Genomic DNA, 54,148 nt, shown 5'->3' on the forward strand with positions numbered 1-54,148 from the left:
GGCGGCGACCTGCCACGTCTTGGATGAGCGGATCATGGACCCTCCGTAGTTCTCTGGGCTGTCCACCTCGGCAGCCTCGTGGCGGGAACCTAACACTCAGGATGTGGCCCAGGACACGATTGCGGGCCTTGAGTCTCCCGCCGTTGTCGTTTCGTGACCAACCGGTCTGTACCGGAAACACCGGCGAAACACGGAGTGCCTCCAGGCCTTGACGAGACCTTGAGGAGACGTGGGTCAGGAGGGGGTCGCAGGTCCCCCGGCGCCGTCGCCGAGCCCGGCCACGCCGTGCTCCACGACACCGTCGGCGACCTGCTTCATCGACAGCCGGAGGTCCATCGCGGTCTTCTGGATCCAGCGGAACGCATCGGGCTCGCTGAGCCCGAGCTTGTCCTGCAGCACGCTCTTGGCGCGGTCCACCGACTTGCGCGTCGCCAGCGACTCCTGGAGGTCGGAGACCTCACGCTCGAGGACGGTGATCTCGGCGTAGCGGCTCACCGCCATCTCGATGGCCGGCACCAGGTCGCCGCGCTGGAACGGCTTGACCAGGTACGCCATCGCGCCGGCGTCGCGCGCCCGCGCCACCAGGTCGCGCTGGGAGAACGCGGTGAGGATGACGACCGGTGCGATGCGCTCCCCCGCGATCGTCTCGGCCGCCGCGATGCCGTCGAGCACAGGCATCTTGACGTCGAGGATCACCAGGTCGGGCCGCAGCTCACGCGCCAGCTCGATCGCCCGCTGCCCGTCGCTGGCCTGGCCCACGACGTCGTACCCCTCCTCGCCCAGCATCTCGGCGAGATCCATGCGGATGAGTGCCTCGTCCTCGGCGATCACGACACGGCGTACGGCGTCTCCGGGGGTGCTGCTGTCCACGGGCTGGGTCACGACCTCAAGGCTAGTTCCGCTACGGTGTGGCCACCTAGCCGGGTTGGCGGAATGGCAGACGCTATGAGCTCAAACCTCATTGTCCGAAAGGGCGTGCGGGTTCGAATCCCGCACCCGGCACGCGATCGGTGTCGGTGCTCCAGCGACATTCGCGGCGCGCCGAACGTGGCTCAGCCACCGCTCGCGCGGTCGGGCCGAAGCGCTGAGTCAGCGGGTGCGGCGGTAGGCCGGGGTCACCTCGTTGATGGCGTCGCCCATGCGGTGGATGCGCATGGCGTTGGTCGAGCCCGGGATGCCGGGCGGGCTGCCGGCGATGATGACGACGAGGTCGCCCTCCTTGACCCGTCCGATGGCGAGGAGCGCCTCGTCGACCTGGCGCACCATCTCGTCGGTGTGCTCCACCTCGCCGGCCTGGAAGGTCTCGACCCCCCACGTCAGCGCGAGCTGCGAGCGGGTGCGGGCCTTCGGGGTGAAGGCGAGGACGGGGATCGGGCCGCGGTAGCGGGACAGCCGCTTGGCCGAGTCGCCGCTCGTGGTGAAGGCGACGACGTACTTGGCCTCGACACGCTCGGCGACCTCGGCGGCCGCCTTGGCGACGATGCCGCCGCGGGTGTGCGGCTGCCACTCCACCTCCGCCATGTGGCCGAGGCCGTGCACCTCGGTGGACTGGACGATGCGGGCCATCGTCTCGACGGCGACGATCGGGTACTCCCCCACGCTCGTCTCGCCCGACAACATCACCGCGTCAGCGCCGTCGAGCACCGCATTGGCCACGTCGCTCGCCTCGGCGCGGGTCGGCGCGGGCGAGGTGATCATGGACTCCAGCATCTGGGTGGCGACGATGACGGGCTTGGCGTAGCGACGGGCCTTGTCGATGATCCGCTTCTGGTGGATCGGCACGTCCTCCAGCGGGCACTCCACGCCGAGGTCGCCCCGCGCGACCATGATGCCGTCGAAGGCGTCGACGATCTCGTCGATGTTGTCGAGGGCCTGCGGCTTCTCGATCTTGGCGATCACGGGGACGGTGATGCCCTCCTCGCGCATCACGGCGCGTACGTCCTCGGCGTCGCCGCCGTGGCGCACGAAGCTCAGGGCGATGAAGTCGACGCCCAGCTTGAGCGCCCACCGCAGGTCCTCGGTGTCCTTCTCGGACAGGGCGGGGACCGACACCGCGACGCCGGGCAGGTTGATGCCCTTGTTGTTGGAGACCTTGCCCGGCACGACGACCTCGGTGACCACGTCGGTGTCGGTGACCGACGTCGCCCGGAGGCGGACCTTGCCGTCGTCGATGAGGAGCGGGTCACCCGCCTTCACGTCGCCCGGCAGTCCCTTGTAGGTCGTGCCGCAGATCTCCGCGGTGCCCGCGACGTCACGCGTGGTGATCGTGAACGTCGCACCCTTCTTGAGCTTCACCGGCCCGTCGGCGAAGGTCTCGAGCCGGATCTTCGGACCCTGGAGGTCGGCGAAGATCCCGATCGCGTGACCGCTCTCGTCGGAGGCCTGGCGGACCAGTCGGTAGACGGCCTCGTGGTCGGCATACGCACCGTGGCTCATGTTGAGCCGCGCGACGTCCATGCCGGCCTCGACCAGGGATCGGATCCCCTCGGGGGTGTTCACCGCGGGGCCCAGGGTGCAGACGATCTTTGCTCTACGCACGTCCGTCACCCTATCGGAGATTGGATCGTTAAAAAGGTCCCGTCCCACCCGTGTCGGTGCGTGAGGCAGGTTTCTCGCGACGAGAACCCGCCCCACGCACCGCTCGGAGGCGGATCAGACGACGAGCGGGCGCTCGTGCGGCTTGATCGGCGACGGCAGCGTGGTCGATCCGGTGAGGTACGCGTCGACGGACGCGGCCGCGCTGCGTCCCTCGGCGATCGCCCACACGATCAGCGACTGGCCGCGGCCCACGTCACCGGCGACGTAGACGCCGGGCACGGAGGCGGCGTACGACGCGTCGCGCCGCACGTTGCCGCGCTCGTCGAGGTCCACCCCGAGCTGGTCGATGAGGCCGGGGCCCTCGGGACGGGCGCGCTCGGGGCCGGTGAACCCCATTGCGAGCAGCACCAGCTGGGCCGGGATGTCGCGCTCGGTGCCCTCGACGGGCTGGAACGTCGCGTCGACCTCGACCAGCCGGAGCGAGGCGACCCGGCCGTCGTCGTCGCCGACGAACTCCTGCGTCGACACGGCGTACACCCGGTCGCCGCCCTCCTCGTGTGCGGAGGAGACCCGGAACGTCATGGGGTACGTCGGCCACGGCTGGCCCGCGGGCCGGTCCTCACCGGGCTGCGGCATGATCTCCAGCTGCGTGATGGAGCGGGCACCCTGCCGGATCGACGTACCGAGGCAGTCGGCCCCGGTGTCGCCGCCGCCGATGATGACGACGTCCTTGTCCGTGGCCACGATCTGGTCCGAGCCGTCGGACGTCGGGGCCTCTCCGAGGGCGACGCGGTTGGCCTGCGGGAGAAACTCCATGGCCTGGTGGATCCCGGCGAGCTCGCGCCCGGGGACCGGGAGGTCTCGGGCGGCCGTCGCACCCATCGCCAGCACCACGGCGTCGTAGCGGTCGAGCAGCTTGTCGCCGGTCAGGTCGCCACCGACGTCGACGCCCGCGCGGAAGACGGTGCCCTCGCGGCGCATCTGGTCGAGGCGCCGGTCGAGGTGCTTCTTCTCCATCTTGAACTCGGGGATGCCGTAGCGCAGCAGGCCGCCGATCCTGTCGGCGCGCTCGTAGACCGCGACGGTGTGCCCGGCCCGGGTCAGCTGCTGGGCGGCGGCGAGCCCGGCGGGGCCGGAGCCGATGACGGCCACGGTCTTGCCGGAGAGCCACTCGGGCGGCTGGGGGCGGACGTAGCCCGAGCCCCAGGCGCGGTCGATGATCGAGACCTCGACGTTCTTGATCGTCACCGGGTCCTGGTTGATGCCGAGCACGCAGGCGGTCTCGCAGGGTGCGGGGCACAGGCGGCCGGTGAACTCCGGGAAGTTGTTGGTCGCGTGGAGCCGGTCCATCGCGCCGTCCCAGTCGTCACGCCAGACCAGGTCGTTCCACTCCGGGATGATGTTGCCCAGCGGGCAGCCCTGGTGGCAGAACGGGATGCCGCAGTCCATGCAGCGACCGGCCTGGGTGTTGATGATCGGCAGCAGCGCGCGGCCGATTCCGTCGGGGTAGACCTCGTTCCAGTCCTGGACGCGCTCGGCGACGTCACGGCGGGAGGCGACCTCGCGGCCGTGCTTCAGGAAGCCCTTGGGGTCAGCCATGCTGGTTCACCTTCTTCGCGGGTCGGGGGTCGTACGTCGATTCGGCGCACGGCGCCTGGTCAGCCATCTGGTCAGCCATGGAGGACCTCCATGATCCGGGCGGCGGCCTCGTCCTCGCTGAGCCCGTCCTCGATCGCCTCCTCGCGCGCCTCGAGCACGCGCTTGAAGTCGCTCGGCATCACCTCGGTGAAGCGGGCCAGGGAGGCGTCCCAGTCGGCGAGCAGCGCGGTGGCGACGGCGGAGCCGGTCTCCTCGGCGTGCTGCTCGACCAGGGACCTGAGCTCGTCGGCGGCCTTGCCGGTGACGGGTGCCAGCTCGACCAGCTCGGGGTTGACCCGCTGCTCGTCGAGGTCGAGCACGAAGGCGTAGCCACCGGACATGCCGGCGGCGAAGTTGCGACCCGTGGCTCCGAGGACGACCACGACACCGCCGGTCATGTACTCGCACCCGTGGTCGCCGACACCCTCGACCACGGCGGTGGCGCCGGAGTTGCGGACGCAGAAGCGCTCGCCCACGCGACCGCTCAGGAAGACCTGGCCCGACGTGGCGCCGTAGCCGATGGTGTTGCCGCCGATGATCTGCTCGGCGGCCTCGAAGGTCGCACCCCGGTCGGGGCGGACGACGATCCGGCCACCGGAGAGGCCCTTGCCGACGTAGTCGTTCGCATCGCCCTCGAGCCGCAGGGTCACGCCGCGCGGCAGGAAGGCGCCGAACGACTGGCCGGCCGAGCCGGTCAGGGTGATGTCGATCGTGCCGTCGGGCAGGCCTTCGCCGCGGTAGCGCTTGGTCACCTCGTGCCCGAGCATCGTCCCGACGGTGCGGTTGACGTTGCGGATGGCGACCTGGGCGCGCACGGGCTCGCCGCTCTCCAGCGCCGGGGCGGCGATGGCGATGAGCTCGTTGTCGAGCGCCTTGGCGAGACCGTGGTCCTGGACCTTGGTGTTGCGCAGGTCCTGGTGCTCGAACTGGCCGAACTCACCGTGGGCCGAGGCCTGATGGAGGATCGGCCGGAGATCCAGCCCGGAGGCCTTCCAGTGGTCGACCGCCTGGGCCACGTCGAGCGTGCCGACCTGCCCGATCGCCTCGTCGAGGCTGCGGAAGCCGAGCTCGGCCAGCAGCTCGCGGACCTCCTGGGCGATGAACTCGAAGAAGTTGACGACGTACTCGGCCTTGCCGCTGTAGCGCTCGCGCAGCACCGGGTTCTGGGTGGCGACGCCGACCGGGCACGTGTCGAGGTGGCAGACCCGCATCATGATGCAGCCGCTGACCACGAGCGGCGCGGTGGCGAAGCCGTACTCCTCCGCCCCGAGCAGCGCGGCGATGATGACGTCGCGGCCGGTCTTGAGCTGGCCGTCGGCCTGCACCACGATCCGGTCCCGCAGGCCGTTGAGCAGCAGGGTCTGTTGGGTCTCGGCCAGACCGAGCTCCCACGGACCACCGGCGTGCTTCAGCGAGGTCAGCGGTGACGCGCCGGTGCCGCCGTCGTGCCCGGAGACCAGGACGACGTCCGCGTGCGCCTTCGACACACCTGCAGCGACGGTGCCGATGCCGACCTCGGAGACGAGCTTCACGTGGATGCGCGCCGCCGGGTTGGCGTTCTTGAGGTCGTGGATCAGCTGTGCCAGGTCCTCGATGGAGTAGATGTCGTGGTGCGGCGGCGGGCTGATCAGGCCGACGCCCGGCGTGGAGTGCCGGGTCTTGGCCACCCACGGGTAGACCTTGTGGCCGGGCAGCTGGCCGCCCTCGCCGGGCTTGGCGCCCTGCGCCATCTTGATCTGGATGTCGTCGGCGTTGGTGAGGTACTCCGAGGTGACGCCGAAGCGACCCGAGGCGACCTGCTTGATCGCCGAGCGCCGCTCGGGGTCGTAGAGCCGGTCGGGGTCCTCGCCGCCCTCACCGGTGTTGGACTTGCCGCCCAGCCGGTTCATCGCGATCGCCAGCGTCTCGTGCGCCTCCTGGCTGATCGAGCCGTAGGACATCGCACCGGTGGAGAAGCGCCTGACGATCTCCGAGACCGGCTCGACCTCGTCGATGTCGACGGGCTCGCGCACGCCGTCCTTGAAGGTGAACAGCCCGCGCAGCGTCATCAGCCGCTCCGACTGCTGGTTCACCCGGTCGGTGTACTGCTTGAAGATGTCGTAGCTGCCGGTGCGGGTGGCGTGCTGGAGCCGGAAGACCGTCTCGGGGTCGAACAGGTGCGGCTCGCCCTCACGACGCCACTGGTACTCCCCGCCGATCGTCAGCTCGCGGTGCGCGGGGGCGATGCCCTTGCGGGGGTACGCCGTCGCGTGACGGCGCGCCACCTCCTCGGCGATCGTGTCGAGCTCGATGCCGCCGAGCTTGGAGGTCGTGCCGGTGAAGTAGCGGTCGATGACGGCCTGCGAGAGGCCCACGGACTCGAAGATCTTGGCGCCGGTGTAGGACGCGACCGTCGAGACGCCCATCTTGGACATCACCTTGAGCACGCCCTTGCCGAGCGCCTTGATCAGGTTGGCGACGGCCTTGTCGGCGTCCACCTTCACGTAGTAGGCCTCGCGGGCGAGGTCCTCGACCGACTCCATCGCGAGGTAGGGGTTGACCGCGGCCGCGCCGTAGCCGACCAGGAGGGCCACGTGGTGGACCTCGCGGACGTCGCCGGCCTCGACCAGCAGGCCGACCTGCGTGCGGGTCTTCTCCCGGACGAGGTGGTGGTGGACCGCGCCGGTGAGCAGCAGCGACGGGATCGGGGCCAGCTCGGCGGTGGAGTGCCGGTCGGAGAGCACGATGATGCGGGCTCCGGCGGCGATCGCCGCCGACACCTCGGCGCACAGCTCGTCGAGGCGTGCCTCGAGCGCCGCTCCACCGCCCTCGACGTCGTACAGCCCGCGCACGACATGGACCTGGAAGCCCGGCATGTCGCCGTTGCGGTTGATGTGGCGGATCTTGGCCAGGTCATCGTTGGAGAAGACCGGGAACGGCAGCACGATCTGCCGGCACGACGCCGGGGTCGGCTCGAGGAGGTTGGCCTCGGGGCCGATCGAGCCGCTCAGCGAGGTCACCAGCTCCTCGCGGATCGCGTCGAGCGGCGGGTTCGTCACCTGCGCGAACAGCTGGGAGAAGTAGTCGAACAGCATCCGCGGCTTGTCGCTCAGCGCCGCGATCGGGGTGTCGGTGCCCATCGAGCCGAGCGCCTCGCCACCGGTGTTGGCCATCGGGCTGAGCAGGACCCGCAGCTCCTCCTCGGTGTAGCCGAAGATCTGCTGGCGGCGCGTCACCGAGGCGTGGGTGTGGACGATGTGCTCGAGGTCGTCGATGTCGTCGAGGTGGACGAGCCCGGCGTGCAGCCACTCGTCGTAGGGCTGCTCCGCGGCGAGCTGGCTCTTGATCTCCTCGTCCTCGATGATCCGGTGCTCCTCGGTGTCGACGAGGAACATCCGACCCGGCTGCAGCCGGCCCTTGCGGACGACGGTGGCGGGGTCGAGGTCGAGCACGCCGACCTCGGAGGCGAGGACGACGAGGCCGTCGTCGGTGACCCAGTAGCGCGAGGGCCGCAGGCCGTTGCGGTCGAGGACCGCGCCGATCTGGGTGCCGTCGGTGAACACCACGCACGCGGGTCCGTCCCAGGGCTCCATCAGCATGGAGTGGAACTCGTAGAACGCGCGACGCTTGGCGTCCATCTCGCGGTGGTTCTCCCAGGCCTCCGGGATCATCATCAGCACGGAGTGGGGCAACGAGCGGCCGGCGAGGTGCAGCAGCTCGAGGACCTCGTCGAACGACGCGGAGTCCGAGGCACCGGGCGTGCAGATCGGGAAGAGCCGCTCGAGGTCGCCCGGGATCAGGTCGCTCTCGAGCAGCGCCTCGCGGGCGCGCATCCAGTTGCGGTTGCCCATGACGGTGTTGATCTCACCGTTGTGGGCGATGAAGCGGAACGGGTGGGCCAGCGGCCAGCTCGGGAACGTGTTGGTGGAGAAGCGGGAGTGCACGACCGCCATCGCGGAGGCGACCCGATCGTCGGTCAGGTCGGGGAAGACCTGGTCGAGCTGGTCGGTGGTGAGCATGCCCTTGTAGGCCAGCGTGCGCGAGGAGAGCGAGGGGAAGTAGACGTCCGTCTCGGACTCGGCGCGCTTGCGCAGGCAGAACGCGCGACGCTCCAGCGCCATCCCGCTCACCCGCGCGCCGCGACCGGCGACGAAGACCTGCGCGAAGCTCGGCATCACGCTGCGCGCGGTGGCGCCCAGCGTCGTGTCGTCGACGGGCAGCTCACGCCATCCGAGGACCGTGAGGTCCTCCTCCTCGGCGAGCTCCTCGATGCGCCGGCGGGTCTTGGCCACCGCCTCGGCGTCACCGGGCAGGAACGCGGTGCCCACGGCGTACGCCCGCGCCGGAGGCAGGTCGAAGTCGACCACCTCGCGCAGGAAGGCGTCAGGGACCTGCATCAGGATCCCGGCGCCGTCTCCGGAGTTCACCTCGGCGCCCGCGGCACCGCGGTGGTCGAGGTTGCGCAGGGCGGTGAGCGCCTTGGCCACGATGTCGTGGCTGGCCTCACCGGTGAGCGTCGCCACCATGGCGACACCGCAGGCGTCCTTCTCGTGGCGAGGGTCGTAGAGACCCTGGCTCGGCGGGAATGCGTGCATGGAGGCATTCTCCCGTCGTCGTCTCCGCGCGTCACGGACCGGTTCACCGGCCGCGACGGGCGAGGGGGTGGAAGTCAACGCTGGGGACGACGTTGGCCCGAGCACCACGGAACCTATCACCGGCGCGAGCCGCCGGTGCGCGCCGTGTCAGGCCGTGGGACCGGCGCGACGGCCGTCCTCGGAGTCCTCGGCGTCCCCGGCGTCGTCGGAGCCCTCGGAGTCCTCGGAGTCCTCTGCGTCCTCGACCTCGGGCTCCCGGGTGCGGACCACCTCTTCACGACCGGGATGTCGCCGGGCCGACCACACGAACCACACCGCGGCCAGCACGAACAGCACGATCGAGGTCCAGACGTTGAGCCGCAGCCCCAGCACGTCGTCCATCTGCACGTCGTCGATGCGGAGGTTCTCGATCCAGCCGCGGCCGAGCGTGTAGAGCATGACGTAGAGCGCGGCGACGCGACCGTGGCCGAGGCGGAAGCGGCGGTCGGCCCAGATGATGACGGCGAACGCCGCCAGGTTCCAGAGACACTCGTAGAGGAACGCCGGGTGGTAGGTCGCCTGGTCGAGGTACTGCGAAGGACGGTGGGCGACGTCGATCTCCAGGCCCCACGGCAGGTCGGTCGGACGGCCGTAGAGCTCCTGGTTGAACCAGTTGCCCCATCGTCCGACGGCCTGCGCGACGAGCACGCCGGGAGCGAGCGCGTCGAGCAGCGGCAGCAGCTTGATGCCCTTCGACCGGGCCCCGAGCCACACCCCGAACGCACCGAGGGCGATCGCCCCCCACACGCCGAGGCCGCCGCGCCAGACGTAGAGCGCGGTGACGGGGTTGCGACCCTCGCCGAAGTAGAGCTCCCAGTCGGTGATCACGTGGTAGAGCCGGCCGCCGATCAGCCCGAAGGGCACGGCCCACAGGGCCAGGTCGCTGACCTCGCCGGCCGTGCCGCCACGCGCGACCCAGCGCCGCTCGCCGATCCAGATCGCAAGCACGATGCCGAGGATGATGCTCAGCGCGTAGCCGCGGATCGGCACGGGGCCGAGGTTCCACACGCCGTCGGCGGGACTCGGGATGGACATCAGGGTGACCAGCGGCGAGGCCAGCACGGTCGGGACGGTCAGCATCGGGAGCATCATCCTTCGTCGAGCAACGTCAGCACGTCACTGGCCAGCTGGGCCTGCGAGACGTCGCGGTTCCACATCATCGGCGACTCGTCGTCGGCGTCGATCGCGTACACACGGGTGCCGTGCGTGACCTCGTAGCCGCCGCTGGGGAGCTTGTCCCCCTTGTCGATCCCGACCGCGAGGCTTTCGCCCACCTCGAGGATGTCGTCGAGGTCGCCGGTCAGACCGATGATGCTCGGGTCGAACGCGCTGACGTAGTCCTCCGTCACCGCCTCGTCGTCGCGCGCGGGGTCGGTCGTCACGAACACCACGTCGAGCCGCTCCTTCTGCTCGTCGTCGAGCCGCGTCAACGTGCCGGCGAGGGTGGCCATCACCTGGCCGCAGATGTCGGGACAGTTGGTGTAGCCGAAGAAGACCAGGGTCAGGTCCTTGTCGGTGTCGTCGGCCAGGCTGAAGGCGGCGCCGTCGGTGTCCACCAGCGGGGTCGCGGCGACCTCGAACGGCGGGTCGAGGACCGTGCCGGTCAGCCCCGCGGACTGAGCTCCACCGCCGCAGGCCGCCAGCAGCGCGAGCAGGGGGACCACGGCGACCACGGCGAGTGCCCTAGCGCGCACGTCGCACGCCCTCGGCGAGGTCGGTGGTCAGGCTCCGCAGGGCGTCGAGCCCGGCGGGCAGGTCGCCCTCGTGGTCGAGCAGGCAGCGCACGAAGGCGGAGCCCACGATGACGCCGTCGGCGAAGCCGGCGACCTCGGCGGCCTGGTCGCCGTTGCTGACCCCGATGCCGACCGCGACCGGGACGTCCCCCGCGGACCGCACCCGATCGACCAGGGGGCCGGCGAGGTCGGAGGTGGCGTCGCGCGCGCCGGTGACGCCCATGACGGCGGCGGCGTAGACGAAGCCGCGGCTCTCGTGCGCGGTCATCGCGATGCGGTCGTCGGTCGAGCTGGGCGCGACGAGGAACACCTTGTCGAGGCCGTGCTCGTCGGCCGCCGCGATCCACTCGGCACCGTGGTCGGGGGTGATGTCGGGCGTGATGAGCCCGGCACCGCCGGCCGCGGCCAGGTCGGCGGCGAACCGCTCGACGCCGTAGCGCTCGACGGGGTTCCAGTAGGTCATGACCAGCGTCGGCACGTCTGTCGCGGCGACCTCCGCGACCACGCGCATCACGTCGGAGGTGCGGACACCGCCGTCGAGCGCCGCCTGGGCGGCGGCCTGGATGGTGGGGCCGTCCATCACCGGGTCGCTGTAGGGCAGGCCGATCTCGATGGCGTCGCAGCCGGCCTCGACCATCACCTTCATGGCCTCGATCGAGCCGTCCACGGACGGGTAGCCGGCTGGGAGGTAGCCGATGAGCGCAGCGCGGCCCTCGGCCCTCGCGGTCGCGAAGGCGGTGCTGGTGGAGGTCACTGCTGGGCCTCCGTGTCGAGCTCGGTCGCCGCGTCGGCCTCGACCTGCTCGAGGTCGGCGTCGGGGCCGAGGTCGGCGTCACCGAGGCCGAACCACTCGATGGCCGTGCCCATGTCCTTGTCGCCACGACCGCTGAGGTTGATGATCACCGTCGCGTCGGGGCCCTTCTCCTGGCCGAGCCGGGTGGCGACGTCGAGCGCGCCCGCGATCGCGTGGGCGGACTCGATGGCGGGGATGATCCCCTCGGTGCGGCTCAGCAGCGCCATCGCGTCCATGGCCTGGGCGTCGGTGACCGGCGTGTACGTCGCCCGCCCGGCCGCGGCCAGCCAGGAGTGCTGCGGGCCGACCCCGGGGTAGTCGAGACCGGCGGAGATCGAGTGGGACTCGACCGTCTGGCCGTCGTCGTCCTGGAGCACGTAGGTGCGGGCGCCGTGGAGCACACCCGCCTCGCCGGCGTGGATGGTCGCCGCGTGGCGGCCCGTCTCCACGCCGTCTCCCCCGGGCTCGAAGCCGTGGATCTCGACGCCCTCGTCCTCGAGGAACGCGGTGAACAGGCCGATCGCGTTGGAGCCTCCGCCCACGCACGCCGCGACGGCGTCCGGCAGGACGCCGTACTGCTCGAGGCACTGCTCGCGGGCCTCGTCGCCGATGCCGCGGCAGAAGTCGCGGACCATGCTCGGGAACGGGTGCGGACCGGCCGCCGTGCCGAAGAGGTAGGCGGTGTGGTCGACGCTGGCGACCCAGTCGCGTAGCGCCTCGTTGATCGCGTCCTTGAGCGTCGCGCTGCCGGACTCGACCGGGACGACCTTGGCGCCGAGCAGCTGCATGCGGGCGACGTTGAGCGCCTGGCGGCGGGTGTCGACCGCACCCATGTAGACGGTGCAGTCGAGGTCGAACCACGCGGCGGCGGTGGCGCTGGCGACGCCGTGCTGGCCGGCACCGGTCTCGGCGATCACGCGGGTCTTGCCCATCCGCTTGGTCAGCAGCGCCTGGCCGAGGACGTTGCGGATCTTGTGGGCGCCGGTGTGGTTGAGGTCCTCGCGCTTGAGCAGCACGCGCGCACCGACGAGCTCGGAGAGCCGCTCGGCGTGGTAGAGCCGGCTCGGCGTGCCGGCGTAGTCGCGCAGCACGCGCTCGAAGTCGGCGACGAAGGCCGCGTCGGCCATCGCCTCCTGCCAGGCCTCGGTCAGCTCGTCCAGCGCGGCGACGAGGGCCTCGGGCATGAAGCGCCCGCCCCACGTCTGGCCGAAGTAGCCGCGCTCGTCGGCGTCGTACCTGCTGGTGCCCCTGCCGGTGGTGCTCGGCTGCACGCTCACGGTGCCGTCACTCCTGTCATCGCTCGTACGGCGGCCTCGGGGTCGCCGTCCTTGACCAGTGCCTCGCCGACCAGCACCACGCCTGCTCCCTCGGAGACGAAGCGCTCGACGTCGGCGACGCCGGTGATGCCGCTCTCGGCGACGAGGACCGCGTCGCCCTGCATCTGGGGGGCGAGGCGTCCGAACACGTCGGGGTCGACCTCGAGGGTCTTGAGGTTGCGGCTGTTGACGCCGATCAGCCCCGCCCTGAGCGCCAGCGCCCGCTCGGCCTCGGCCTCGTCGTGCACCTCGACCAGGACGGTGAGGCCGAGCCCGGCTGCCTCGTCGTGGAGGCGGCGCAGGGTGTCGTCGTCGAGCGCGGCCACGATGAGCAGCGCGAGGTCGGCACCGGCGGCGCGGGCCTCCACGAGCTGGTACTGCTCGACGATGAAGTCCTTGCGGAGGATCGGGGTCTCGACGGCGGCCCGCACGGTGCGCAGGTCGGCCAGGCTGCCGCCGAAGCGGCGCTCCTCGGTCAGCACCGAGATGGCCGCGGCACCGCCGCGGGCGTAGGCCTGCGCGAGCGACGCCGGGTCGGGGATCTCGGCGAGCGCACCCTTGCTCGGGCTGCGGCGCTTGACCTCCGCGATCACGCTGGCCCCGGCAGCACGGAAGTGCGGCATCGGGTCGCGCGGGGTCGGGGCGTCGGCGAGGCGGGCGCGCAGCTCGCCGAGCGGGAGCGCGGCCTCGCGGCGGGCGAGGTCGTCGCGTGCGCCCGCGACGATGTCGTCGAGCACGGAACCGGTCGCTGGCATGGCCTCAGCCTCTCACCCGGGCCCAGCCCGCCCGGGGCCGGTGCCCAGTGGACGGACCCGGACTGTGACCGGCGTGACGCTCAGTGGTCGGAGGAGTTGAAGCCGAGCCTGGACAGCACCAGGAACAGCGGGAACGCGATCACCGCGATGATGATGCCGATCCAGAGCAGGGTCATCTGGGTCGGGACCTGCAGCAGCGCGACGCTGCCCACGACGAAGCCGAGCATCGCGATCCCCACAGCAGTCCATGCAGCGGGGGTGTTGCCGTGGCCAGCAGCCATCGTGGGTGCTCCTTCGTCGGTCGGTGCGGGGTCGAGCAGGTGCGCACGAAGTCTAGGCGGTCGGGTCCCGGCCGTCGTCGAGGGCCTTCCAGATGTCGATGTTGTCGGTGGGCCGGTCGCTCGGCGCCTGCGTCGCGTCGGCGTCACCGGCGGCTCGGCCTCCCGTGGGAGCGTCGTACCTCGTCCCCATCTCCGGCCAGGTCCGGACCAGGCGGAGTGCCAGCACCGTCGAGGCGAGCACGAGGAGCGCCGCCACGCACGCGAGCCAGTACCAGCCGGTGAGCGAGGTGTCGTCGAGCGTCATCCCCGTCCGGCGGCGAACCTGCTCGACGAGGTGGTCCGGCAGGCTGAACGGCGCCCACGCGACGGTCGCGACGTAGCCGAGAGCGGCCAGCACGGCCAGGCCGGCGATCGCCCGGCGGAACCGCCCCCGCGTGACGAGGAGGACGCCCCAGCAGGCCAGCACGACGAACGCGAGAGCCGTGCCGAGCGGCGAGGAGGCGATCTCTCCCCAGGACGTGGACGCCATGCCGGGGGCGGAGTCGGCGCCCGTGCCGTCGACCCAGGGCTTGCTCGCGGTCCACGCAGCCAGGGCGGCGGACCCGACACCGAGGAGGACGACGGGGCCGAAGGTGCGCCGCGTCGCCGGGCGGGACTCCCCCGGCTCAGCCATCGACCCGGTGCACCAGGTCGGCGTCGAAGCAGGTGTGGTCACCGGTGTGGCAGGCGGCGCCCACCTGGTCGACGACGAAGAGGAGCGTGTCGCCGTCGCAGTCGAGGCGGACCTCCTTGACCCACTGGACGTGGCCCGAGGTGTCGCCCTTGACCCAGTACTCGCGCCGTGAGCGCGACCAGTAGGTCGCCCGCCCGGTGTCGATGGTGCGGCGCAGCGCCTCGTCGTCGACCCAGGCGAGCATCAGCACCTCGCCGGAGCCCTGCTGCTGCACGACGACGGGAACGAGGCCCTCGGCGGTGTGGCGCAGCCGAGCAGCGATCGCCGGGTCGAGGGTGGTGTCAGGTGTGCTCACGGCTCCATGGTCTCAGCCTCGCGGGCGGCCCACGTCGCCGCGCACTGCTTCGTGACCGGGCCGGGCGCGGGGAGGTCGCGGTCGTCCCAGCGGGTGATGGCCTGGACGTCGCGGGTCGTGGAGACGAGGAAGGCCTCGCTCGCGTTCGCATGCACGTCGGCCAGCGGTTCGTCGACCTCCCGGGCACCGCACCACTCCAGCACCAGCTCACGCGTGATGCCGGCCAGGCATCCAGACGCCAGGCTCGGGGTGCGCAGCTCCCCGTCCACGACGTAGAACACGTTGGACCCCGTGCCCTCGCACAGGTTGCCCGCGGTGTTGGCGAAGACCGCCTCGGTCCCACCGTGCCGGTGGGCGTGTGCCAGGGCGATGACGTTCTCGGCGTACGACGTCGTCTTGAGCCCCGCGGTCGCGCCGTTCTCGTTGCGGGTCCACGGGACCGTCACGACGCTGGTCTCGGCGGGCGCGTGGTCGATCGCGCTGTAGGCGACGACCAGCGTCGCCGGTCCCCCACCACGTCCGGACCCCATGGGGTGTGGCCCGGCGGTCCAGGTGATGCGGAGCCGGCCGATCGGGTCGTCCTGCGCGCCGTCGAGCACGGCCGCGACCCCGCGGCGTACGTCGTCGAGGTCGGGGGCGGGCAGCCCCAGACCCGCTGCGCTCCGCTCCAACCGGGCGAGGTGACGGGTCAGCGCGAACGGCACGCCGTCCAGCGTCTTGACCGCCTCGAAGACGCCGTCCCCGACGGTGAACCCGTGGTCGGTGACCGCGATCGCCCCCTGGGTCGGGTCGGCCAACAGGTCACCGTCGATCCACGCGCGCATGGCGTCACTCTAGGGGTCGGGGCGATCCCGCTGGGACGCGTGTGACACACGGAGGAGGGGGGCGATTTTGGTGCCTCGTCGGGCATGTACTACTGTTCCACTCGCACTCAGGGCCGGTGAAACGGCGCAGGATGCAGGCGGACATAGCTCAGTTGGTAGAGCGCAACCTTGCCAAGGTTGAGGTCGCGAGTTCGAGTCTCGTTGTCCGCTCGGAAGGTCTCCCCCGTTCATTTCGGAACCTCCACGGTGGGTTGGCCGAGAGGCGAGGCAACGGACTGCAAATCCGTCTACACGGGTTCAAATCCCGTACCCACCTCCGCCAGAGATCGACACCGACACAACTCAAGACATGGGCGATTGGCGCAGCGGTAGCGCGCTTCCTTGACACGGAAGAGGTCACTGGTTCAAACCCAGTATCGCCCACCACAAACCGGCAGGTCAGAGGCTCAGCTCCTCGACCTGCCGGTTTTCTCGTACCCCGACATGCGGGGCTGGACTCCGGCTTGCAGCCGGACGGGCGTCGCCCTAGCGTGCCGAAGACCAGTGCCCGTCCGGGACAGGAGTCGCATGCCGTCGGTTGCCGTGTCACTGTTCTGGATCTCGGTCGTCGCCGTCGCGGCTCCCATCATCGCTGGCCTGGTGCCGCGACGGCTGGTCCCGGAGGTCGTCTTCCTGCTCGCACTGGGGATGCTGATCGGACCGTTCGGGCTCGAGCTGGCCGTCGAGGGTGCGCCCATCGAGCTGCTGAGCGACCTCGGACTGGGCATGCTGTTCCTCCTCGCCGGGTTCGAGATCGACCCGGCGGAGCTGGCCGGACGGGCCGGGCGACGGGCCGGCCTGACCTGGCTGGCGTGCCTGGGCGTCGCCTTCGCCCTCACAGCGTGGCTGGCTGGAGTGGGGGTGGTCCAGGAGGAGGTGGCCCTGGCCATCGCCCTGACGTCGACCGCCTTGGGCACCCTGTTGCCGATCCTCAAGGACTCCGGCATGACCACCGGCCGGGTGGGCGCATCGGTGCTGCGCCACGGTGCGTACGGCGAGCTCGGGCCGGTCGTGGCCATGGCCCTGCTGCTCGGCACCCGGGGCGCGGAGGAGTCGTTCCTGGTCCTGCTGGTCTTCGCGGTGGTGGCGCTCCTGCTGACGATCCCGTCGCGGCGCCTGCGTGGTGGCAGCTCGTGGTTGCTCGTGCACATCCGCCGCGGGGCGGAGTCGACCAGCCAGACGCCCGTGCGGTTGACCATCCTGCTCCTCGTCACCCTGAGCGTGGTGGCGAACGAGCTCGACCTGGACATCGTGCTCGCCGCGTTCGCGGCCGGCTTCATCCTCCGGTTGACGCTCCCCGACGGCGACGAGAGCTTCGAGGCTCGGCTCGAGGGCATCGCCTTCGGGCTGCTGGTCCCGGTGTTCTTCGTGACCTCGGGCATGGCCATCGACCCGCGCGCCATCGGGCGCGAGCCGGCGGCCTTCGCAGCGGTGCTCGTGCTGATCCTTTCCGCCCGCGCACTGCCGGTCTTCATCGCCAGCCGGTCCCTCGGCCCGCGCGCGGACCGCCTCGGCGCCCGCGACAGCGCCGCTACCGCGCTCTTCGCCGCCACCGGGCTGCCCATCATCGTCGCGGTCACGTCGGTCTCGGTGGACGCGGGTCAGATGTCGACCGAGACCGCCTCGGTGCTCGTGGGCGCCGGCGCCACCACCGTCCTCGTCCTGCCCATGCTCGCCATGGTCCTGCTGGGCAGCACGCAGGGTCGCGACCGGGCCTCGCCCGGAGTAGACACCCCGACGGACTAGCGAGCGTCGCCCGGAGCGCCCCCGGTCCGCGCGTCACGAGCCTCCGCCAGGTCGGCAAGGAGGGAGTCGACCACGACGAGGCCACCTCCGAGCACGATCGCAGCGACCGGCACCGGCAGCCTCGTCTTCCGCAGCGCCGTCATCGCCGCCAGCATCACGGTCGACCACGTCGCGACCGAGGTGGCGAAGGGCACGGTTGTGCGCTTCCAGGGCTCTTCCGCGTCAGGGACGACGGTGAAGCCCTGGAGGCCGGGCCTGCCCAGGAACCAGCCGCCCGCAAAACCGGCGAGGAGGATGGGCGAGCGCTTGGAGGCGTCAGGTGCGAGGCACGCGAGCGCCACCCCGGTCCCGCGGACCACAGCTCCCGCTCGCACCTTCATCCGCTGCACCTCTCGTCCGATCGTCTCGCGCCACCGTGACGGCAGCGCCTACCCGCTGTTCCGCGCCGGTGGCGCGGGCCACGGGTCCTGGTCCGTCGCCGCCTGCACGGCCCAGGCGATGCCTCGCCACACGGCCACGGCCGCCAGCAAGGCCGCGCCGATGGTCGCCAGGACGACCACCTCGTCCTGCGAACGCCCGGTGCCGTCACTGACGACGCCGACGACCCGTCTGACGGCGCTGTGCGGAGTGCCGATCCCTGTCATGGTCCGCCTCTCCCTGGCGCGCACGCTGCACGGGAACCACGCGCGAGGTCGACCGTGATGTCGACGGTGGTCCGCCCACCACGATGCGCGCCTTCCCGCTGCCCCGCCCTCACCCTCCGGGGGTGAGGGCGACCATCGTCACGACTTCGTGCGAGGCACCGTGACCGTCGTACGCGCGACAGCCGCCTGCACGACGTCGGTGCCGGCGTAGCGCACGACCACGGGCCTGTTCCCGGGCTTGACGTCGCGCACGACGAGGCGCACCCTCCCGTCGACGAGCGCACCCTCCATCGTCCGTCGTCCGACGGCGACGGTGATCGCGCCCGCGGGCTTGGGCGCGCCCAGGGCCTTGACGCGGATGTCGACGGCCACCCTTCCCCGCTTGGCCTCGGTGCGCACCCGCACCTTCGGCGTGGTCGTGACGGGGGACGCCACGGTCAGCGTCTCCGTGGTGGCGCGGAAGTTCCGCCGGTCGTGCGTGACCTCGACGGTCAGGCCGCGACCGACGTCCCCGCGACGGACGGTGTAGGCCCGGTGGGTGGCCTTGGCGATGCGTCGACCGTCCCGGAGCCACTGGTAGGTGGTCGACGCATTGCTGGGACGGAGCCGGCCTGGCTTCACGACGATGCGGCTCCCCACCTGCGGCGCACCCTTGACCCGGGACGGGCTGCGGAGTGCGACAGCCTTGGCGAGGACGGGCGCGGTCGCCGACGCGGTCGACCTCGACTTCTTGTAGCCCTTGGCGCTCGCGATGACGCGGGCGCTGATCTGCTTGCCGATCTGGTCACGGGTGAGGGTCAGCGTCGCACCGGTGGCACCGTCGAGGGCGTTCCCGTCGGCGTACCACTGCGTCTTCGCCTTGGTGGGTTGCGGCGCCCACGACGGCGGGGTGAGCGTGAGGGTCGTGCCGACCTCCGGAGCACCCTGGATGGTCGGCGCCTGGGTGGGCTGGAAGGTGCCCGGGGCGACGGGCGCGGTTGCGGGGGCCGCGGCGCCCGGGGTGTACCCGTCCAGCTGCGCGGTCACCTGGGCGGTCAGGGTCTTGCCCTTGACGTCGGGCGTGGGCACGTAGCCGGCCGTGGTGGCGCCCGGGATGGCGGCCCCGTCGGCGAGCCACTGGACGGTGACGCTCGTCGGCGCGGGGGTCCACCCGCCGACCGCCACCTCGAGCGGTGCGCCGACCATCGGCGTACCGGCGATGGTCGGGGGTGACGTGGGCTGGACCACGCGGTCGTTGAAGTGGATGAACCCGCTCGGCCAGCCGCCGCCGGACTTGGTGATGCGGCGCCAGTAGAAGTCGCCGCCCCAGTAGTCCTCGGAGACGATGATCTCGGTGTCGGAGATGACCTGCTCGACGTAGGCGACGTGGCCCGCCGAACCGGCCGGCGTCACGTGGGGCTTGTACCAGGCGACCGAGCCCACCGTCGGGACCTGGTCGGTGATGCCTGCCATCGCCACGCCCCAGTTGGACGCGTTGCCGCTGCCGGTCCACGGACGGACGTTGGGCATGCCGGACTGGATCAGGCGGTACGCCACGTAGTTGGTGCAGTTGTGCCCGGCGTACATCCGCCAGTACATCGTCGAGGAGACCTGCCGGTAGCCGGCGTTCCCGTACCCGGCGGCCTCGCAGCCCTGGTAGCCGGAGCACAGGTACGTCGAGGACGCGAGGCTGATCCGACCGGCCGTGGTCGGCATGACCAACAGGAGCAGCGCGAGCACTCCGGCGAACAGCTGTGCGGTGCGGACGGCTCGATGCACGACGTCCCGGAGGGCCGACGTGGGCGCGGGAGGCCGCTGTGACGAGTGAGGCTCTTGTGACTGTTGGTGCACAAGGAGCGATCGTATGAGCCAGAAGTCAAGCGCGCCACGCCGATGAGTGAAGATCAACCATGTAATTCTCTCACCGCGGTGGCAGCGGCCCCTTCGTCCGGTGACGTGCAGGCATCATCCCGCCCCAGGGGTGAGCCGATGTATCAAGCAGGCCCTGACGAGCACCTCCCGGGCAGATCGAGTTGCGTGGGGCTCTCGGTCGAGGCCCTGCCGGCCCGCGCTGTGACGTACGGCCGGCAGGGCCGCTCGGGGTCGAGCCGACGGCAGCGAGCGGACTTGTTGGCCTCTTCTGACTCTTCGAGGCCGTTGCAACGGCCTCCAGGAGTCGGACTCCCCGCTCGAGCGGGGAGTCTGCGCCAGGGGCCCGGCTAGAACTCGTAGCCGAACTCCCGGATGGTCCGCGCGAAGCGCTGCGCCACGATGTCGGCGTCGCCGGGACCGTAGAGCTCGCGGTAGTGCGGCCCGCTCCCCTGCTTGGCGTGCGGCAGGTCGAGGGCGATGCCGAGACGGGCGGAGACGTCCACGACCGCGGCCGGCAGCTCCTCGTAGCGGTAGACCCGGTCCACGACCACCTGGCCGTCGAGGCGGTAGAGCCGCTCGTTGAGGGCCAGGCGCTCCATGCGCCTGGGAGTGCGGACGAACTCGGCGAAGGACTTGGTGAAGGTCGGCTTGCGCGCGCTGTAGCGGTAGGACGAGGCCACCACGTCGAACGGGTTCCGCTCCACCGCGAAGGTGAAGTAGGCGTCCCAGGTCTCGCGGCCGATGACCTCGATGACGCGGCGCGCCCCCATGTGGGCGTACGAGCTGGGGTCGGTGTCGTCGTTCTGGGGCCCGACTCCCCCGGCGGCGGCGCGCAGCTCCTCGTCCTCGGGGCTGATCCGGGTGACGATGTCGGTCGGCCCGCAGTGGCGCGAGAGCGCGATCTCGAGGCTGGTGCCGGCGGTCTTGCGGGTCTTGACGAAGACGAAGCGGTGACGGTGCGAGGCGATCACGACGGCTGGCTCTCAGTCGTCCTCGTCGGCCAGCTCCTCGCCGTGGGTGCCGGGACGCGGCGCCCACGGGAGCTCCTTGGCCGGGCGGATGACGATGAGCCGGTCGCCGCGGGCGAGCAGCGAGACCACGGGGTCGAAGTAGCGGTAGACCTTCTCGTCACGCACGACGGCGATGACCTGGTCGGGCAGCCGCTGGGGCTGCTTGCCGACCTCGGCGACCAGCAGGTCGCGCTCGGCGACCTCGAGGCCCTCGCCATAGGTCATCAGGTCCTCCATGACCGAGCCCAGCATCGGCGACATCGACGACAGCCCGAGGAGCCGGCCGACGGCGTCGGAGGAGGTGATCACCGAGTTGGCGCCCGACTGCCTCATCAGCGGGACGTTCTCGTGCTCGCGGACCGAGGCCACGATCCAGGCGTCGGGGTTCACCTGCCGCACGGTCAGCGTGACGAGCACGTTGGAGTCGTCGCGGTCCGTCGTGATGATGACGTGGGTGGCCTTCTCCACCCCCGCCTGGCGCAGCACGCCGCGACGGGTGGCGTCACCCGCGATGCCGACGAGCTGGTCGCGGTTGGCCTCCTCCATCGCCACGGCGTCCGGATCGACCACGACGATCGACCCGCGCTCGTAGCCGTTGTTGAGCAGGGTCTCGATGGCGCTGCGGCCCTTGGTGCCGTAGCCGATCACGACGACGTGCTGGTCCATGTTCCTCTTCCTCCACCGGGCGACCCGGAACATCTCTCGTCCCTGCGAGGCAAGGACCTCGAGGGTGGTGCCGATCAGCAGGACGAGGAAGGCGATGCGGGCCGGCGTGATGATGAACGCGTTGACCAGGCGGGCCTGGTCGGTCACCGGGGCGATGTCGCCGTAGCCGGTCGTGCTGAGCGTGACGGTCGTGTAGTAGATCGCGTCGATCCAGCTGATGGTGTCGGTGGGGTCGTTGCCGTCCGTGTAGCCGTCCCGGTCGAAGTAGACGATCAGGACGGTGCCGACGAGGATCGCGAGGGCGGCCAGCAGTCGCCGGCCGAGCTCCCACCACGGCGACCGGGTCTGCTCGGGGAGGGAGACCCGTCCCACGCTGGGGTGGACGCTGTCGGCACGCACGGTCAGGAGTCTCGCACGCTGATCCGCTCGCGCAGGCGCTGCACCAGTTCCAGCCGCGCGCGGGTCGTGCTCTTCTGCGGGAACACGGTGTCGAAGGCGGCGTTGACCGCTGCTCCGATGAGTACGGCGAGCGCGAGCAGGTAGAGCCACAGCAGCACCGCGATGGGCGCGGCCAGCGGGCCGTAGATCGAGCGCGACTCGGCAGCCGTCACCGTCAGCACCCACCGCAGGGTGTAGGACCCGGCGATCCAGCAGAAGAGGGCGAAGACGGCGCCGGGCAGGTTGAAGCTCCAGTTGGTCCGCACCGGGACGGACACGTGGTAGAGCGTGGCGAGGAAGCAGATGCACAGGACGAGCACGACCGGCCAGTAGAGGCTGTTGACGAAGTCGAGCCGCTCCGGCAGGACCCGGTCGACCAGGGTCGGTCCGGCGACGACGAGCGGGATGCTCACCGCACCGGTCACCATCGCCAGGACGTAGAGCACGAAGGACAGCGCCCGGGTGGCGACGATCCCCCGGTGACCGCCGAGCCCGTGCATGATCGTGATGGTGTCGACGAAGACGTTGAGCGCGCGCGAGCCCGACCAGAGGGCGAGGACGAAGCCGATCGAGATGACGTCGTAGCGACCGCCGTCGAGCACCTCCTGGAGGGTCGGGGCGATGATCCGGTCCACGGCCCGGTCGGTCAGCGCCTGGCGCGAGATCTCGAGGACGGCGTTGCTCACGTCCTCGACCTGGGTCGCGGTGAACCGCTCGCTGACGAAGCCCACGGCGCCGGCGAGGGCGAAGATCAGCGGCGGGACCGACAGCACCGCGAAGAACGCCGCCTCGGCGGCGAGCCCGGTGACGCGGTGGCGCAGGCAGGAGCCGACGGTCGTGACGATGATGCGCCACAGGTGCTCACGCCACCGACGCAGCACCACCTCCGCGCGGCGCGGGGCAGGGGTGTCCTCGCGCGCCTCGACCATGCCGACCACGCTATCGAGGCGGCGTACCGATGGACCGGACCCGCGCGGCGGTTCGACCGACGACGTGGCCCTCGTCACGCGGCCCCGGCGCGAGCCCTACGGTGGGCCCATGGACGACAGCACCACCTTCGACGCCCGCACCGCCACCAACCAGGCGCCCGCCCTCGTGGGGCACAACGTCGTCACCTCGGACCTCGCCCTCACCGAGGCGCTGACCCGCCACGGGTCGGCGGCGTTGGTCGACGAGCTCATCCCGCTCGGTGCCGAGGCGGGCACGGCGGAGGCGCGCGAGCACGGGATGCTGGCCAACCGCCACCACCCCGAGCTGACGTCGTACGACCGCTGGGGCAACCGCGTCGACGAGGTCGAGTTCCACCCCTCGTGGCACTGGCTGATGGAGCGGGCGGTCGGCCACGGGCTGCAGGCAGCGCCGTGGGAGCAGCAGGAGGCGGGCGACCCGCACGCCCACCTGCGCCGCGCCGCCGGCTTCCTCGCGTGGTCGCAGACCGAGCCGGGGCACGGCTGCCCGATCTCGATGACGTACGCCGCCGTGCCCGCGCTGCGCGCCGACGAGGCCATCGCGCGGCAGTGGACGCCGCTGCTGGCGGCACGCTCGTACGAGCCCGGCGTCCGCGGCCGCTCCGCCAAGACCGGCGCGCTGGCCGGCATGGGGATGACCGAGAAGCAGGGCGGCTCCGACGTGCGCGCGAACCAGACCCGCGCGACGCCGACGTCGGAGGACGGGTGGTACCGCCTCGACGGGCACAAGTGGTTCACCTCCGCGCCGATGAACGACGTGTTCCTCGTGCTCGCGCAGGCCGACGGCGGCATGACCTGCTTCGTCGTCCCGCGGGTGCTCGAGGACGGCTCGCGCAACCGGATCGACGTCGTGCGGCTCAAGGACAAGCTCGGCAACCGGTCCAACGCCTCGAGCGAGCTCGAGCTCAACGGCACGCTTGCCCAGCGCCTCGGCGACGAGGGCCGCGGTGTGCGGACGATCATCGAGATGGTCGCCGCCACCCGCCTCGACTGCGTCCTCGGGTCGGCCGCCCTGATGCGACACGCGCTCGCCGAGGCGTCGTGGCACGTCGCGCACCGCTCGGCCTTCGGCGGCCTGCTCGTCGACAAGCCGCTCATGCAGAACGTGGTCGCCGACCTGGCCGTCGAGTCCGAGGCCGCCACCGCGCTGGCGATGCGGCTCGCAGCGGCCGTCGACCGCCCGGGCGACCCGCACGAGGTGGCGCTGCGCCGGATCGCCCTGCCGCTCGCGAAGTTCTGGGTGTGCAAGCGCACGCCCGCGATGGTCGCCGAGGCGCTGGAGTGCCTCGGCGGCAACGGCTACGTCGAGGACTCCGGGCTGCCGCTGATGTTCCGCGAGTCACCGCTCAACTCGATCTGGGAGGGCTCGGGCAACGTCAACGCGCTCGACGTGCTCCGCGCGCTGGGCCGCGAGCCCGAGGTGCTCCAGGCCTGGATCACCGAGGTCGGTGCCGCCCGCGGGGCGGACAGCCGCCTCGACCGGGCGGTCGACGACACCCTCGCGCTCCTCGGTGAGGGGGCCGGTCTCGAAGCCGGAGCGCGGCGGCTCGCCGGCCGGATGGCCGCGTGCCTGCAGGGCTCTCTGCTCGTGCGGTACGCACCGCCCGAGGTGGCCGACGCCTTCTGCGGCAGCCGGTTCGGGACGTCGTACGGCGGCACGTTCGGCATGCTCGACAGCGGGTCACTGCGCGAGGTCGTGGACCGGGCCACGCCGCAGCCCTGACCGCGTCGCGCACGAGGTCGTCAGGACACACCTGACCGATCGGCCACCCGCACGGCCCCGCACGACATAGCGTGGCCGGATCGAGAGGAGTCGTGATGTCAGGCAAGGGCAGCACGTTGTTCACCGTCGGCACCCTGCTGCGGCACGCACAGGACGCCGGCGCGCCCGTACGCCTGCTGGTGCAGGGCACCTGGCTGGACGGCCGGATCGTCGGCGCCGACGGCCTCGGGGTGGTGCTCGACGACGGCAACGCCCAGCAGGTGCTGGTCCGCCTCGACGCGATCGTCGCGGTCAGCTTCTCGCGGGCCGACATCGACGAGCCCGACGACCGGGCGGCTCGGTCCCACGGACGTCGGCGGCGCGACCCGATCGAGGCAGGCCCGGTCGGCGGCTGACCGGTCGGGCTGACTGGTCCACACCACCCGGCGCCCTGTCCCGCACGCTCGTCGCAGGTTCGTCGAAGTCCTCGGCCACGCTCGTCCCACCACCGGTCCGGCGAGCGACCCGCGACCTAGGTTCGCCGCACCCACATCGCGTGGGGATTCCTGGTGGGGAGGTGGGGGATGACCAAGCTCTCGAGCACGATGCTCAGCGTGGGGACGCTGCTCCGGCGGGCCGAGGACACGGGCGCCGAGGTCAGTGTCCTGGTCGCGGGCAGCTGGCTGCAGGGACGCGTGATCGGCTGCGACGGCCTCGGTGCGGTGCTCGACGACGGCGACGGGCAGGCCCTGGTCCGGCTCGACGCCGTCACGGCGGTGCGGTTCGACCGCACCCGGATCGAGCACGCCGACGGCGCCGACGCCCGTTCGCACGGTGGCAGCGAGCGCGGGCCGATCGAGGCGGGCCCGGTGACGGTGCCACGCCCCGCGCGGGGTGAGCACCCCATCCGCATGCTGCAGGGCCTCACCGCAGAGCCGTGCTGACGACCTCCCGTGCCTCCTCCTGCACCTGGGCAAGGTGCTCGGGGCCGCGGAAGGACTCCGCGTAGATCTTGTAGACGTCCTCGGTGCCACTGGGCCGCGCGGCGAACCACGCCGACTCGGTCGTCACCTTGAGCCCGCCGATCTTCGCGCCGTTGCCGGGCGCCTCGGTGAGCTTGCCGGTGATCTCCTCCCCCGCCAGCGTCGTGGCCGAGACGTCGTCGGGCGAGAGCGCGCCGAGCTTGGCCTTCTCCTCGCGGCTGGCCGGAGCGTCGATGCGGGCGTACGCCGGGTCGCCGTGCCGGGCGACGAGCTCGGCGTAGTGCTGGCTGGGCGTCTTGCCGGTGGCGCCCAGGATCTCGCTCGCGAGCAGGGCGAGCAGGAGGCCGTCCTTGTCGGTGGTCCAGGTGGAGCCGTCGCGACGCAGGAACGACGCACCGGCCGACTCCTCGCCGCCGAACCCGAAGGACCCGTCCATCAGGCCGGGCACGAACCACTTGAAGCCCACCGGCACCTCCACCAGCGGCTTGCCGATCGACTCGGCCACCCGGTCGATCATCGAGCTCGACACCAGCGTCTTGCCGATGCGCGTGTCCTCGGGCCAGCCGGGCCGGGCACCGCCGAAGAGGTGCGCGATCGCGACCGCGAGGAAGTGGTTGGGATTCATCAGGCCGGCGTCGGGCGTGACGATGCCGTGCCGGTCGGCGTCGGCGTCGTTGCCGGTCGCGACGTCGTACTCGTCCTTGCGACCCACCAGTGACGCCATGGCGTGCGGCGAGGAGCAGTCCATCCGGATCTTGCCGTCCCAGTCGAGGGTCATGAACCGCCAGGTCGGGTCGACCAGCGGGTTGACCACGGACAGGTCGAGCCGGTGCCGGTCGGCGATCTCGCCCCAGTAGGCCACGCTCGCGCCGCCCAGCGGGTCGGCGCCGATCCGCACGCCGGCGTCGCGCACCGCGTCGAGGTCGAGCACCGACGGCAGGTCGTCGACGTAGGTGCCGAGGAAGTCGTAGGACCCCACCGCGGCCCGCGCCTTCGCGAAGGAGACCCGTCGCACGCCGGCGATGTTGCCGCGGATGAGCTCGTTGGCCCGGGCGGCGATGACGCTGGTGGCGTCGGAGTCGGCGGGCCCGCCGTGGGGCGGGTTGTACTTGAAGCCGCCGTCCTGGGGCGGGTTGTGCGACGGGGTCACCACGATCCCGTCGGCGAGTCCCGCGCCCGTCGTACGTCCCTGGTTGGCGCGCAGGATCGCGTGGCTCACGGCCGGGGTCGGGGTGAAGCCGTCGCGGTCGTCGACGAGCACCGTGACGTCGTTGGCGACCAGCACCTCGAGGGCGGTCGCCCACGCCGGCTCGGACAGCGCGTGGGTGTCGCGACCGATGAAGAGCGGGCCGTCGTAGCCCTGCTCCCGGCGGTAGTCGCAGATCGCCTGCGTGGTTGCGGCGATGTGGACCTCGTTGAAGGAGGTGGTGAGCGAGGTGCCGCGGTGGCCGCTGGTGCCGAAGGCGACCTGCTGCGACACGTCGTCGGGGTCGGGCTCGAGGTCGAAGTAGGCCGTCACGAGGTGGGAGACGTCCACCAGGTCCTCGGTGCGGGCGGGCTGTCCGGCTCTCTCGTGGGTGGCCATGGGCCCATCTTGGCGGGTCGGACAACTCCCGTCGAGAAACCTGCCCGGCGCTGTCGATCCGTGTCGGGCTGATCCGTCAGAGTGGTGAGGCCGCAGTCCCGCGGCCCGCGACCTGAAGGAGCCACCGGCGATGAGCCGCTACCTGATCCTGCTGCCCGCACCCGAGGCCGACTGGGCCGACCTGCCGCCCGAGGAGCACGAGAAGGGACACCGCTCCCACCAGCAGTTCCAGCGCGACCTGGCGGACAAGGGGCACACCCTCGTCACCGTCAGCCCGCTCGAGCCCTCCGCGCAGGCCACGTCCATGCGGCCCGACGGCTCCGGTGGCGCACTGGTCACCGACGGACCGTTCAGCGAGACGGCCGAGCAGGTGGTCGGCTTCTACCTCGTCGACTCGGAGGACGGTGCGGCGCTGCGGGCCGCGTGCGAGCGGTTCGCCTCGCGCGGTGAGCACCTCGAGCTCCGCCGACTGGCGGAGTGAGGAGCACGAGATGACCGAGTACGTCGTCCTGCTGATGGGGGACGCCGAGCGCTGGTGGGACCTGCCCGAGGAGGAGCGAAGGGCCGGCTACGCGGCGCACGAGGAGTTCTCGGCCCGGCTGGTGGAGCACGGGCACCGCATCACCGGCGGCGCCGAGCTGCACCGCGCGTCCGAGGCGAGGACCATCGCGCCCCGCGCCACCGAGGTCACCGACGGCCCGTGGGCAGAGACCCACGAGCAGGTGGGTGGGTTCTACCTCGTCGAGACCGACGACCTCGACGACCTGATGGAGTGCTGCCTGTTGCTGGCAGCGACCGGCGACGCCGTCGAGGTGCGGCGCTGCGTGAGCGAGAAGGAGCGTGCGTCATGAAGTACCTCGTGCTGCTGATCGGCGACGGCGCGGAGAAGCCGTGGCCCGAGCAGACGGAGACGGAGCAGATGGCGGCGATGGCAAAGTTCGGGGCGTTCGACGCGGCCTGCCGCGAGCGCGAGGGCGTCGAGCTGCTGGCCGGCGAGGCGTTGAGCGGACCGGGCGACGCCACGGTGATGCGCACGTCGGGCGAGGGCCGGGTGGCTCTGACCGACGGTCCCTACGCCGAGGTCATCGAGGGGATGGGCGGCTTCTACCTGCTCGAGGCGCCCGACCTCGACGTCGTCGTGGAGCTGCTGAGGCTGCTGCCGCCGTACGACATCCAGATCCACCCGACTGTGGACATGTCCTGACCGTGGTGACGGCCGAGGCCGCGCTCGAGCAGGTGGTGCGACAGGAGTGGGGCCGCCTGGTGGCCCTGCTCCTGTCGCAGTTCCGTCGCCTCGACCTCGTCGAGGACGCGCTGGGCGACGCGGTCGAGGCCGCCAGCCGGACGTGGCCCGTGGACGGCACCCCTGACAACCCGGCCGGTTGGCTGATGACCGCCGCCAAGCGGCGGGTGCTCGACCGGCTCCGCACCGAGGAGGTGGCCCGGCGCAAGGAGCCGCTCCTGCTCATCGACGCCGCGCAGCACCAGGAGGTAGCCCGCACCATGGCCGACGCCGGCAGCCTGGTCGAGGACGACGTGCTGCGGCTGGTGCTGATGTGCGCCCACCCAGCCCTCGCGCCGGAGTCGGCCAGCGCCCTGTCGCTGCGGCTGGTGCTCGGCGTGCCGACGGCCGACATCGCCCGGCTCTTCCTCGTCCCCGAGCCGACGATGGCCGCCCGGATCACCCGCGCGAAGAAGCGCATCGTCGGAGCCGGCATCCCCTTCACCGTGCCCGACGCCGGCGTGCTTCCCGAACGGCTCGAGACGGTGGCGCAGACCGCCTACCTCGCCTTCACCGCGGGCTACGCCCCCGGCACGGGCCCCGACCTGCTGCGCGCCGACCAGGCCGGGGAGGCCATCCGGTTGGTGCGCGTCGTGCTCGGCCTGCGTCCGGACGAGCCGGCGCTGGTCGCCCTGCTCGCGCTGATGCTGCTGCAGCACTCGCGGCGCGACGCCCGGGCGGGCGGCGGGCATCTCGTGCTCCTCGCCGACCAGGACCGCACCCGGTGGCACCACGACGAGGTCGCCGAGGCGACGCGCCTGCTCGCCCGGCCCGAGCTCACCGGTCCGCTGACCCCGCTCGCGGCGTCGTACGTCCTCCAGGCGCGGATCGCCGCCGAGCACGCCACGGCACCGTCGGCGGAGGACACGCGCTGGGACCGCATCGTGGGGTTGTACGACGTCCTGCTGCAGGTGGTGCCCACGCCGTCGGCCCGACTCGCGCGCGCGGTGGCCGTGGCCGAGCAGCACGGACCGGCCGCCGGCCTCGACGCGCTCGAGGGGCTGGACGTGCCCGAGAGCCACCGGCCCGCGGCAGTGCGCGCCGAGCTGCTGTCGCGCGCGGGAGACCTCGACGCCGCGCGGGCGGCGTACGACCAGGCCATCGCGGCGTGCCGCAACGAGGTCGAGAAGGCGTTCCTCGTCGCCCGGCGCGACGCGCTCTAGCCCTCCGGGACCGGCTGCTGCTTGGCGAGGACGGTCAGGCCGTCGTCGACGACGAACCCCCGCGCGCGATCGGCCTCGTGGTCCACGCCGATCTGCACGCCGGGAGGGACGACGACGCCCTTGTCGATGATCGCGTTGCGCACGACCGCGCCCTCGCCGATGCGGACCCCGTCCATGAGCACCGAGTCGGACACCTCGGCGCCGTCCTTGACCCACACCGCCGGCGAGAGCACCGACTGGTTGACGGTGCCGCCGCTCACCACGACGCCGGGCGAGAGGATGGAGTTGAAGGTCGAGACCTTCGCCCCGCTCGCACCCTCCACCAGCTTGGCCGGCGGGTGCGGGCCGTAGCTGGTGTAGATCGGCCACGCGTTGTTGTAGAGGTTGAAGACCGGCAGCGGCGAGACCAGGTCGAGGTGGGCGTCGTAGTAGGAGCGCATCGTCCCGACGTCGCGCCAGTAGCCGCGGTCGCGGTCGGTCGCGCCGGGCACCTCGTTGTCCTTGTAGTCGTAGACCGCCGACTCCGACTTGTCGACGAACCACGGCACGATGTCGCCACCCATGTCGTGCTTGGACTGCTCGCGCTCGGCGTCGCGGGTGACGGCGTCGCGCAGGGCGTCGGCGTCGAAGACGTAGTTGCCCATGCTGGCCAGCACCTCACCGGGCGAATCGGGCAGGCCCACCGGGTCGGTCGGCTTCTCGAGGAACGCGCGGATCTTCTGCGGGTTGCCGGGGTCCACGTCGATGACGCCGAACTGGTCGGCCAGGCCGATCGGCTGCCGGATCGCGGCGACGGTGCACCCGGCGCCGGACTCGACGTGGTCGGCCACCATCTGCGAGAAGTCCATCCGGTAGACGTGGTCGGCGCCCACCACCACGACGATGTCGGGCTGCTCGTCGGTGAGCAGGTTGAGCGACTGGAAGATCGCGTCGGCGCTGCCGAGGTACCACCGCTTCCCGACGCGCTGCTGCGCCGGCACCGGGGTGACGTAGTTGCCCAGCAGCTGCGACATGCGCCAGGTCGTGGTGACGTGGCGGTCCAGGCTGTGCGACTTGTACTGCGTCAGCACGACGACCTTGAGGTAGCCGGAGTTGACGACGTTGGACAGCGCGAAGTCGATCAGGCGGTAGATCCCGCCGAACGGCACCGCTGGCTTGGCGCGGTCGGCCGTCAACGGCATCAGGCGCTTGCCCTCACCACCGGCCAGGACGACGGCGAGCACCTTCTTGCGCGGGGGCGTGTTGGGCATGCGACGAAACTAGCCGTCCGCGGGGGCGCGGTCGACCTCCCTGGGGACCGCGTCTTGCGACTAGGTTCGCTCCATGCGCATCGACGTCCTCAGCAAGGAGTACCCACCGGAGGTCTACGGGGGGGCCGGCGTGCACGTCGCCGAGCTCGTCCGGGCGCTCCGCGTGCAGCCCGACGTCGACGCGCGCGTGCGCTGCTTCGGGGCCCCGCGCTCCGAGCCCGGCACGACGGCGTACGCCGAGCCGGAGTCGCTCGTCGGCGCCAACGCGGCGATCCGCACGCTGGGCGTCGACCTCGCGATGGTCGACGACTGCGACGGCGCCGACCTGGTCCACTCCCACACCTGGTACGCCAACATGGCCGGCCACCTCGCCGGGCTGATGCACGGCATCCCGCACGTCGTCAGTGCCCACTCGCTCGAGCCGATGCGGCCCTGGAAGGCCGAGCAGCTCGGCGGCGGCTACGCCCTGTCGAGCTGGGCGGAGCGCACGGCGTACGAGGGCGCGTCGGGCATCGTCGCGGTCAGCGCCGCGATGCGCGACGACGTGCTGCGCAGCTATCCGTCCGTCGACCCCGCGCGGGTGCACGTGGTGCACAACGGCATCGACACCACGGAGTGGTCGCCGGTGGCGGACCCCGACCGGGTCCGCGAGCTCGGTGTCGACCCTGACCGGCCGAGCGTCATCTTCGTCGGCCGGATCACCCGCCAGAAGGGGCTGCCGCTGTTCCTGCGCGCCGCCGCCGCCCTGCCGCCCGACGTCCAGCTCGTGCTGTGCGCGGGGGCGCCCGACACCCCGGAGATCGAGGCCGAGGTGCGCGGCCTCGTCGAGGACCTCGCGGCCACCCGGTCCGGTGTCGTGTGGATCGCCGAGATGCTGCCGCGCCCCGACGTCGTCGCCCTGCTGACCGCCGCCACCGTCTTCGCCTGCCCGTCGATCTACGAGCCGCTCGGCATCGTCAACCTCGAGGCGATGGCCTGCGAGACCGCGGTCGTCGCGACCGCCACCGGCGGCATCCCCGAGGTCGTCGTCCACGGCGAGACCGGCTGGCTGGTCCCGATCGAGCAGGCCACCGACGGCACCGGCACGCCCCTCGACCCGGAGCGCTACGTGGCCGACCTCGCGGCCGCGCTGACCGACGCGGTCAGCGACCCCGACCGTGCCCGCGCCTACGGTGTCGCCGGCCGCCGCCGCGCCGAGGAGTCCTTCAGCTGGGGCTCGATCGCCACCCGCACGCTCGACCTCTACCGCTCGCTGACGTAGACGGTCGGACCCGGGCTCGGCGTCCGAACGGGTGCTCCGACGACAGTGCGGTGACTGTGGTCCACGTGGTGGACCAAGGGCACCGCACTGACCCGGTCAGCTGAGGACGAGCCCGGGGTAGAGCGGGTGCTTGTCCAGCATCTCCGCCGAACGCTTCGTGACACGGTCCGCGACTCCGTCGCCCAGCACGTACGACGCCTTGCTGGGGCCGCCGGCCTTGGTGGTGCCGGCAGCGGTGTTGCTGAGCACGTCCACGATGAGCTCGGCCACGGTGTCGAACTCGTCGTGGCCGAACCCGCGGGTGGTGAGGGCGGGCGTGCCGAGCCGGATGCCGGAGGTGTACCAGGCGCCGTTGCGGTCGGCCGGGACGGAGTTGCGGTTGGTGACGACGCCGGCGTCGAGCAGCGCAGACTCGGCCTGGCGACCGGTCAGGCCGTAGGAGGAGACGTCGAGCAGGACGATGTGGTTGTCGGTGCCGCCCGTGACCAGGTTCGCGCCGCGCGTCAGGAAACCCTCGGCCAGCGACTTCGCGTTGTCGGCGATCCGCTGCGCGTAGCCCTGGAACTCGCTCGTGCGAGCCTCGGCGAAGGCGACGGCCTTGGCGGCCATCACGTGCGACAGCGGGCCGCCGAGGACCATCGGGCAGCCGCGGTCGACGTCGGAGGCGAACTCCTCCTGCGCCAGCACCATGCCGCCGCGCGGGCCACGCAGGGACTTGTGGGTCGTGGTGGTGGTGATGTGGGCGAACGGGACCGGGTCCTCCTCGCCGGTGAACACCTTGCCCGCGACGAGGCCGGCGAAGTGGGCCATGTCGACCATCAGCACGGCGCCGACCTCGTCGGCGATCTCGCGCATCTTGGCGAAGTTCACCCGACGCGGATAGGCGGAGTAGCCGGCGACCAGCACGAGCGGCTTGAACTCACGCGCCTTGGCCGCGACGGCGTCGTAGTCGAGCAGCCCGGTCTCCGGGTCGGTGCCGTACTGCTGCTGGTGGAACATCTTGCCGCTGATGTTCGGACGGAAGCCGTGGGTGAGGTGGCCGCCCGCGTCGAGCGACATCCCGAGCAGGCGCTGGTTGCCGAACTCGTGGCGCAGCTCCTCCCAGTCGGCCTCGGTGAGCTCGTTGACGTTCTTCGCCTGCATCTTCGCCAGGTACGGCGACTCGATCCGGTTGGCGAGGATCGACCAGAAGGCGACGAGGTTGGCGTCGATGCCGGAGTGCGGCTGGACGTAGGCGTAGGGCGCGCCGAAGAGCTCGCGGGCGTGCTCGGCGGCGAGCGACTCGACGGTGTCGACGTTCTGGCAACCGGCGTAGAACCGGTGGCCGACGGTGCCCTCGGCGTACTTGTCGCTGAACCACGTGCCCATCGTCAGCAGCACGGCCGGCGAGGCGTAGTTCTCCGAGGCGATCAGCTTGAGCGAGCCCCGCTGGTCGGTGAGCTCCTGGCGGGTGGCCTCGGCGATGCGGGGCTCGACCGAGGCGATGACCTCGAGTGCCTGCGAGTACGCGCTGCTGATCAGGGAGTCCGTCATGGCCCACAGCCTAGAGGCCCCCGGACGACGTCGCGCCGGGCCCCGCGCGGTCTGGACACGGGCTCGGGACGCGAGCTCCAGGACACGTTCGCGGGAACGCCGGCGCCGCCCGGTGCGTTGAAGACGCGTGGCGCTCCCTTCCCTCTCCGACCAGGCCGAGCGGCTCGTCCGCCTCGGTGTCCACGACCTCGCCGGGATCCCGGCCGCCGGGCTGCACGAGCTGGCTGCGCCCGCTCCCCCGGACTCCCTCCTGGTGACCCCGGCACCCGCGTCCGGGCTCGCTCCCCTGCTCCGCCTCGGCGACAAGGCGGGCTTCGTCGTCGAGGACATGACCGACGTCGACGCCTTCGCACCGACCGTGGAGGTCCCGCCGACGCCGTACGTCGTGGCGGGCCTCGACCGCGGGGACGCCTTCGCGAACCGGACGCCCGAGGAGTCGGTGCCGGAGATCGTCGCTGCCGGCCGCTCGCCGCTGACCCTGGCGGAAGGACTGCACTGGGTGCTCCAGGACCCCGACGTGCTCGAGCGCAACGCCTGCTTCATGACGCCCGGGTCGCGGCTGCGTCGCAGCAACGGGACGTACGACGCCCGCACGCCGGCGCTGTGGATCAGCAACGGCACCGGACGCGACGGTCGCGAGCGACAGCACGCGCCGAAGCTGGGCTGGTGCTGGTGGGGCAACCGGCACACGTGGCTCGGCATCGCGTCGTGCGAGCGGCGTACTCACGCGTAACGACGGTGTGACCTGGGCCTCACCCACCTCGGCCGACGGGCGGACCCCCGAACAGCCGTCTCACATCGTGGCGCTCCATCCCACATGACGAGATTTCGGCTTGTGGAACGCGTGTCCAACCCCTGAGACTTCTTGACATGGTCTCCGCTTCCACCCACGCACACCTTGTGGTCCGACGTCACGTCGACCTCATGCGCGTGGGCAGCGCGACCTGTTGGCATCGCTGACGCCGCCCCTGCACCCCTCCGCGCTCACCGTCGCGCGCGGCACACCTCAGCGAACAGGAATCTCCTGACCATGCCTGACCTCCGGTTCACGCCCCAGGCCGCCCAGCACACCGAGATCCCGCGCCCCAAGCGCGCCGAGGGTCAGTGGGCGCTCGGCTACACCGAGCCGCTCAACAAGAACGAGCAGTCCAAGAAGGACGACGACCCGCTCAACGTGCGGGACCGCATCCTCTACACCTACTCGCGTCGCGGCTTCGACTCGATCGACCCCGCCGACCTGCGTGGCCGGTTCCGCTGGATGGGCCTCTACACCCAGCGCGCGCCCGGGTTCGACGGCGGAAAGACCGCGCAGCTCGAGGAGGAGGAGCTCGACGACCGCTTCTTCATGATGCGGGTGCGCACCGACGGCGCGATCCTCGACGCCGCCGCCCTCCGGGCGCTGGGCGAGGTGTCGACGACCTACGGTCGCAACACCGCCGACATCACCGACCGCAACAACATCCAGTACCACTGGATCGAGATCGAGAGCGTGCCGGCGATCTGGGAGCGGCTCGAGGCGGTCGGGCTCAGCACGCTCGAGGCCTGCGGCGACGGCCCGCGCCCCTTCCTCGGCTCCCCCGTCGCCGGGATCGCCAAGGACGAGATCATCGACGGCTCCGAGGCGCTCGCCGAGATCAAGCGTCGAGCCCTGGACAACCCGGCGTTCTCCAACCTGCCGCGCAAGTTCAAGACCGCGCTGACCGGCCACCCGAGCCACGACGTCGCGCCCGAGGTCAACGACGTGGCCTTCGTCGGCACGGTGCACCCCGAGCACGGCCCCGGCTTCGACCTCTGGGTCGGTGGCGGCCTGTCCACCAACCCGATGCTCGCCCACAAGCTCGGCGTCTGGATCCCCCTCGACGAGGTGGCCGACGCCTGGGAGGGCGTCGCCGGCATCTTCCGCGACTACGGCTACCGCCGCCTGCGCTCCAAGGCCCGGCTGAAGTTCCTGCTGGCCGACTGGGGCAAGGAGAAGTTCCGCGAGGTGCTGGAGAACGAGTACCTCCACCGTGCGCTCGTCGACAACCCCTCCCCCGAGGCGCCGATCGCCCAGGGTGACCACATCGGCATCCACGAGCAGAAGGACGGCCGCTTCTACGTCGGCGCCGCTCCGGTCGTCGGTCGCATCGACGGCACCACGCTCAGCGCGCTCGGCGACCTCGTCGAGCGCTACGACGCCCGCGGCGCCCGGCTGACGGCGTACCAGAAGCTCGTCGTCATCGGGGTCGCCGCCGAGGACACCGAGGCGTTCGCCGACGACCTCGAGAAGATCGGGTTGACCGCCCGGCCGAGCAACTGGCGCCGCTCCACGATGGCCTGCACCGGCATCGAGTTCTGCAAGCTGGCGATCGTCGACACCAAGGAGCGCTCCCGCCGCCTGGTGACCGAGCTGGAGAAGCGGTTCCCCGACCTCGACACCGACATCTCGGTCAACGTCAACGGCTGCCCCAACGCCTGCGCGCGCACCCAGGTGGCCGACATCGGCCTCAAGGGCCAGCTCGTCATGGACGCCGACGGCCGCCAGGTCGAGGGCTTCCAGGTGCACCTCGGCGGCGCCCTCGGGCTCAACCCCGCCATGGGCCGCAAGCTCCGCGCCCACAAGGTCACCAGCGCCGGCCTCGACGAATACGTCACCGCGGTCGTGTCCGCGTACCTCGCCGACCGCACCGACGGCGAGCGGTTCGCCGCGTGGGTCGCGCGCGCCGATGACACCCTGCTGCGCGGGGAGCCGGTGTCGGTCTGATGTCCGAGCGCGCGCAGCCCTTCCACTGCCCCTACTGCGGGGACGAGAACCTGTTCCCCCAGGAGGGTGCAGGTGCCTGGGAGTGCCGCTCGTGCCTGCGCAGCTTCACCGTCAAGATGACCGGGATGATCCGGCCCGGCGGGGGCGCCGCATGAGCGCCTCCACGCAGGCTGCCCGCGACTTCAAGGGCACGCACACCGACGGGCGTACGCCGGAGGAGCTGCGCGAGCTCGTCTCCCACGTCGGCGCCGAGCTCGAGCTGGCCCCGGCCGAGGTCATCATCGAGTGGGCCGTCGCGACCTTCGGCGACCGGTTCGCGATCACCTCCTCGATGGGCGACGCCGTGCTCGCGCACCTCGCGTCGAGGGTCGCGCCCGGCATCGACGTCGTCTTCCTCGACACCGGCTACCACTTCGTCGAGACCATCGGCACCCGCGACGCCGTCGAGGCGACCCTGCCGGTCAACCTGCGCACGGTCAGCACCTCGCTCACCGTCGCCGAGCAGGACGAGCAGTACGGCAAGGACCTCTACAAGACCGACCCCGACCTCTGCTGCGCCCTGCGCAAGGTCAAGCCCCTCGCCGACACCCTGGCGGAGTACGACGCCTGGGCCACCGGCCTGCGCCGCGCCGAGACGCACAACCGGGTCATCGCCCCGGTCGTCGGCTGGGACGCCCGCAAGGGCAAGGTCAAGGTCTCGCCGCTGGCGCGGTGGAGCGACGAGCAGGTCGAGCAGTACATCGTCGACAACGGCGTGCTCGTCAACCCGCTCGTCCACGACGGCTATCCCAGCATCGGCTGCTGGCCGTGCACCCGCCGCGTCGCTCCGGGCGACGACCCGCGCAGCGGCCGCTGGGCCGGCACCAACAAGACCGAGTGCGGCATCCATGCCTAGGCCACTCCCCCAGACCAGCACTTCGAGACGGTCGCTGGACGACCTCCTCAGCACAAGCGACAACGTCGTCGCACCCACCCAGCACGACAGCACCACCACACACGAACGGAGGCACCCCTGATGGCTGCTCCTGCTCTGGTTGCCCTGGCCCACGGAAGCCGGGACCCGCGTTCGGCCGCGACGATCAAGGCGCTCGTCGCCGAGGTCAAGGCGATGCGCCCCGACCTCAAGGTCGAGACGGCCTTCCTCGACCTCTCCAAGCCGAGCTTCGACACGGTCGTCGACCGCCTCGTCAAGGCCGGTCACGAGGAGATCGTGGTCGTCCCGCTCCTGCTCACCGAGGCCTACCACGCCAAGGTCGACGTGCCGGAGGCCATCGCCGCCGCCATGGCCCGCCACGACGGCGTACGCATCCAGGCCAGCCGGATCCTCGGCATGGAGGCCGCCTTCCTCGAGGTGCTCGACGTCCGCCTGCGCGACGCGCTCAAGGCGGCGCGGGTGCGCGAGCTGGACGCGCTCGTCCTGGCCGCTGCCGGTTCGTCCGACCCGCTCGCCAACCAGGCGGTCGCCCGCATCGCACGCACGTGGGGCGCGCGGCACCGCCTGCCCGTCACCGCGGCCTTCGCGTCGGCCGCTCCGCCCGCTGCCGGCGAGGCCGTGCGTGCCTTCCGCGCGGAGGGCAAGCGCCACATCGCGGTCGCCTCGTTCTTCCTCGCTCCCGGCCGGCTGCCCGACCGGGCGACCGAGCTGGCCGTCGAGGCAGGCGCGGTGGCGGTGTCCGACCCGCTGGGTGCGCACCCCGCGGTCGCGCGCGCGATCCTCGCCCGCTACGCCGTGGGTGCGGTCGAGCTCGTCCCAGTGTGACCTCTCACGACGCGAGGTGCTTGAGCGCCTCGCGTCGGGTCAGCCCGCTGAGCCGGTCGTCGTAGGTCGCGACGAAGCTGCGGACCCACGCCGGGTCGGTGCGCGCGTGCTGCCGCAGCGCCCAGCCGAGCGCCTTGCGGACGAAGAACTCGCGGCCGTACGCCGTGTCGTCGAGGTTGGCGACCAGCACGCGCGCGAGCAGGTCGGTGTCGGTCTGCTCGCGGTGGCGCAGCTGCGCCAGCATCGCCGTACGACGCACCCACAGGCTGTCGGCGTCCACCGACCAGGCCTCGACGACCGGCGTGGCGGCGGCTCGGTGGTCCAGGAGCACCGAGCCCACCGGGTGGGCGGCGATCTCGTCGACGACGTCCCACCACGCGCCAGTGCGGACGAGCTCCTCCAGCAGCGGCAGCAGGTCGGGGTCCAGCCACGCGCGGTAGGCCCGGTGCCGGACGAGCGCGATCGCGGCGTACCACTCCTCCCGGTGCTGGGCGTCCTCCCAGAGCTCGAGCACCGCCGCCTCCCACTGCGCCCGGTCGGCGAACCGGTGCTCGACCAGCAGCGGCCGCAGCAGCGCCTTGAGCGCCGGCGAGCCGAGGCCGACGAAGGGCAGCGCGGACTTCATGTAGGCCTGCTGCTGCGCGGCCCGCTCCGGGTCGCCGCCCCCGGCGAGGACCGCCCGCACCGCACCGACGTACGTCACGGCTGTCAGCCGATGAGCTGCTCGCGGAGGTGCTCGAGCTGACGGGCGGGGTCGGCGGTCAGCCCGCCGTGCACCGGGCCGGGCTGGAGCACGGTGCTGCGGGGCGCCTTGAGGAAGCCGAACCGCTGCCCCAACGACTGCCGCGCGGCCTCTCCCGCTCGCTCGTCCCCGCGGCACACCCGGTCGGCGAAGGCGAGGGCGTCACACACCTGGTCGACGTCGATGCCCGGGTGGAGGGCGCGCAGGCGGTCGGCGTCGACCGACCACGCCAGGTCGAGGAAGTCGGCGGACTGGCAGTGCAGCACCACGCCGACGTTGAGGAACTCCTCGCGCTCCGGCCGCGGGACGCAGCGGAGCACGACGTACTGGTAGGCCATCCGGGCGGCGGTCATCGAGCCACCTCCGGGAGCCACTGGCGGGTGCCGAGGCGCGCGAGGAGGAAGTCGACGTACGCCGCTCGCAGGGCGTCCGGCCCCAGCTCGTCGGCACCGTCCGCCCCGGGCACCGGCTCGAGCCACACGTCGGGGACCTCGGCCAGCACCTCCACGAAGACCTCACGGTCGAGCTTGGCGGCGATCTCCTCGTCGAGCTCCCGGGCCCGACCGGCGCACGACTCGAAGACGTGGCCGCCGACGTCCCACGGCTGGGCGGCGAACTTCGCCGGGGCGGTGACCCCGGAGCGCCAGCCGTGGTGGAAGTAGAGCGACGCCCCGTGGTCGATCACCCACAGGTCGCCGTGCCAGATCAGCAGGTTGGGGTTGCGCCAGGACCGGTCGACGTTGGCGGTGAACGCGTCGAGCCACAGCACGCGCGCGCCCTCGTCGTCCGCCGCGCTCACCTGTCCGTCGACGCCGAACGAGCCGGGGAGGAAGTCGATGCCGAGGTTGGGACCGACGCTCGCGTTGAGGAGGTCCTGCACCTCCTCGTCGGCCTCGTAGCGGGCGAGCTCGGGGTCGAGGTCGAGCAGCACGAGCCGCGGGGTGCGCAGGCCCAGCCGGGTCGCGAGGGCACTCACGACCACCTCGGCGACCAGCACCTTGGCGCCCTGCCCGGCCCCGCGGAACTTGCAGACGTAGGTGCCGAGGTCGTCACCCTCCACCACCCCGGGCAGGCTGCCGCCCTCGCGGAGAGGGGTGACGTAGCGGGTGACCGTGACGCCGGGCAGTCCGGTGGAGCTCACTGGACCGGGTCCTCCTGGGCCAGGCGCTCGGTCTCGGCCGCCACGTCGAAGTCCGCGATGGGCCACTGCAGGTCGAGGCCGCGCAACGTGTCGAGGAGGAGCTGGCCGACGGCGAGGTTGCGGAACCACTTCTTGTCCGACGGCACCACGTGCCACGGCGCGAGCTGCGTGCTGGTGCGCTCGAGCGCGACCTCGTACGCCTCGCGGTAGGCGGGCCAGAACGCCCGCTCGTCGAGGTCGCCGGGGTTGTACTTCCAGTGCTTCTCGGGATTGGCGAGCCGCTCGGCCAGCCGGACCTTCTGCTCGTCGGCACTGATGTGGAGCATGCACTTGATGATCGAGAACCCCTCGTCGACGAGCCGGGCCTCGAAGGCGTTGATCGCGCCGTAGCGGCGCTCGATCTCGTCGTCGTCGGCGAAGCCCCGGACCCGGGCGATCAGGACGTCCTCGTAGTGCGAGCGGTCGAAGACCCCGATGTAGCCCGCCTCCGGCAGCGCCCTCTCGATGCGCCAGAGGAAGTCGTGGCGCTTCTCCTCCTCGGTGGGCGCCTTGAAGCTGGTGATGCGGACGCCCTGCGGGTCGACGAGCCCGATCGTGTGGCGCAGGACCCCGCCCTTGCCGCTCGTGTCCATGCCCTGGAGCACGAGCAGGACGCGGCGCTCGGACCCGACCGTCCGCTCGGCCCAGAGCCGTTCCTGCAGGTCGGCCAGCTCCGCACCCATGGCGGCGAGCGCGTCGTTCCCCTCGGCCTTGCCGCCGTCGAAGCCGGGTGCCGCGTCGGCCTCGATCGCGGTCAGGTCCACCGGTCCCGCCGGCAGGCGCAGGTGGGCGGCGATGTCGTCCGTCATGGGCACATCATGGCGCACGGCGCAGTGCCGCCGGGCCCAGGACTCGACGCACGTCGAGGGTGCAGCCGACGACCGTGGCGGTGGTGCCGTCGCGCTGCGGCTCGTCGAACCAGGTGCCCTGGGTGAACCCGGCCTTGTCGAGGATCCGCAGCGACACCGCGTTGGCGTGGTCGGGCGCCGCGAAGTACGACGTCGCGGCGGGGAAACGCCGGTGCGCACCTCGCATCCACGCCCACAGCACGCGGGCGCCCAGACCGCGTCCCACCCACCCGGGCTCGCCGATCGCGTAGTCGACACCGATCGCGTCGGGGTCGGGAGTGAGGAGGGCGAACCCTGGATAGTCGCGGATCCGGTAGTCCTGGACGAACCCGACCGACCGGCCGTTGACCTCCACCACCCACATGCGGGTCGGCGTCATGCCGTCCACCCGAGGCCCGTACGCCGCCGCCACCCGGTCCGCGGTCGGCTCGCCGTCGTTGTGCCACCACCGTTGCACGTGCGGCTCCTGCAGCCAGCGGGTCAGCGCCGGGAGGTCGCCGCGCGTCATCGCCCGCAGGTCGACCCGCTGGTCGGGCTCGATCCCGAACCGCAGCGTGTCACCCGACAGGTCGTCGACCACCGGCTCGCCGTCCGTCTCCGCGGCGATCCGGACCGCGGCCGCTGCCCACGACTCTCCGGGCAGCACCGTGCCGGCCAGCTCCCGGTCGCCGTGTCGTACGACGACGGGGCGGGCCGCCATCGCCCCAGGGTCTGGCACGTCAGTGGGCGAGCGCGTCCGGGTCGACCACCGGCGGCAGCACCGACCACGGGAAGTCGATCCAGCGCTCGGTGGTGCGCCAGGAGTAGTCGGGCCTGATGACCGACTGGGGCTTCTCGTAGATCACCACCGTGCGAGCCTCGGCCACGTGCCCCTCGCAGAACGCGTGCACGAGCTCGAGGGTCCGACCGGTGTCGGCCACGTCGTCGGCGACGAGCACCTTCAGGCCCGACAGGTCGACCGCCGCCGGCGTGGGCGGCAGCATGATCGGCACGTCGAGGCGCTGGTCGACGCCGGTGTAGAACTCGACGTTGACCACCGAGATGTTCTTCACCGCCAGGGCGTAGCCCAGCCCCATCCCCAGGGCCAGCCCGCCGCGCGCGATCGCCAGGATCATGTCGGGACGGAACCCCGAGTCGGCCACCTCCTGCGCCAGCTCGCGGGTGGCCGTGCCGAAGAGGTCGTAGGTGAGGACCTCGCGCTCGCTGCTCACGGGCTCCATCCCACCAGAGCACGCCACCGGCAGGGAAGGGTGGTCCGCCGTCGATGTCGTTCCCGAGCGTCATCCGTTCCGCAACCCATGGGTGCGGCTCCGCATGACGCAAGGACGGTGACTGGCCGACGCTCAGAAGTCGGGGTGCGACTCGTCCTCGAGCTCGCCGAGCGCCTCGCGGACGACGGAGAACGCCAGGCCGGCGGCGTAGCCCTTGCGGGCGAGCATCCCGGCCAGCCGCCGGGTGGCCACCTGGTGGTCGAGCCCGCGCATCGAGCGCAGCTTCTTGTCGACGAGCGCGCGGGCAGCCGCGTGCTGGTCGCCCTCGTCGATCTGCTCCAGGGCCGACCTCGCGTCGTCGTCGTCGATGCCCTTGCGACGCAGCTCCTGCGCCAGCGCCCGGGGAGCCAGCCCCCGGCTGCGGTGCCGGCTCTCCACCCACTGCCGGGCGTAGGCGGCGTCGTCGATCAGGCCGACCTCGGTGAAGCGGTCGAGGAGCTGCGCGGCCAGCTCGTCGGGGACCCCGCGCTTGGCCAGCTTGTCGGCGAGCTCCCGGCGTGAGCGGGCCTGCCCGGTCAGCGTGTCGAGGAGGATCTTGCGTGCCACGGCCTCCGGGTCGGCCTCGACCTCCGCGGCCGCCGCCTCCTCGCGGGCCAGCCTGGCCGCCTCCCGCTCCTCCCACGTCCGGGTGCGACCACGCCCGCCCGTGCGGGCCTTGCGACCCTCGCGCCGGGCACCGTCCTGCCGGTCGCCGCCACGTCGGTCGCGACCCCGTGCCGGCGGCGACGCCTCTGACGTGGGTGGGGAGTCCCCCACCCACGCCTGGACCCCGAGGCCGACGTCGCCGACCCAGTCGGGTGCGGGACGCGACTCGTCAGAAGTCATTGACCCCGATGGGCTCGTCGCTCAGGTCGTCGCTGGGCTTGTCGACGGCCGGAGTCACACCCAGCTTCTCGAGGATGAGCTTCTCGATCTCGTTGGCCAGGTCGGGGTTGTCGCGCAGGAAGTTGCGCGAGTTCTCCTTGCCCTGACCGAGCTGGTCGCCCTCGTAGGTGTACCAGGCGCCGGCCTTGCGGATCAGTCCCGCCTCGACGCCCACGTCGATCAGGCCACCCTCGCGGCTGATGCCCTTGCCGTACATGATGTCGAACTCGGCCTGCTTGAACGGCGGGGCGACCTTGTTCTTCACGACCTTGACGCGGGTGCGGTTGCCGACCATGTCGGTGCCGTCCTTGAGGGTCTCGATGCGACGCACGTCGAGGCGCACCGAGGAGTAGAACTTCAGCGCACGACCACCGGTCGTGGTCTCCGGCGAACCGAACATCACGCCGATCTTCTCGCGCAGCTGGTTGATGAAGATCGCGGTGGTGCCGGAGTTGTTGAGGGCACCGGTCATCTTGCGGAGCGCCTGGCTCATCAGGCGCGCCTGGAGGCCGACGTGGCTGTCACCCATCTCGCCCTCGATCTCGGCACGGGGCACGAGCGCGGCCACCGAGTCGATGACGATCAGCGACAGCGCGCCGGAGCGGATCAGCATGTCGGCGATCTCGAGCGCCTGCTCACCCGAGTCGGGCTGGGACACCAGGAGCGCGTCGGTGTCGACACCGAGGGCCTTGGCGTAGTCGGGGTCGAGCGCGTGCTCGGCGTCGATGAAGGCGACGATGCCGCCGGCCGCCTGGGCGCTGGCCACCGCGTGGAGGGCGACCGTCGTCTTTCCGGAGGACTCCGGGCCGTAGATCTCCACGACACGACCGCGCGGCAGGCCGCCCAGCCCGAGGGCCACGTCGAGGGCGATCGACCCCGTGGGGATCACCTCGAGCGGCGCACGCGTCTCGTCGCCCAGTCGCATGACCGAGCCCTTGCCGAACTGCTTCTCCACCTGTGCGAGCGCGGCGTCGAGGGCCTTCTCGCGGTCTGCACCAGCCATTGCTGTGTCCTGTCTTGTCGTCGTGTCGTGAGAGGTACGTCTGCGACGCTAGGGCGAGCCACCGACAGTCCCTGATCAGGACGGTCGAACGCTGTGGACAACCTCGCCCCTCGTCGTACCTGTGGATGCACAGTAGCCCGAACAGGTGTTCGACGCGCGCTCCGCGCCCGGCGTGTCGGCGGCCGGTCTCGGATCGGTCGCGGGTCGGTCGCGAGTCGGTCCGGGCGGGTCAGGCGTGCTTGCGGATGACTGCGCCCGCGACGACGACGGCCCCGGCCAGCAGCGCGGCGAACAGCGCCAGCGCGGGGTAGCCCAGCGCGCCGACGATCACCCCCGCGAGCGCTCCTCCCCCGGCGGCGGTGAGAGCCATCGCCATGTCGGAGGTGCCCTGCACGTCGGTGCGGGCCTCGATGGGCGTGCGGTCGGCGATGACCGTCGACGCGGCGACGGTGGCACAGGACCAGCCGAGGCCGAGGAGGAAGAGCCCCGTGAAGATCTGCCACGAGGTGCCCTGCGGCGAGAGGCCGCACAGCGCCAGCGAGACGAGCAGGACGACACCACCGGTGACCAGGACGGCGCTGCGGCCGAACCGGTCGGCCGCCCAGCCGACGATCGGCGAGAAGGCGAACATGCCGAGCACGTGGACCGAGATGACGAAGCCGATGATCTCCAGCTGTGCGCCGCCGTGCTCCATGTGGAGCGGCGTCATGATCATGACGGTCACCATCGCCGCGTGGGCGCAGGCCATGGCGACCACCGCGGCACCGACGGCGGGCACGTCGCGCACGACGGCCACGAAGCGGCCCCAGGACCGGCCGCGCGGCTCGGGGCCGACGGCGGGCGTGACGCCTGCCGTCTCCTGGGCGAGGAGCAGCGGATCGGGACGCAGCCGCCACCAGACCCAGCCCGCGGCGAGGACCAGCACGACCGCGCCGATGGCGAAGCCGCCCGTCAGCTCGGGGACTCCCATCGTGCGCGCCACGGACGCCCCCACCCCGGTGAGGTTGGGGCCGGCGACGGCACCGACGGTCGTGGCCCACACCACGACGGACAGCGCGCGGGCGCGGTGCTCCTCGGTCGCGAGGTCGGTCGCGGCGTAGCGCGAGCCGTTGTTGACCGCCGTGGTGGCGCCCAGCATCACCGCGCCGAGGAGCAGCACCGCCATCGAGTCGACGACGCCGGAGACGACGGCGAGCACGGCCCCGGTCGCGCCGATCAGGTAGCCGGCGACCAGGCCGACCCGCCGCCCGCGGCGGCGCATCACGCGCGCGAGCCCGTAGGCCGCCGCCGCCGTGCCGAGGACCTGGAAGGTCTGCGCGAGGCCGGCCATGGTCTCGCTGCCGGAGATGTCGCGAGCCAGCAGCGATGCCGTCGCGACACCGATGGTGACACCGACGGCGCCGACGGCCTGGGAGACGACGAGGGTGCGGACCGTACGCCGCTGGACCTCCGCGACGGTGAGCCCCGCGACCCCCGTCGTCATCGCTCGCTGTCCGGCAGCTCGAGCTGACGACGCACGGCCGCCCACACCTGCTTGGGCGGCATCCCGGCGTCGAGCGCCTCCTGGGTCGTCCGGCCGTCGAGGTCGCGCACGACCGTCAGCTCGGCCCAGCTGCGGGAGTACGCCGACCCGAGGGCCTCGTCGAGCCGCGCCCAGAACTCCGTGTGCCTCATGCCGACACCCCATCACGGGCAGCCGACAGCTCGAGCCAGGTCTCCCCCCGGTCGCCCTCCAGCCCCTGGCGCACGACGATGTCGGTCCAGCCCGAGCCCGCTGCGACGACCTCCAGGCCGGGCGCCCGCCAGTAGGTGAAGTGCCGCGGGCCGCTGATCGTCCCGTGGGTGGACCAGCCCTCCCCGTCGCCCTCCTTGAACGACGCCCGGAGCAGGCCCCCGGGCCGGGTGACGTGGGCGATCCGGGTGAGCACCGTCGGCAGGTCGTCCCGGTCGACGTGGAGCAGCGAGGCGTTGGCCCAGACGGCGTCGTACGGTCCGCCGGGCGACGCGAGGTCGTCGACGAGCGGGTCGAGGAGGTCGCAGGGGTGCCCCTGCCCGCCCAGCAGCGCGACGAAGCCGGGCGTGACGTCGGTGCGTCGTACGACCAGACCCAGCTCCTCCATCAGCAGGGCGTCGCGCCCGCCGCCGGAGCCGATCTCAAGGACGCGCGCGCCCGGTCCGAGCTGCGTCGCCAGGCGCTCCATGTCGGCGCGCACCGAGGCCGGCATCGCTGCCGTGCGGGCGGCGTACGCCTGCGCGTCGCGGTCATAGGCGCGGACGGTCTCATTCATCCGCGGAGGGCTCCCACGTCGTGGAGGTGGTGGACGACGTCGTGCAGGTGGTAGCGACCGAGGCTCTCCACGGTGAACTCGTCGCCGGTGGACCGCAGCCCGCGCCGGCCGCGCGAGTCATCGGTGACGGACGCGTAGAGCACCGCGACCGCCCGGGACGCCTCGGCCAGGTCGGCGGCGACCGCGTCGGGGTCCTGGCTGCCGTAGTCGCGCTCGACCGCGGTGGCGTCCTGGTCCCAGCTCGCGAAGGTGGGGACGTCCTCGGCGAGCATCAGCCGGACCCGCTCGGCGAAGAGCACGTGCACGTCGCGCACGTGGCAGGCGTACTCCAGCGGCGACCACACGCCGGGCCGCGGACGGTCGGCCACGTCGCGGCGGGCGAGCACCTGCGTCCACGCGGTCGTGGTCGTCCCGAGGAGATCGGGCAGGTCGGACACCGCGCGCGCGGCCGACTCGAACCCGCACTCCGGACAGGGCCGCTCCAGGACCCACGTCCAGTCCTTGGTGTCGGGCGTGATGCTCATGGCCGTCATCCAACCAGTCCCCGTGGTGGGCACAATGCGTGGAACGGCCATCCGTCGCGCAGTTCCCGCCGACCTGCCGGCTGTCGTCGCGATCTAACTGGGTGTGTCCCTATTCGCCTTGAACTAGGACACCGTTCCCTTCACCGGCGCGGGGCGGTGGGGTGGGCATCGGGGTTTGGCTACTGGCTGGATCGCCAGCGTCGCGCGGCAGCCGTCGTGCGCCGTGCGTCGGACCACGCGACCATCGCCGTACGCAGACGCGGCGACCTCACAGCGCTGCCGCCGCGTCGAGCGTGGAGATCGCCGCGCAGCCAACCGGGCGCCTGCGCAGCGTCGATGGCCGAAGTCTTCGTTATGAGGGTGCCGGTGGCGAGCGCGTGGCGCGCGCGGGCCATAGAGGTGAGTCCGAGGTCGGCGATGGAGGGGTCGAGCCACCACCAAGGGCGACGCACGGCCTTTGCCCAGTAGCCGGCGAGCTCTGCCTGTGCGGCACGTCGAACGTCATCGTCGGTCATGCTGGCCAGCACGGCATCGGGCGGGCGGCCGAAGACGGCGTCCCCGTGCCTGACGAGCTCAGCCCGCGTGATTCCGGAGAGTGGGCGGTCAACCAGATGTCCGTGGGTCCAGGTCGGATGGCGAGAAGCCACGTCGAGCAAGGCTGAGCCTGCAACGTAGGCACAACCGAGGTTGGCCCCGGCTGCGGTCGTAGCATCCAGCGCGCGGTGGAGCGCTGTGATGGTCGAACGTGCTTCGGCATCAAGTGGTCCTTCGGTGAACGCGACCAGGTCGATGTCGCTTACGCCTGGCCGGTAGTCACCGGTTGCCAGCGAGCCACCGACGAGAAGGTCCGTCACCCAGCCGAGAGCGATCAGCTTGGCGGAGAGTTCGTCGACGGCTGCTGGCATGTCCACGTGCTCATCTTGTCGCGTCAGCCGGGCGCCCGGTTGGGCGTGCGGGCTCGAGGCTCGTCACTTACGCCGCGACGGCGGGTCGGCGGTGGCGCGCCTGCTCGCGCGAGAGATGGCGAAGCGTGGTTGCGATACAGGCGACCTGAAGCCACCCGGTCGCTGAGGCGGTGGTGTTCTCGAACGACTTCGCCAACCGGCGCGAACGCCCCAGGCGGCCGTGGGCGACCTCGACGCGCCAGGCGTGTCGGATGGGTCGGAAGACCGGCTGCTTGTCGTCCCACCCAACGCGGCGAACGTCGACGTCGTGGTCCCGGCCAAGGTCCCGCGCGGCGGCCGCGGTGACGCCGCGGTCCACCAAGACGAGCTCGAGCCGGTCGGTCACGCCCTGCTGGGTCAGGTGCTCCAACATCAGGTCGCTGGCACGGTTCTCGTGCGTGGAAGCAGGAACGACCAGCGCAGCCACAGGAAGCCCCGTCACGTCAACGGCCACGACGCGCTTCGCGCCCTTGGTGCGGCCGTAGGGGCCGCCTCGGTCGTGGAACGTGAACCCGCCATTCGATGCGCAACGTGCGAGGTGGGTGTCGATGACGACCATCGAAGGCGCCTCTTCCGCCCGTCCGTCCTGTCGTCGCGCCGCGGCGTGCAGCACCGTCAGGGCCTGAGCCCACGTGCCATTGCGCGACCAGCGACGGAACTGCGACCAGACGCGGGTCCACGGGCCGAACGTCTGCGGGAGGTAGCGCCATTGGCAGCCGGTCTGGGCGATGTACAACATCGCGTCCACGACGCTCCGGAGGTCATCGGCGTGCCTGCGACCGCGCTTGCCCGGCGCGTTGAACACGGGCTCCAGCAGGTTCCACTGCTCGTCGGTCAGATCGCTTGGGTACGGCATGCGCCGCATCGTGACCGCGCAACTCGGCCACGCAATAGGGACACACCCAGTAAGCCCTGGACCGGCTCCACGAGGAGGTCTTCCGATGACCGGTCGGCTCAGTCGAGCCCGAGGCGAGCGGTCGACACCTCGCGCATCTCGACCTTGCGCACCTTGCCGGTCACGGTCATCGGGAACTCGTCGACCACGATGACGTAGCGCGGGATCTTGTAGTGGGCGAGCCTGCCCGTCGCGAAGGCCCGTACGCCGTCGGCGTCCAGCGGCTCGCTGCCCGGACGCATCCGCAGCCACGCGCACAGCTCCTCGCCGTACTTCTCGTCCGGGACGCCGACGACCTGCACGTCCTCGACGTCGGGGTGGGTGTAGAGGAACTCCTCGATCTCGCGCGGGTAGATGTTCTCCCCGCCGCGGATGACCATGTCCTTGATCCGGCCAGTGATCCGGACGTAGCCGTCGTCGTCCATCACCCCGAGGTCCCCGGTGTGCATCCACCCGTCGCCGTCGATGGCCTCGCGGGTCTTCTCCGGCTCGTCCCAGTAGCCCAGCATCACCGAGTAGCCACGGGTGCAGAACTCCCCCGCCTCCCCGCGGGGGACGGTGTCTCCGCTGACCGGGTCGACGATCTTGACCTCCAGGTGCGGGCAGACCCGGCCGACCGTGCCGACCTTGCGCTCGAGGGAGTCGTCGGTGCGGGTCTGCGTCGACACCGGCGACGTCTCGGTCATGCCGTAGCAGATCGTCATCTCGTCGACCCCCGCGGCGATGAGCTTCTTCATCATCTCCTCGGGGCACGGTGAGCCGGCCATGATCCCGGTGCGCACCGACGAGAGGTCGTAGGTGTCGAGATCCGGCAGGGCCCACTCGGCGATGAACATCGTCGGCACGCCGTAGAGCGAGGTGCAGCGCTCCTCGGCCACCGCCGCGAGGGTCAGCGCCGGGTCGAAGCCGGGCGCCGGGATGACCATCGTGGCGCCGTGGGTGGTGCACGCGAGGTTGCCCATGACCATGCCGAAGCAGTGGTAGAAGGGCACCGGGATGCAGACCCGGTCGGCCTCGGTGTAGCCGCAGATCTCACCGACGAGGTAGCCGTTGTTGAGGATGTTGCGGTGGCTCAGGGTCGCACCCTTGGGGAAGCCGGTGGTGCCGGACGTGTACTGGATGTTGATCGGGTCGCCCGGCTCCAGGCTGGCGGCCCGCTCGGCCAGCTGGTCCGCGGAGACCTGCTCGCCGTCGGCGAGCAGCCCCGCCCAGCTCGCCTCGTCGTCGAGGTGCACGACCCGCTCCAGCGCGCGGGTGTCGACGCGCGTCTCCTCGATCATGGCGCGGTAGTCGCTCGCCTTGAACGACGTCGCGGCGACGAGCAGCCGCATGCCGGACTGGTTGGCGACGTAGGAGAACTCGTGGGTGCGGTACGCGGGGTTGACGTTGACCAGGATCGCGCCGACCTTGGCGCTCGCGAGCTGCACGAGCGTCCACTCGGCGCTGTTGGGTCCCCAGATGCCGACCCGGTCCCCCTTCCGGATGCCCGCACCGATCAGACCGCGCGCGAGGGCGTCGACGTCCGCCTGCAGCTCCGCCCACGTCCAGCGTCGCCCGCTCACACGTTCGACCAGTGCCTCGCGGTCGGCGTACGACGCCACGGTGCGCGCCAGGTTGTCCCCGATGGTCTCGTCGAGCAGTGCTGGCGTCGTCTCACCCTGGGCGTAGGAGTCCATCCTCCGAACCTACGCACCGACGTGGTGTAGCCGCCAGAGCCCCCAGAGCCCTGGGTCCCGTCGCGGGGTGGCGGCAGACTGCGCGCGAACCTACGCCCGACTTGCGAGGTGCCGCCACCACGAGGACGGTCAGAAGACTCGGGTGTGGAGATGGCCACCGTAGGTGCCTGCTGCCCGGACCCGAGCGGCCTGGACCCCCGCGAGCTCGGTGAGCGGCGTCCACCGGAATGCGTCGTGCTCGGGCGAGAGCTGAAGCTCTGCGCCGGCGGGGAGGCCACAGCGGAAGATGCCGACCTGCGACTCGAACTCGCGGTGGTAGTACCAGCCGGTCAGCGGCCCTATCTGCACATCTACGCCAAGCTCTTCGCGACACTCTCTTCCGAGCGCGTCCACGATCGTCTCACCGGGTTCGACGCCACCACCCGGAAGACCCCAGCGCAGGTCACCGTAGGTCTGTCGCAACAGCAGCACCGACTCGGCCGCGACATCCAGCACCGCCGCGTGCACGCTGAAGCGGTAGCGATTCTCGAATCCCATCGGGCCAGTATGAGTCTCAGGTCAGCAGCAGCTTGTCGAGGCGACGTCGTACGACGAAGAGGCCGATGGCGCCCATCACGACGAGGTAGACCACCGAGATCGCCGACTCCCAGGTGATCACCCCGGTGGTCAGCTCGCGGCACAGCACGACGCCGCGGTAGAGCGGTGTGGCCTCCACGACCCATCGCAGGACGCCGTCCCCGAACGCCTCGATCGGGAAGAACGTGGCCGAGAAGAGGAACAGCGGCATCTGGGCGAGGGTGATCTTGTCGAAGTCCTGCCAGGACGTCATCCACGTCGTCACTGCCATGCAGACGGCCGAGAAGGCGAAGGCGATGAGGACGGCCGCCGGCAGGGCGAGCACGGCCCACCACGACTGGGTGAGGCCCATCAGCGCCATCACGACGAGGAAGGCGGCGGAGTAGACCGAGCCGCGCATCAGGCCCCAGGTGATCTCGCCGCGCGCGATGTCTCCCGTGGTCAACGGAGTCGCCAGCATCTGGTCGTAGAGCTTCTCGTACTTCATCTTGAAGAAGACGTTGTAGGTCGAGTCGAGGAGCGCACCGTTGAAGGCGGACGTCGCGAGCATGGCCGGGGCGACGAACTCGGCGTAGGGGATGGCCTCGCCGTGGAACTCGAAGGTGTCGATCAGCTGGCCGACGCCGATGCCGATGGAGAAGAGGTAGAAGACGGGCTCGAGGAAGCCGGTGATGAAGAGCTTCCACGCGTCCTTGTAGACGACGTAGTTGCGCAGCACCAGCACCTTGGTGGCGGCGGCCGGCGTCAGCGGTGCCGGGATCTCCTGGATCAGCGCCATGTCAGACCTCCAGCCTGCGGTCGAGGTTGCGCACGGCGAGGAACCAGCCGACGACGGTGAGGGTGACCAGCACGACGACGTGGAGGGCCACGAGCGACCAGTCGACCTGGCCGACGCAGAACATCCGCGAGAGCGAGACGCCGTGCCACAGCGGGGTCAGCCGGGCGATCCACTCCAGCACCGGGCCGAGGTTGCTGATCGGGAAGAAGGCCCCGGAGAAGAGGGTCAACGGGATCACGCCCAGGCGGAACAGCAGGCCGAACCCCTCCTCCGACTTGAGCCGTGCGCTGTAGGCGAAGACCAGGGTGGCGAAGGCGAAGCCGACCAGCACCTGCGACAGCCAGGCCAGGATCGGTCCCCACCAGGTGGTGAAGACGCCGAACGGCGCGATGACGAGCATGAAGACCGCGCACGCCGAGGCGACCCGGAACATCACGAAACCGACGAATGCGTTGACCAGGTCGCGCACGGCGAGCGGCGTGGCCAGCTGGGCGTAGAAGGTCCGGTGCCACTTGATGGCACCCATGACGGGGTACGTCGACTCGCTGACCGCGATCGTCATGGCGTGCGAGGCGACGAGGCCGGGGACCACGAAGGCGAGGTAGGACGTCGCCCCCTCGAGCCGGTCGGGGTCGCCCTCGATGAACCCGCCGAGCAGGACGCCCATCGCGACGACGTAGAGCAGCGGGGTGAGGAAGCTGCTCACCACTCCCCCGCGCCAGGTGCGCTTGAGGACGGTGAGCCAGTAGTCGTACTGGCGGGCCATGCCCTCCCACGCCGACAGGGAACCGGTGGGTCGCAGCGGGCGGGTGGTGGGGCTCGTGTCGGCCCCTGTCTCGGTGGCCATCAGTCCGCCAGGCTCCGGCCGGTCAGGCGCAGGAAGACGTCCTCCAGGGTGGAGCGGCGCACCAGGGTCGCGATGGGGTGCAGCCCGCGGTCGAGGACGGCCGTCACCACGTCCTCGCCGTGGTCGCTGTAGACGAGGAGCCGGTCGGGCAGCACCTCGACCCGCTCGCCGAGGTCCTCGATCTTCTCCGCGAGCGCCTCGTGCTCGCCGACGCCGAAGCGGAGCTCGGCGACCTCGCGGGTCGAGTGGGCGTCGATGAGCTCGCGCGGGGAGCCCTCGGCGGCGATGCGGCCCTTGTCCATCACGACGAGGCGGTCGCACAGCTGCTCGGCCTCGTCCATGTAGTGGGTGGTGATGACGAGGGTGACGCCGGCCTGCTTGAGCCGGAAGAGCTGGTCCCACAGGACGTGGCGGGCCTGCGGGTCGAGGCCGGTGGTCGGCTCGTCGAGCAGCAGCAGGTCGGGGTTGTTGATCAGGCTGCGCGCGATGGTGAGCCGTCGCTTCATGCCGCCCGAGAGGTCCTCGACCTTGGCCTTGGCCTTCTCGGTGATCTGCGCGAACTCGAGCAGCTCCTGCGCACGCTCACGGCACGTGGCGCGGTCGATGCCGAAGTAGCGGCCGTAGATGTAGAGGTTGTCGAAGACGTTGAGCTCGTTGTCGAGCGTGTCCTCCTGCGGGCACACGCCGAGGCGACCGCGGATGGCGGGGCCGTCGGTGGCCGGGTCCATGCCGAGGATGCGCAGCTCACCGCCGCTCACCGGGCTGACCGACGCGATCATCCGCATCGTGCTCGACTTGCCGGCGCCGTTGGGGCCGAGGAAGCCGAAGGCCTCGCCCTTGCGCACCTCCACGTCGATGCCCTTGACGGCCTCGAAGTCGCCGAACGACTTGCGCAGTCCCCGTGCCGAGATCATGGCTTCTGTCACAGGAGTCGACCCTAGATGAGGGGGGTGACAACGGCGAACCGGATCGGCCTGCCGTCGCCCGACGCAGGCGTCACCGGGTGATCACCCAGGTGCGCACCGGACCCGAGGCCCCGTCGCCGAGGTAGCCGTCGGCGCGCATCCGGTCGATCGCGTCGCGGATCGAGCCGTCCGCGGACGCGTCGGCCGCGGCGGCTCCGGCTGCGTAGTGGGTCAGGTCGTGGTTGCCGACGACGTCGTACCCACCGTCGTCGAAGCGGACCGTCGTGCGCTGCGGCTGGTCGGGGTTGTCCTCGCCGTCGAGCAACGGCACGACGTCACCGCGGTTCTCCAGGTGCAGCCCGTGGGTCCCGGCGGGCAGCTCGGCGACCTGCGCCGTCGGCGCACCGGCGGTGACGACGTGCTGGACCTGGAAGTGTCGGGTGAAGTCGCGGTCGGCGGCCAGCGAGGTCGCGACCATCCCGCCCTGGGAGTGCCCGACCAGCATCACCTCCTTGCCGTCGAGACCGGCGTCGAGCATGGCCTGCTGGATGCCACGGCCGTAGGCGCTGTCCGTGCCGGCGAGCAGCTGGTAGTTGGTCTCCATGTCCCGCACCAGGTCGCCCCCGCCCGGGATCGGACGCATGTCGTCGGTGCCCGGGAGGTAG

Annotated in this window: 57 protein-coding genes and 4 tRNA genes (2 of these 61 only partly in view); 18 read left to right on the top strand and 43 right to left on the bottom strand. The window is 71.4% G+C overall.

From position 1 onward, the window contains the following. Together Q1B24_RS14260 and Q1B24_RS14265 are read right to left on the bottom strand one after the other, a co-directional pair. A protein-coding gene (locus tag Q1B24_RS14260; protein WP_299929859.1) for a branched-chain amino acid ABC transporter substrate-binding protein crosses the window boundary here: on the bottom strand, positions 1-36 show its 5' end (the start). 1,113 nt of this gene lie to the left of the window's left edge; only the first 36 of its 1,149 coding nucleotides appear in the window; it begins with the start codon at positions 34-36; its stop codon lies off the left edge, out of view. 198 nt (positions 37-234) lie between these two features. Further along, positions 235-882 (bottom strand): response regulator, encoded by a 648-nt coding sequence (locus Q1B24_RS14265; RefSeq protein ID WP_299929862.1) that lies wholly within the window; start codon positions 880-882, stop codon positions 235-237. 37 nt (positions 883-919) lie between these two features. Between Q1B24_RS14265 and Q1B24_RS14270 the strand changes: the two genes are divergently transcribed. Then, positions 920-1,002: transfer RNA gene (locus Q1B24_RS14270), tRNA-Leu, on the top strand. Between the two features lie 87 nt (positions 1,003-1,089). Here the strand turns inward: Q1B24_RS14270 and pyk are convergent. From pyk to Q1B24_RS14330, 12 genes are all read right to left on the bottom strand, one after another. Continuing rightward, positions 1,090-2,538 (bottom strand): pyruvate kinase, encoded by a 1,449-nt coding sequence (gene pyk, locus Q1B24_RS14275; RefSeq protein WP_299929865.1) that lies wholly within the window; start codon positions 2,536-2,538, stop codon positions 1,090-1,092. A gap of 114 nt (positions 2,539-2,652) precedes the next feature. Continuing rightward, entirely contained in the window at positions 2,653-4,137 is a 1,485-nt protein-coding gene (locus Q1B24_RS14280; RefSeq protein ID WP_299929866.1) for a glutamate synthase subunit beta, read from the bottom strand. Positions 4,138-4,208: 71 nt separating this feature from the next. After that, on the bottom strand, positions 4,209-8,750 hold the full coding sequence (gene gltB, locus Q1B24_RS14285; RefSeq protein ID WP_299929868.1) for a glutamate synthase large subunit: 4,542 nt from the start codon (positions 8,748-8,750) through the stop codon (positions 4,209-4,211). Positions 8,751-8,897: 147 nt separating this feature from the next. Further along, positions 8,898-9,869, bottom strand: a complete 972-nt coding sequence (gene lgt / locus Q1B24_RS14290; protein WP_299929871.1) for a prolipoprotein diacylglyceryl transferase — start codon at positions 9,867-9,869, stop codon at positions 8,898-8,900. Between the two features lie 8 nt (positions 9,870-9,877). After that, positions 9,878-10,483 (bottom strand): SCO family protein, encoded by a 606-nt coding sequence (locus Q1B24_RS14295; RefSeq protein WP_299929874.1) that lies wholly within the window; start codon positions 10,481-10,483, stop codon positions 9,878-9,880. Beyond that, positions 10,473-11,276 (bottom strand): tryptophan synthase subunit alpha, encoded by an 804-nt coding sequence (gene trpA / locus Q1B24_RS14300; RefSeq protein WP_299929877.1) that lies wholly within the window; start codon positions 11,274-11,276, stop codon positions 10,473-10,475. Before trpA ends, Q1B24_RS14295 begins: the two co-directional genes overlap by 11 nt. Continuing rightward, complete coding sequence (trpB, locus tag Q1B24_RS14305) at positions 11,273-12,592, bottom strand: tryptophan synthase subunit beta (protein WP_299929880.1); 1,320 nt, start codon at positions 12,590-12,592, stop codon at positions 11,273-11,275. Before trpB ends, trpA begins: the two co-directional genes overlap by 4 nt. Next, complete coding sequence (gene trpC / locus Q1B24_RS14310; RefSeq protein WP_299929883.1) at positions 12,589-13,386, bottom strand: indole-3-glycerol phosphate synthase TrpC; 798 nt, start codon at positions 13,384-13,386, stop codon at positions 12,589-12,591. The genes trpB and trpC overlap by 4 nt, the downstream gene beginning before the upstream one ends. Positions 13,387-13,466: 80 nt before the next feature. Then, the gene (locus tag Q1B24_RS14315) at positions 13,467-13,667 is read right to left on the bottom strand and encodes an HGxxPAAW family protein (protein ID WP_299929886.1); all 201 of its coding nucleotides are present in this window, start codon (positions 13,665-13,667) and stop codon (positions 13,467-13,469) included. A gap of 52 nt (positions 13,668-13,719) precedes the next feature. Then, positions 13,720-14,340, bottom strand: a complete 621-nt coding sequence (locus tag Q1B24_RS14320) for a Trp biosynthesis-associated membrane protein (protein ID WP_299929889.1) — start codon at positions 14,338-14,340, stop codon at positions 13,720-13,722. Further along, the gene (gene hisI / locus Q1B24_RS14325) at positions 14,333-14,695 is read right to left on the bottom strand and encodes a phosphoribosyl-AMP cyclohydrolase (protein ID WP_299929892.1); all 363 of its coding nucleotides are present in this window, start codon (positions 14,693-14,695) and stop codon (positions 14,333-14,335) included. The genes Q1B24_RS14320 and hisI overlap by 8 nt, the downstream gene beginning before the upstream one ends. Beyond that, positions 14,692-15,519 (bottom strand): aminotransferase class IV, encoded by an 828-nt coding sequence (locus tag Q1B24_RS14330; RefSeq protein WP_299929895.1) that lies wholly within the window; start codon positions 15,517-15,519, stop codon positions 14,692-14,694. The genes hisI and Q1B24_RS14330 overlap by 4 nt, the downstream gene beginning before the upstream one ends. Before the next feature lie 137 nt (positions 15,520-15,656). On the opposite strand from Q1B24_RS14330, the gene Q1B24_RS14335 reads away from it, so the two are divergent. The 4 genes from Q1B24_RS14335 (at position 15,657) to Q1B24_RS14350 (ending at position 17,304) form a co-directional block, all read left to right on the top strand. Further along, positions 15,657-15,729: transfer RNA gene (locus Q1B24_RS14335), tRNA-Gly, on the top strand. Between the two features lie 35 nt (positions 15,730-15,764). Next, positions 15,765-15,835 (top strand) — tRNA-Cys (locus Q1B24_RS14340). Between the two features lie 35 nt (positions 15,836-15,870). Continuing rightward, a tRNA-Val gene (locus Q1B24_RS14345) sits at positions 15,871-15,945 on the top strand. 141 nt (positions 15,946-16,086) lie between these two features. After that, on the top strand, positions 16,087-17,304 hold the full coding sequence (locus Q1B24_RS14350) for a cation:proton antiporter (RefSeq protein ID WP_299929898.1): 1,218 nt from the start codon (positions 16,087-16,089) through the stop codon (positions 17,302-17,304). Here the strand turns inward: Q1B24_RS14350 and Q1B24_RS14355 are convergent. The 6 genes from Q1B24_RS14355 to Q1B24_RS14380 form a co-directional block, all read right to left on the bottom strand. Next, the gene (locus Q1B24_RS14355; protein ID WP_299929900.1) at positions 17,301-17,684 is read right to left on the bottom strand and encodes a hypothetical protein; all 384 of its coding nucleotides are present in this window, start codon (positions 17,682-17,684) and stop codon (positions 17,301-17,303) included. The genes Q1B24_RS14350 and Q1B24_RS14355 overlap by 4 nt on opposite strands. Before the next feature lie 48 nt (positions 17,685-17,732). Continuing rightward, positions 17,733-17,948, bottom strand: a complete 216-nt coding sequence (locus Q1B24_RS14360) for a hypothetical protein (RefSeq protein WP_299929903.1) — start codon at positions 17,946-17,948, stop codon at positions 17,733-17,735. Positions 17,949-18,086: 138 nt separating this feature from the next. Then, complete coding sequence (locus tag Q1B24_RS14365) at positions 18,087-19,706, bottom strand: CHAP domain-containing protein (protein WP_299929906.1); 1,620 nt, start codon at positions 19,704-19,706, stop codon at positions 18,087-18,089. Between the two features lie 440 nt (positions 19,707-20,146). Then, positions 20,147-20,770 (bottom strand): hypothetical protein, encoded by a 624-nt coding sequence (locus Q1B24_RS14370; RefSeq protein WP_299929908.1) that lies wholly within the window; start codon positions 20,768-20,770, stop codon positions 20,147-20,149. A gap of 12 nt (positions 20,771-20,782) precedes the next feature. Continuing rightward, a complete protein-coding gene (locus tag Q1B24_RS14375; protein ID WP_299929911.1) occupies positions 20,783-21,874 on the bottom strand; it encodes a potassium channel family protein in 1,092 nt (363 codons plus the stop codon). 2 nt (positions 21,875-21,876) lie between these two features. Next, a complete protein-coding gene (locus tag Q1B24_RS14380; protein WP_299929913.1) occupies positions 21,877-22,842 on the bottom strand; it encodes a YihY/virulence factor BrkB family protein in 966 nt (321 codons plus the stop codon). A gap of 109 nt (positions 22,843-22,951) precedes the next feature. Here Q1B24_RS14380 and Q1B24_RS14385 point away from each other — a divergent pair, with 109 nt between their 5' ends. From Q1B24_RS14385 to Q1B24_RS14395, 3 genes are all read left to right on the top strand, one after another. Continuing rightward, a complete protein-coding gene (locus tag Q1B24_RS14385) occupies positions 22,952-24,604 on the top strand; it encodes an acyl-CoA dehydrogenase family protein (RefSeq protein WP_299929916.1) in 1,653 nt (550 codons plus the stop codon). A gap of 95 nt (positions 24,605-24,699) precedes the next feature. After that, complete coding sequence (locus Q1B24_RS14390; RefSeq protein ID WP_299929919.1) at positions 24,700-24,999, top strand: hypothetical protein; 300 nt, start codon at positions 24,700-24,702, stop codon at positions 24,997-24,999. A 168-nt stretch (positions 25,000-25,167) separates the two neighbouring features. Continuing rightward, positions 25,168-25,527: a hypothetical protein gene (locus Q1B24_RS14395; RefSeq protein WP_299929922.1), complete on the top strand. Its 360-nt coding sequence runs from the start codon at positions 25,168-25,170 to the stop codon at positions 25,525-25,527. On the opposite strand, the gene pgm is transcribed toward Q1B24_RS14395, so the two are convergent. Further along, positions 25,508-27,151: a phosphoglucomutase (alpha-D-glucose-1,6-bisphosphate-dependent) gene (gene pgm, locus Q1B24_RS14400; RefSeq protein ID WP_299929925.1), complete on the bottom strand. Its 1,644-nt coding sequence runs from the start codon at positions 27,149-27,151 to the stop codon at positions 25,508-25,510. The genes Q1B24_RS14395 and pgm overlap by 20 nt on opposite strands. A 130-nt stretch (positions 27,152-27,281) precedes the next feature. Between pgm and Q1B24_RS14405 the strand changes: the two genes are divergently transcribed. The 4 genes from Q1B24_RS14405 to Q1B24_RS14420 are packed head-to-tail and all read left to right on the top strand — an operon-like array spanning position 27,282 to position 29,596. Beyond that, positions 27,282-27,632 (top strand): YciI family protein, encoded by a 351-nt coding sequence (locus Q1B24_RS14405; protein WP_299929928.1) that lies wholly within the window; start codon positions 27,282-27,284, stop codon positions 27,630-27,632. A 10-nt stretch (positions 27,633-27,642) separates the two neighbouring features. Then, positions 27,643-28,002 carry a YciI family protein gene (locus Q1B24_RS14410; RefSeq protein WP_299929930.1) on the top strand — a complete coding sequence of 120 codons (360 nt, stop codon included), beginning with the start codon at positions 27,643-27,645 and terminating at the stop codon, positions 28,000-28,002. Beyond that, positions 27,999-28,355 (top strand): YciI family protein, encoded by a 357-nt coding sequence (locus Q1B24_RS14415; RefSeq protein ID WP_299929933.1) that lies wholly within the window; start codon positions 27,999-28,001, stop codon positions 28,353-28,355. Before Q1B24_RS14410 ends, Q1B24_RS14415 begins: the two co-directional genes overlap by 4 nt. Positions 28,356-28,360: 5 nt before the next feature. After that, a complete protein-coding gene (locus tag Q1B24_RS14420) occupies positions 28,361-29,596 on the top strand; it encodes a DUF6596 domain-containing protein (RefSeq protein WP_299929936.1) in 1,236 nt (411 codons plus the stop codon). Here Q1B24_RS14420 and glgC read toward each other — a convergent pair. Then, positions 29,593-30,846: a glucose-1-phosphate adenylyltransferase gene (gene glgC, locus Q1B24_RS14425; RefSeq protein ID WP_299929938.1), complete on the bottom strand. Its 1,254-nt coding sequence runs from the start codon at positions 30,844-30,846 to the stop codon at positions 29,593-29,595. The two genes, Q1B24_RS14420 and glgC, sit on opposite strands and share 4 nt — an antisense overlap. Positions 30,847-30,919: 73 nt before the next feature. On the opposite strand from glgC, the gene glgA reads away from it, so the two are divergent. Continuing rightward, the gene (gene glgA / locus Q1B24_RS14430; protein ID WP_299929941.1) at positions 30,920-32,107 is read left to right on the top strand and encodes a glycogen synthase; all 1,188 of its coding nucleotides are present in this window, start codon (positions 30,920-30,922) and stop codon (positions 32,105-32,107) included. 96 nt (positions 32,108-32,203) lie between these two features. Here glgA and Q1B24_RS14435 read toward each other — a convergent pair whose 3' ends face one another. Further along, complete coding sequence (locus Q1B24_RS14435; protein ID WP_299929944.1) at positions 32,204-33,640, bottom strand: glycine hydroxymethyltransferase; 1,437 nt, start codon at positions 33,638-33,640, stop codon at positions 32,204-32,206. Between the two features lie 127 nt (positions 33,641-33,767). Between Q1B24_RS14435 and Q1B24_RS14440 the strand changes: the two genes are divergently transcribed. The 5 genes from Q1B24_RS14440 to Q1B24_RS14460 all read left to right on the top strand — a co-directional run bounded on the left by Q1B24_RS14440 (position 33,768) and on the right by Q1B24_RS14460 (position 38,142). Next, the gene (locus Q1B24_RS14440) at positions 33,768-34,373 is read left to right on the top strand and encodes a DUF5701 family protein (RefSeq protein ID WP_299929947.1); all 606 of its coding nucleotides are present in this window, start codon (positions 33,768-33,770) and stop codon (positions 34,371-34,373) included. 297 nt (positions 34,374-34,670) lie between these two features. Next, positions 34,671-36,383 (top strand): nitrite/sulfite reductase, encoded by a 1,713-nt coding sequence (locus tag Q1B24_RS14445; RefSeq protein WP_299929950.1) that lies wholly within the window; start codon positions 34,671-34,673, stop codon positions 36,381-36,383. After that, the gene (locus Q1B24_RS14450) at positions 36,383-36,538 is read left to right on the top strand and encodes a hypothetical protein (RefSeq protein ID WP_201936341.1); all 156 of its coding nucleotides are present in this window, start codon (positions 36,383-36,385) and stop codon (positions 36,536-36,538) included. Before Q1B24_RS14445 ends, Q1B24_RS14450 begins: the two co-directional genes overlap by 1 nt. After that, the gene (locus tag Q1B24_RS14455) at positions 36,535-37,278 is read left to right on the top strand and encodes a phosphoadenylyl-sulfate reductase (protein ID WP_299929960.1); all 744 of its coding nucleotides are present in this window, start codon (positions 36,535-36,537) and stop codon (positions 37,276-37,278) included. Before Q1B24_RS14450 ends, Q1B24_RS14455 begins: the two co-directional genes overlap by 4 nt. Positions 37,279-37,398: 120 nt before the next feature. After that, positions 37,399-38,142 carry a sirohydrochlorin chelatase gene (locus tag Q1B24_RS14460; protein ID WP_299929963.1) on the top strand — a complete coding sequence of 248 codons (744 nt, stop codon included), beginning with the start codon at positions 37,399-37,401 and terminating at the stop codon, positions 38,140-38,142. Positions 38,143-38,146: 4 nt separating this feature from the next. On the opposite strand, the gene Q1B24_RS14465 is transcribed toward Q1B24_RS14460, so the two are convergent. The 20 genes from Q1B24_RS14465 to Q1B24_RS14560 all read right to left on the bottom strand — a co-directional run. Next, positions 38,147-38,845: a DNA alkylation repair protein gene (locus Q1B24_RS14465; protein ID WP_299929965.1), complete on the bottom strand. Its 699-nt coding sequence runs from the start codon at positions 38,843-38,845 to the stop codon at positions 38,147-38,149. A 5-nt stretch (positions 38,846-38,850) separates the two neighbouring features. Then, entirely contained in the window at positions 38,851-39,237 is a 387-nt protein-coding gene (locus tag Q1B24_RS14470) for a DUF3037 domain-containing protein (protein WP_299929968.1), read from the bottom strand. Continuing rightward, positions 39,234-40,025 (bottom strand): HipA family kinase, encoded by a 792-nt coding sequence (locus tag Q1B24_RS14475; protein ID WP_299929971.1) that lies wholly within the window; start codon positions 40,023-40,025, stop codon positions 39,234-39,236. The genes Q1B24_RS14470 and Q1B24_RS14475 overlap by 4 nt, the downstream gene beginning before the upstream one ends. Beyond that, positions 40,022-40,873: a PPK2 family polyphosphate kinase gene (locus tag Q1B24_RS14480; protein ID WP_299929974.1), complete on the bottom strand. Its 852-nt coding sequence runs from the start codon at positions 40,871-40,873 to the stop codon at positions 40,022-40,024. The genes Q1B24_RS14475 and Q1B24_RS14480 overlap by 4 nt, the downstream gene beginning before the upstream one ends. Positions 40,874-40,880: 7 nt before the next feature. Then, complete coding sequence (locus Q1B24_RS14485) at positions 40,881-41,612, bottom strand: GNAT family N-acetyltransferase (protein ID WP_299929976.1); 732 nt, start codon at positions 41,610-41,612, stop codon at positions 40,881-40,883. Between the two features lie 19 nt (positions 41,613-41,631). Continuing rightward, positions 41,632-42,123 (bottom strand): phosphoribosyltransferase family protein, encoded by a 492-nt coding sequence (locus tag Q1B24_RS14490; RefSeq protein ID WP_299929979.1) that lies wholly within the window; start codon positions 42,121-42,123, stop codon positions 41,632-41,634. 132 nt (positions 42,124-42,255) lie between these two features. Next, a complete protein-coding gene (locus Q1B24_RS14495; protein ID WP_299929982.1) occupies positions 42,256-43,008 on the bottom strand; it encodes a regulatory protein RecX in 753 nt (250 codons plus the stop codon). Continuing rightward, on the bottom strand, positions 42,998-44,050 hold the full coding sequence (gene recA / locus Q1B24_RS14500; RefSeq protein WP_191280372.1) for a recombinase RecA: 1,053 nt from the start codon (positions 44,048-44,050) through the stop codon (positions 42,998-43,000). The genes Q1B24_RS14495 and recA overlap by 11 nt, the downstream gene beginning before the upstream one ends. Before the next feature lie 229 nt (positions 44,051-44,279). Beyond that, positions 44,280-45,533: an MFS transporter gene (locus Q1B24_RS14505; protein ID WP_299929988.1), complete on the bottom strand. Its 1,254-nt coding sequence runs from the start codon at positions 45,531-45,533 to the stop codon at positions 44,280-44,282. After that, a complete protein-coding gene (locus Q1B24_RS14510) occupies positions 45,530-45,724 on the bottom strand; it encodes a DUF3046 domain-containing protein (RefSeq protein ID WP_299929993.1) in 195 nt (64 codons plus the stop codon). The genes Q1B24_RS14505 and Q1B24_RS14510 overlap by 4 nt, the downstream gene beginning before the upstream one ends. Then, on the bottom strand, positions 45,721-46,338 hold the full coding sequence (locus Q1B24_RS14515; protein ID WP_299929996.1) for a class I SAM-dependent methyltransferase: 618 nt from the start codon (positions 46,336-46,338) through the stop codon (positions 45,721-45,723). The genes Q1B24_RS14510 and Q1B24_RS14515 overlap by 4 nt, the downstream gene beginning before the upstream one ends. Beyond that, entirely contained in the window at positions 46,335-46,862 is a 528-nt protein-coding gene (locus Q1B24_RS14520) for a DinB family protein (RefSeq protein ID WP_299929999.1), read from the bottom strand. The genes Q1B24_RS14515 and Q1B24_RS14520 overlap by 4 nt, the downstream gene beginning before the upstream one ends. Positions 46,863-47,041: 179 nt before the next feature. Then, on the bottom strand, positions 47,042-47,767 hold the full coding sequence (locus Q1B24_RS14525; protein ID WP_299930209.1) for a nucleotidyltransferase domain-containing protein: 726 nt from the start codon (positions 47,765-47,767) through the stop codon (positions 47,042-47,044). A 67-nt stretch (positions 47,768-47,834) separates the two neighbouring features. Then, complete coding sequence (locus tag Q1B24_RS14530; protein ID WP_299930002.1) at positions 47,835-48,662, bottom strand: IS5 family transposase; 828 nt, start codon at positions 48,660-48,662, stop codon at positions 47,835-47,837. A gap of 98 nt (positions 48,663-48,760) precedes the next feature. After that, positions 48,761-50,377, bottom strand: coding sequence for an AMP-binding protein (locus Q1B24_RS14535; RefSeq protein ID WP_299930005.1), 1,617 nt, complete (start codon positions 50,375-50,377; stop codon positions 48,761-48,763). A 129-nt stretch (positions 50,378-50,506) separates the two neighbouring features. Beyond that, positions 50,507-50,914, bottom strand: coding sequence for an NUDIX domain-containing protein (locus Q1B24_RS14540; protein ID WP_299930008.1), 408 nt, complete (start codon positions 50,912-50,914; stop codon positions 50,507-50,509). A gap of 16 nt (positions 50,915-50,930) precedes the next feature. Further along, positions 50,931-51,731, bottom strand: coding sequence for an ABC transporter permease (locus tag Q1B24_RS14545; protein ID WP_299930036.1), 801 nt, complete (start codon positions 51,729-51,731; stop codon positions 50,931-50,933). Position 51,732: 1 nt separating this feature from the next. After that, positions 51,733-52,578, bottom strand: a complete 846-nt coding sequence (locus tag Q1B24_RS14550; RefSeq protein WP_299930038.1) for an ABC transporter permease — start codon at positions 52,576-52,578, stop codon at positions 51,733-51,735. Then, positions 52,578-53,492, bottom strand: a complete 915-nt coding sequence (locus Q1B24_RS14555) for an ABC transporter ATP-binding protein (protein WP_299930212.1) — start codon at positions 53,490-53,492, stop codon at positions 52,578-52,580. The genes Q1B24_RS14550 and Q1B24_RS14555 overlap by 1 nt, the downstream gene beginning before the upstream one ends. An 82-nt stretch (positions 53,493-53,574) precedes the next feature. Next, a protein-coding gene (locus Q1B24_RS14560; RefSeq protein WP_299930041.1) for a hypothetical protein crosses the window boundary here: on the bottom strand, positions 53,575-54,148 show its final stretch. Its footprint extends 884 nt past the window's final position; the window shows 574 of its 1,458 coding nt (coding positions 885-1,458); its start codon lies off the right edge, out of view; the stop codon is at positions 53,575-53,577.

This window comes from uncultured Nocardioides sp. (assembly GCF_947488025.1).
Classification (GTDB): Bacteria; Actinomycetota; Actinomycetes; order Propionibacteriales; family Nocardioidaceae; genus Nocardioides.

What these genes read in the sequence shown, in the direction of transcription:
- glgA (WP_299929941.1), top strand. Translation starts at nt 30,920, where the DNA reads ATGCGCATCGACGTCCTCAGCAAGGAGTACCCACCGGAGGTCTACGGG.
- Q1B24_RS14470 (WP_299929968.1), bottom strand. Translation starts at nt 39,237, where the DNA reads ATGACCGCCGCCCGGATGGCCTACCAGTACGTCGTGCTCCGCTGCGTC.
- gltB (WP_299929868.1), bottom strand. Translation starts at nt 8,750, where the DNA reads ATGCACGCATTCCCGCCGAGCCAGGGTCTCTACGACCCTCGCCACGAG.
- lgt (WP_299929871.1), bottom strand. Translation starts at nt 9,869, where the DNA reads ATGCTGACCGTCCCGACCGTGCTGGCCTCGCCGCTGGTCACCCTGATG.
- Q1B24_RS14395 (WP_299929922.1), top strand. Translation starts at nt 25,168, where the DNA reads ATGACCAAGCTCTCGAGCACGATGCTCAGCGTGGGGACGCTGCTCCGG.
- Q1B24_RS14460 (WP_299929963.1), top strand. Translation starts at nt 37,399, where the DNA reads ATGGCTGCTCCTGCTCTGGTTGCCCTGGCCCACGGAAGCCGGGACCCG.
- Q1B24_RS14410 (WP_299929930.1), top strand. Translation starts at nt 27,643, where the DNA reads ATGACCGAGTACGTCGTCCTGCTGATGGGGGACGCCGAGCGCTGGTGG.
- Q1B24_RS14435 (WP_299929944.1), bottom strand. Translation starts at nt 33,640, where the DNA reads ATGACGGACTCCCTGATCAGCAGCGCGTACTCGCAGGCACTCGAGGTC.
- Q1B24_RS14350 (WP_299929898.1), top strand. Translation starts at nt 16,087, where the DNA reads ATGCCGTCGGTTGCCGTGTCACTGTTCTGGATCTCGGTCGTCGCCGTC.
- Q1B24_RS14520 (WP_299929999.1), bottom strand. Translation starts at nt 46,862, where the DNA reads ATGAGCATCACGCCCGACACCAAGGACTGGACGTGGGTCCTGGAGCGG.
- Q1B24_RS14480 (WP_299929974.1), bottom strand. Translation starts at nt 40,873, where the DNA reads ATGACGGACGACATCGCCGCCCACCTGCGCCTGCCGGCGGGACCGGTG.
- Q1B24_RS14320 (WP_299929889.1), bottom strand. Translation starts at nt 14,340, where the DNA reads ATGGCTGAGCCGGGGGAGTCCCGCCCGGCGACGCGGCGCACCTTCGGC.
- Q1B24_RS14415 (WP_299929933.1), top strand. Translation starts at nt 27,999, where the DNA reads ATGAAGTACCTCGTGCTGCTGATCGGCGACGGCGCGGAGAAGCCGTGG.
- Q1B24_RS14385 (WP_299929916.1), top strand. Translation starts at nt 22,952, where the DNA reads ATGGACGACAGCACCACCTTCGACGCCCGCACCGCCACCAACCAGGCG.
- Q1B24_RS14550 (WP_299930038.1), bottom strand. Translation starts at nt 52,578, where the DNA reads ATGGCCACCGAGACAGGGGCCGACACGAGCCCCACCACCCGCCCGCTG.
- Q1B24_RS14450 (WP_201936341.1), top strand. Translation starts at nt 36,383, where the DNA reads ATGTCCGAGCGCGCGCAGCCCTTCCACTGCCCCTACTGCGGGGACGAG.
- Q1B24_RS14535 (WP_299930005.1), bottom strand. Translation starts at nt 50,377, where the DNA reads ATGGACTCCTACGCCCAGGGTGAGACGACGCCAGCACTGCTCGACGAG.
- Q1B24_RS14280 (WP_299929866.1), bottom strand. Translation starts at nt 4,137, where the DNA reads ATGGCTGACCCCAAGGGCTTCCTGAAGCACGGCCGCGAGGTCGCCTCC.
- Q1B24_RS14315 (WP_299929886.1), bottom strand. Translation starts at nt 13,667, where the DNA reads ATGGCTGCTGGCCACGGCAACACCCCCGCTGCATGGACTGCTGTGGGG.
- Q1B24_RS14525 (WP_299930209.1), bottom strand. Translation starts at nt 47,767, where the DNA reads ATGCCAGCAGCCGTCGACGAACTCTCCGCCAAGCTGATCGCTCTCGGC.
- Q1B24_RS14495 (WP_299929982.1), bottom strand. Translation starts at nt 43,008, where the DNA reads ATGACTTCTGACGAGTCGCGTCCCGCACCCGACTGGGTCGGCGACGTC.
- Q1B24_RS14360 (WP_299929903.1), bottom strand. Translation starts at nt 17,948, where the DNA reads ATGACAGGGATCGGCACTCCGCACAGCGCCGTCAGACGGGTCGTCGGC.
- trpC (WP_299929883.1), bottom strand. Translation starts at nt 13,386, where the DNA reads ATGCCAGCGACCGGTTCCGTGCTCGACGACATCGTCGCGGGCGCACGC.
- Q1B24_RS14390 (WP_299929919.1), top strand. Translation starts at nt 24,700, where the DNA reads ATGTCAGGCAAGGGCAGCACGTTGTTCACCGTCGGCACCCTGCTGCGG.
- Q1B24_RS14505 (WP_299929988.1), bottom strand. Translation starts at nt 45,533, where the DNA reads ATGACGACGGGGGTCGCGGGGCTCACCGTCGCGGAGGTCCAGCGGCGT.
- Q1B24_RS14405 (WP_299929928.1), top strand. Translation starts at nt 27,282, where the DNA reads ATGAGCCGCTACCTGATCCTGCTGCCCGCACCCGAGGCCGACTGGGCC.
- Q1B24_RS14545 (WP_299930036.1), bottom strand. Translation starts at nt 51,731, where the DNA reads ATGGCGCTGATCCAGGAGATCCCGGCACCGCTGACGCCGGCCGCCGCC.
- Q1B24_RS14445 (WP_299929950.1), top strand. Translation starts at nt 34,671, where the DNA reads ATGCCTGACCTCCGGTTCACGCCCCAGGCCGCCCAGCACACCGAGATC.
- Q1B24_RS14555 (WP_299930212.1), bottom strand. Translation starts at nt 53,492, where the DNA reads ATGATCTCGGCACGGGGACTGCGCAAGTCGTTCGGCGACTTCGAGGCC.
- recA (WP_191280372.1), bottom strand. Translation starts at nt 44,050, where the DNA reads ATGGCTGGTGCAGACCGCGAGAAGGCCCTCGACGCCGCGCTCGCACAG.
- Q1B24_RS14515 (WP_299929996.1), bottom strand. Translation starts at nt 46,338, where the DNA reads ATGAATGAGACCGTCCGCGCCTATGACCGCGACGCGCAGGCGTACGCC.
- Q1B24_RS14455 (WP_299929960.1), top strand. Translation starts at nt 36,535, where the DNA reads ATGAGCGCCTCCACGCAGGCTGCCCGCGACTTCAAGGGCACGCACACC.
- glgC (WP_299929938.1), bottom strand. Translation starts at nt 30,846, where the DNA reads ATGCCCAACACGCCCCCGCGCAAGAAGGTGCTCGCCGTCGTCCTGGCC.
- Q1B24_RS14510 (WP_299929993.1), bottom strand. Translation starts at nt 45,724, where the DNA reads ATGAGGCACACGGAGTTCTGGGCGCGGCTCGACGAGGCCCTCGGGTCG.
- Q1B24_RS14380 (WP_299929913.1), bottom strand. Translation starts at nt 22,842, where the DNA reads ATGGTCGAGGCGCGCGAGGACACCCCTGCCCCGCGCCGCGCGGAGGTG.
- pgm (WP_299929925.1), bottom strand. Translation starts at nt 27,151, where the DNA reads ATGGCCACCCACGAGAGAGCCGGACAGCCCGCCCGCACCGAGGACCTG.
- Q1B24_RS14540 (WP_299930008.1), bottom strand. Translation starts at nt 50,914, where the DNA reads ATGGGATTCGAGAATCGCTACCGCTTCAGCGTGCACGCGGCGGTGCTG.
- Q1B24_RS14530 (WP_299930002.1), bottom strand. Translation starts at nt 48,662, where the DNA reads ATGCCGTACCCAAGCGATCTGACCGACGAGCAGTGGAACCTGCTGGAG.
- Q1B24_RS14355 (WP_299929900.1), bottom strand. Translation starts at nt 17,684, where the DNA reads ATGAAGGTGCGAGCGGGAGCTGTGGTCCGCGGGACCGGGGTGGCGCTC.
- Q1B24_RS14485 (WP_299929976.1), bottom strand. Translation starts at nt 41,612, where the DNA reads ATGGCGGCCCGCCCCGTCGTCGTACGACACGGCGACCGGGAGCTGGCC.
- Q1B24_RS14330 (WP_299929895.1), bottom strand. Translation starts at nt 15,519, where the DNA reads ATGCGCGCGTGGATCGACGGTGACCTGTTGGCCGACCCGACCCAGGGG.